The organism is Verrucomicrobiia bacterium, from assembly GCA_019634635.1.
GTDB lineage: Bacteria > Verrucomicrobiota > Verrucomicrobiia > Limisphaerales > UBA9464 > UBA9464.
Genome location: JAHCBB010000031.1, coordinates 1 through 57671, shown reverse-complemented (window position 1 = coordinate 57671; position 57671 = coordinate 1). Strand labels below are relative to the sequence as shown.

At 66.4% G+C, this 57671-nt stretch carries 45 protein-coding genes and 1 pseudogene (1 of these 46 running past the window's edge); 23 read left to right on the top strand and 23 right to left on the bottom strand.

Features of this window, described 5'->3' with window-relative positions:
- From KF791_16940 to KF791_16925, 4 genes are all read left to right on the top strand, one after another.
- Positions 1-585, top strand: the 3' end of a protein-coding gene (locus KF791_16940; protein ID MBX3734264.1) for an excinuclease ABC subunit UvrC. 1110 nt of this gene lie to the left of the window's left edge; the window shows 585 of its 1695 coding nt (coding positions 1111-1695); its start codon lies beyond the left edge, outside the window; it ends in the stop codon at positions 583-585.
- Positions 586-678: 93 nt separating this feature from the next.
- Positions 679-1764, top strand: coding sequence for a hypothetical protein (locus KF791_16935; protein MBX3734263.1), 1086 nt, complete (start codon positions 679-681; stop codon positions 1762-1764).
- Entirely contained in the window at positions 1761-4853 is a 3093-nt protein-coding gene (locus KF791_16930; protein MBX3734262.1) for a peptidase domain-containing ABC transporter, read from the top strand. Before KF791_16935 ends, KF791_16930 begins: the two co-directional genes overlap by 4 nt.
- A gap of 16 nt (positions 4854-4869) precedes the next feature.
- Positions 4870-6051, top strand: a complete 1182-nt coding sequence (locus KF791_16925) for an HlyD family efflux transporter periplasmic adaptor subunit (GenBank protein MBX3734261.1) — start codon at positions 4870-4872, stop codon at positions 6049-6051.
- 23 nt (positions 6052-6074) lie between these two features.
- Here the strand turns inward: KF791_16925 and KF791_16920 are convergent, their stop codons facing one another.
- Positions 6075-7109, bottom strand: a complete 1035-nt coding sequence (locus tag KF791_16920) for an FAD:protein FMN transferase (GenBank protein ID MBX3734260.1) — start codon at positions 7107-7109, stop codon at positions 6075-6077.
- Positions 7106-8119, bottom strand: coding sequence for a carbohydrate kinase (locus KF791_16915; GenBank protein ID MBX3734259.1), 1014 nt, complete (start codon positions 8117-8119; stop codon positions 7106-7108). The genes KF791_16920 and KF791_16915 overlap by 4 nt, the downstream gene beginning before the upstream one ends.
- A 286-nt stretch (positions 8120-8405) precedes the next feature.
- On the opposite strand from KF791_16915, the gene KF791_16910 reads away from it, so the two are divergent.
- The gene (locus KF791_16910) at positions 8406-9293 is read left to right on the top strand and encodes an MBL fold metallo-hydrolase (GenBank protein ID MBX3734258.1); all 888 of its coding nucleotides are present in this window, start codon (positions 8406-8408) and stop codon (positions 9291-9293) included.
- 140 nt (positions 9294-9433) lie between these two features.
- Here the strand turns inward: KF791_16910 and mutT are convergent, their stop codons facing one another.
- Genes mutT through KF791_16895 form a run of 3 tightly spaced genes read right to left on the bottom strand, consistent with a single transcriptional unit; the run spans position 9434 to position 12075 of the window.
- On the bottom strand, positions 9434-9916 hold the full coding sequence (gene mutT / locus KF791_16905) for an 8-oxo-dGTP diphosphatase MutT (protein MBX3734257.1): 483 nt from the start codon (positions 9914-9916) through the stop codon (positions 9434-9436).
- A 38-nt stretch (positions 9917-9954) separates the two neighbouring features.
- The gene (locus KF791_16900; protein ID MBX3734256.1) at positions 9955-11268 is read right to left on the bottom strand and encodes a UDP-glucose/GDP-mannose dehydrogenase family protein; all 1314 of its coding nucleotides are present in this window, start codon (positions 11266-11268) and stop codon (positions 9955-9957) included.
- Between the two features lie 57 nt (positions 11269-11325).
- The gene (locus tag KF791_16895; protein ID MBX3734255.1) at positions 11326-12075 is read right to left on the bottom strand and encodes a tetratricopeptide repeat protein; all 750 of its coding nucleotides are present in this window, start codon (positions 12073-12075) and stop codon (positions 11326-11328) included.
- A 121-nt stretch (positions 12076-12196) separates the two neighbouring features.
- Here KF791_16895 and KF791_16890 point away from each other — a divergent pair, with 121 nt between their 5' ends.
- Complete coding sequence (locus tag KF791_16890) at positions 12197-12892, top strand: DUF554 family protein (protein MBX3734254.1); 696 nt, start codon at positions 12197-12199, stop codon at positions 12890-12892.
- Between the two features lie 16 nt (positions 12893-12908).
- Here KF791_16890 and KF791_16885 read toward each other — a convergent pair whose 3' ends face one another.
- Complete coding sequence (locus tag KF791_16885) at positions 12909-15176, bottom strand: oligopeptide transporter, OPT family (protein ID MBX3734253.1); 2268 nt, start codon at positions 15174-15176, stop codon at positions 12909-12911.
- A 275-nt stretch (positions 15177-15451) separates the two neighbouring features.
- Here KF791_16885 and KF791_16880 point away from each other — a divergent pair, with 275 nt between their 5' ends.
- The gene (locus KF791_16880) at positions 15452-16723 is read left to right on the top strand and encodes a PQQ-binding-like beta-propeller repeat protein (protein ID MBX3734252.1); all 1272 of its coding nucleotides are present in this window, start codon (positions 15452-15454) and stop codon (positions 16721-16723) included.
- Between the two features lie 117 nt (positions 16724-16840).
- Here KF791_16880 and KF791_16875 read toward each other — a convergent pair whose 3' ends face one another.
- A complete protein-coding gene (locus KF791_16875; protein ID MBX3734251.1) occupies positions 16841-18001 on the bottom strand; it encodes an alpha/beta hydrolase fold domain-containing protein in 1161 nt (386 codons plus the stop codon).
- 454 nt (positions 18002-18455) lie between these two features.
- Between KF791_16875 and KF791_16870 the strand changes: the two genes are divergently transcribed.
- A complete protein-coding gene (locus KF791_16870) occupies positions 18456-18770 on the top strand; it encodes a hypothetical protein (protein ID MBX3734250.1) in 315 nt (104 codons plus the stop codon).
- 194 nt (positions 18771-18964) lie between these two features.
- On the opposite strand, the gene KF791_16865 is transcribed toward KF791_16870, so the two are convergent.
- Together KF791_16865 and KF791_16860 are read right to left on the bottom strand one after the other, a co-directional pair.
- Positions 18965-22129 carry a c-type cytochrome gene (locus tag KF791_16865; GenBank protein MBX3734249.1) on the bottom strand — a complete coding sequence of 1055 codons (3165 nt, stop codon included), beginning with the start codon at positions 22127-22129 and terminating at the stop codon, positions 18965-18967.
- Positions 22130-22173: 44 nt separating this feature from the next.
- A complete protein-coding gene (locus KF791_16860; protein MBX3734248.1) occupies positions 22174-22410 on the bottom strand; it encodes a hypothetical protein in 237 nt (78 codons plus the stop codon).
- 272 nt (positions 22411-22682) lie between these two features.
- Between KF791_16860 and KF791_16855 the strand changes: the two genes are divergently transcribed.
- Both KF791_16855 and folB read left to right on the top strand, forming a co-directional pair.
- Positions 22683-23858, top strand: a complete 1176-nt coding sequence (locus KF791_16855) for an NUDIX domain-containing protein (GenBank protein MBX3734247.1) — start codon at positions 22683-22685, stop codon at positions 23856-23858.
- A gap of 24 nt (positions 23859-23882) precedes the next feature.
- Entirely contained in the window at positions 23883-24299 is a 417-nt protein-coding gene (folB, locus tag KF791_16850; protein ID MBX3734246.1) for a dihydroneopterin aldolase, read from the top strand.
- Positions 24300-24392: 93 nt separating this feature from the next.
- On the opposite strand, the gene KF791_16845 is transcribed toward folB, so the two are convergent.
- The 3 genes from KF791_16845 to KF791_16835 form a co-directional block, all read right to left on the bottom strand.
- Positions 24393-26510 (bottom strand): ATP-dependent DNA helicase, encoded by a 2118-nt coding sequence (locus KF791_16845; GenBank protein ID MBX3734245.1) that lies wholly within the window; start codon positions 26508-26510, stop codon positions 24393-24395.
- Positions 26511-26582: 72 nt separating this feature from the next.
- Positions 26583-27995: an alginate export family protein gene (locus tag KF791_16840; GenBank protein ID MBX3734244.1), complete on the bottom strand. Its 1413-nt coding sequence runs from the start codon at positions 27993-27995 to the stop codon at positions 26583-26585.
- Between the two features lie 45 nt (positions 27996-28040).
- Positions 28041-28733, bottom strand: coding sequence for a UDP-N-acetylglucosamine diphosphorylase (locus tag KF791_16835; protein ID MBX3734243.1), 693 nt, complete (start codon positions 28731-28733; stop codon positions 28041-28043).
- Positions 28734-28819: 86 nt separating this feature from the next.
- Between KF791_16835 and KF791_16830 the strand changes: the two genes are divergently transcribed.
- The 9 genes from KF791_16830 (at position 28820) to KF791_16790 (ending at position 36216) form a co-directional block, all read left to right on the top strand.
- The gene (locus KF791_16830; protein ID MBX3734242.1) at positions 28820-29764 is read left to right on the top strand and encodes an EamA family transporter; all 945 of its coding nucleotides are present in this window, start codon (positions 28820-28822) and stop codon (positions 29762-29764) included.
- Positions 29765-29773: 9 nt separating this feature from the next.
- Positions 29774-30301 carry a helix-turn-helix domain-containing protein gene (locus KF791_16825; GenBank protein MBX3734241.1) on the top strand — a complete coding sequence of 176 codons (528 nt, stop codon included), beginning with the start codon at positions 29774-29776 and terminating at the stop codon, positions 30299-30301.
- 262 nt (positions 30302-30563) lie between these two features.
- Positions 30564-31196, top strand: a complete 633-nt coding sequence (locus KF791_16820) for a peptidylprolyl isomerase (protein ID MBX3734240.1) — start codon at positions 30564-30566, stop codon at positions 31194-31196.
- Positions 31197-31216: 20 nt separating this feature from the next.
- On the top strand, positions 31217-31750 hold the full coding sequence (locus KF791_16815) for a peptidylprolyl isomerase (protein ID MBX3734239.1): 534 nt from the start codon (positions 31217-31219) through the stop codon (positions 31748-31750).
- Positions 31750-32025 carry a hypothetical protein gene (locus KF791_16810; GenBank protein MBX3734238.1) on the top strand — a complete coding sequence of 92 codons (276 nt, stop codon included), beginning with the start codon at positions 31750-31752 and terminating at the stop codon, positions 32023-32025. Before KF791_16815 ends, KF791_16810 begins: the two co-directional genes overlap by 1 nt.
- Entirely contained in the window at positions 32015-32605 is a 591-nt protein-coding gene (locus KF791_16805; GenBank protein MBX3734237.1) for an NUDIX hydrolase, read from the top strand. Before KF791_16810 ends, KF791_16805 begins: the two co-directional genes overlap by 11 nt.
- Positions 32606-32706: 101 nt before the next feature.
- Complete coding sequence (locus KF791_16800) at positions 32707-34173, top strand: efflux RND transporter periplasmic adaptor subunit (protein ID MBX3734236.1); 1467 nt, start codon at positions 32707-32709, stop codon at positions 34171-34173.
- Between the two features lie 26 nt (positions 34174-34199).
- A complete protein-coding gene (locus KF791_16795) occupies positions 34200-34961 on the top strand; it encodes an ABC transporter ATP-binding protein (protein ID MBX3734235.1) in 762 nt (253 codons plus the stop codon).
- Between the two features lie 40 nt (positions 34962-35001).
- Positions 35002-36216, top strand: coding sequence for an ABC transporter permease (locus KF791_16790; GenBank protein ID MBX3734234.1), 1215 nt, complete (start codon positions 35002-35004; stop codon positions 36214-36216).
- 15 nt (positions 36217-36231) lie between these two features.
- Here the strand turns inward: KF791_16790 and KF791_16785 are convergent, their stop codons facing one another.
- Both KF791_16785 and KF791_16780 read right to left on the bottom strand, forming a co-directional pair.
- Complete coding sequence (locus tag KF791_16785; GenBank protein MBX3734233.1) at positions 36232-40068, bottom strand: serine hydrolase; 3837 nt, start codon at positions 40066-40068, stop codon at positions 36232-36234.
- On the bottom strand, positions 40065-40289 hold the full coding sequence (locus KF791_16780; protein ID MBX3734232.1) for a hypothetical protein: 225 nt from the start codon (positions 40287-40289) through the stop codon (positions 40065-40067). The genes KF791_16785 and KF791_16780 overlap by 4 nt, the downstream gene beginning before the upstream one ends.
- Before the next feature lie 352 nt (positions 40290-40641).
- Between KF791_16780 and KF791_16775 the strand changes: the two are divergent.
- Positions 40642-41361 (top strand): annotated as a pseudogene (locus tag KF791_16775) (MBL fold metallo-hydrolase).
- 221 nt (positions 41362-41582) lie between these two features.
- On the opposite strand, the gene KF791_16770 reads toward KF791_16775, so the two are convergent.
- Positions 41583-42065, bottom strand: coding sequence for a fasciclin domain-containing protein (locus KF791_16770; GenBank protein ID MBX3734231.1), 483 nt, complete (start codon positions 42063-42065; stop codon positions 41583-41585).
- A gap of 540 nt (positions 42066-42605) precedes the next feature.
- On the opposite strand from KF791_16770, the gene KF791_16765 reads away from it, so the two are divergent.
- Positions 42606-42794: a hypothetical protein gene (locus KF791_16765; protein MBX3734230.1), complete on the top strand. Its 189-nt coding sequence runs from the start codon at positions 42606-42608 to the stop codon at positions 42792-42794.
- Between the two features lie 366 nt (positions 42795-43160).
- On the opposite strand, the gene KF791_16760 is transcribed toward KF791_16765, so the two are convergent.
- Both KF791_16760 and KF791_16755 read right to left on the bottom strand, forming a co-directional pair.
- Positions 43161-45365 carry a hypothetical protein gene (locus KF791_16760; protein MBX3734229.1) on the bottom strand — a complete coding sequence of 735 codons (2205 nt, stop codon included), beginning with the start codon at positions 45363-45365 and terminating at the stop codon, positions 43161-43163.
- A 517-nt stretch (positions 45366-45882) separates the two neighbouring features.
- Positions 45883-46419: a zf-TFIIB domain-containing protein gene (locus tag KF791_16755; protein MBX3734228.1), complete on the bottom strand. Its 537-nt coding sequence runs from the start codon at positions 46417-46419 to the stop codon at positions 45883-45885.
- 269 nt (positions 46420-46688) lie between these two features.
- Here KF791_16755 and KF791_16750 point away from each other — a divergent pair, with 269 nt between their 5' ends.
- The gene (locus tag KF791_16750; protein ID MBX3734227.1) at positions 46689-48785 is read left to right on the top strand and encodes a sulfatase-like hydrolase/transferase; all 2097 of its coding nucleotides are present in this window, start codon (positions 46689-46691) and stop codon (positions 48783-48785) included.
- 15 nt (positions 48786-48800) lie between these two features.
- Here the strand turns inward: KF791_16750 and KF791_16745 are convergent, their stop codons facing one another.
- From KF791_16745 to KF791_16725, 5 genes are all read right to left on the bottom strand, one after another.
- Positions 48801-50057, bottom strand: a complete 1257-nt coding sequence (locus KF791_16745) for an anaerobic sulfatase maturase (GenBank protein ID MBX3734226.1) — start codon at positions 50055-50057, stop codon at positions 48801-48803.
- Between the two features lie 155 nt (positions 50058-50212).
- On the bottom strand, positions 50213-53767 hold the full coding sequence (gene mfd, locus KF791_16740; GenBank protein ID MBX3734225.1) for a transcription-repair coupling factor: 3555 nt from the start codon (positions 53765-53767) through the stop codon (positions 50213-50215).
- 122 nt (positions 53768-53889) lie between these two features.
- Entirely contained in the window at positions 53890-54372 is a 483-nt protein-coding gene (locus KF791_16735; protein MBX3734224.1) for a hypothetical protein, read from the bottom strand.
- A gap of 66 nt (positions 54373-54438) precedes the next feature.
- Entirely contained in the window at positions 54439-55371 is a 933-nt protein-coding gene (locus tag KF791_16730) for a hypothetical protein (protein MBX3734223.1), read from the bottom strand.
- Between the two features lie 79 nt (positions 55372-55450).
- A complete protein-coding gene (locus tag KF791_16725; protein MBX3734222.1) occupies positions 55451-56830 on the bottom strand; it encodes an MBOAT family protein in 1380 nt (459 codons plus the stop codon).
- 37 nt (positions 56831-56867) lie between these two features.
- Between KF791_16725 and KF791_16720 the strand changes: the two genes are divergently transcribed.
- A complete protein-coding gene (locus KF791_16720) occupies positions 56868-57521 on the top strand; it encodes a type II secretion system protein (GenBank protein ID MBX3734221.1) in 654 nt (217 codons plus the stop codon).
- Here the strand turns inward: KF791_16720 and KF791_16715 are convergent.
- Positions 57475-57671, bottom strand: a 197-nt coding sequence (locus KF791_16715; protein MBX3734220.1) for a prepilin-type N-terminal cleavage/methylation domain-containing protein, incomplete at its 5' end; no start/stop codon positions are given. The two genes, KF791_16720 and KF791_16715, sit on opposite strands and share 47 nt — an antisense overlap.

The following is a 57671-nucleotide window of genomic DNA, read 5'->3' as shown; positions in this document are numbered from 1 at the left end:
GACGTCACCCGGGCGTCCCGCGGACGCCGCCTGCGCCGGGATGCCGATGCCGCGGCCGTCGCCGTTGCCGTCGCACGCCGGGCCGACCGCAATTCCGGGACCGCGCCGGAAGCGGATATCCCGTGGGTGCCGCCGCCCGGGACACGGGCGCGGCTTCCCGACCTGATTCTGGTGGACGGCGGACGCGGCCAACTCAACGCCGCGTGCGCCGAGCTGTCCGCCCTGGGACTCGGGAGCATTCCCATCCTGGGCCTGGCCAAGGAAAATGAAGAGATCCATCTGCCAAACCGCCCCGAGCCGCTGCGGCTTGGGCTCGACAGTCCGGCCGTGAAGCTTCTGCAGCGGGTGCGGGACGAAGCCCACCGGTTCGCCAACACCTACAACGCGCAACTGCGGTTGCGACGCATTTCGGAAAGCCTGCTCGACGAGTTCCCGGGCATTGGCGAAACACGGAAGCGGGCCCTGCTGAAGCGATTCGGTTCCGTCCAGCGCCTGCGCCGTGCCACCCGCGAGGAGATTGAGGAGATTCCCGGCTTTGGTGGCGCGCTGGCCGGCGAACTGCAGGCGTTCCTCGCCGCCCGGTGATCGGGCCGGATCGCTGTTGTCTCCCGCGTCGTTTCCAGATTGAAGTGCCCCTCCGGACGATCATGCTCCGCAGCGGCCATCGCATTCCGCAAAGTGACTGCCAGGATTCCCAGCAAGTCCATGCCCGTCACCTGGCGCGAGCGGCTCGCGTTCGAGATTCGGGACCACCGCTTCCGCATATGCGATGTGGTCCTTGCAGCCGCAATTCGCGGCGACCTGGAGCCCGCGCTCGACGAAACCCGCCGCCGCCTCCAGCAGGAAGCCCTTGCGGCGGCCGAGGGGCGTGAGGCCGACATCGAGGCGGTCGAAGCGTTGATGGACGAATTCCGTTACGCCCATGGCCTGGTCACCGTTGAGGAAACGGAACAATGGCTCGACCAGTTTGGCCTGACGACCGACGACCTCAGCGATCATTTCGTCCGAAGGCACTGGCGTCCGCCGGCCGGGATGTTTCCCGAGCGCGTCAAGCTATCCGACGAGGCCGTGGCAGGCGCCTGGGCGCCGGACCTGGTCCTGTCCGGAGGCTTCCACACCTTCGCGCGGCGTTTCGCCCGGGAGCAGGTGGCGCGCCTCCTGACCCCGAAGGTGGCCGGATCCGATCCCGCGCTTGTGGAGGCGTTCCGGTTGGCCCGCGGGATTGGAGCCGACGCCTTCGAAACCTGGTGTCGGAATCTCGAACTCGGTCCGGCAATGCGGGACGACGTGCTGGCGGGGCAGCAGGCGATGGAACGGGTCCGGCAGGACCTGCGGGCCCCGGCCCGGCAGGCGGAGGGCCTGCTGGAGATCCGCAGCCGCTTGGTGCGGATGGACCTGTTGGTGGCCGAGTTCGATTCGGAGACGGCGGCCCAGGAGGCCTACCTGTGCGTGACCGCGGACGGCATGAGCCTCGAGGCCGTGGCCGCAGAATCCGGCTCCCCGCTGTCCACCCGTTCAGCCGCGGTCGGCGCGTATCCCGAGTCCTGGCACCCGCACCTGGCCGGAGCCCTTCCCGGCCGAACCCTGCACCCGCCATCCGAAGGAGGACGGCATTGCGTCTGCCGGGTGTTGGATGAGGAGGAACCGGTGCTCTCCGACCCGGCCGTGGCCGACGCCGTGGAAGCGCTGCTGATGAACCGCCACCTCGGTCGCCTGGAGAAACGGGAGGTGCGGTGGCACGTCCCCATGGGGGACACCGCATGACGCCCCGGGCCGAGGAAATCCTGCGCACCACGTCCTTCGCGCGATTCCTGCAGCCGGCGCACCTCGAGGAGGTACGCGACCGCTTCCAGCTCATCCACTACGACTTCGGCGACACGATCATCCGGCAGGGAGAGGCGGCGGACGCCTTTTACGTGCTGATCACCGGCAGGGCGCGGGTGCTGAAGGAGCAGGCGGACGGAAGCGAGGTGACACTCTTCCGCCTCCAACCGGGCCACGAATTCGGCGAGAGCGCGCTGCTCCAGAGCCAGCCACGCACCACCACCGTCCGGTGCAGCACCGCCGCCGACGTCCTGCGGCTGGGCCGGGTGGATTTCCAGGAGCTGGTGGCGCGGTATCCCGACCTGCTGCACTCCCTGGAGCTGCTCTCGCGCTGGCGGGCGCTGCACAGCTTTCTTTACACGTACAGCCACTTTGGGCGCCTGCCCGCACCCGCGCTGCGAGCACTCATAGACCGGCTGAAGCCCGTCGAGTTTCCCAAGGGAGCGACCCTGATCCGGCAGGGGGATCCGGCCGGCCCGATGTACATCGTGCGGGAGGGCCGGGTGCGGATCTTTACCGGCCCCCCGGATCGCGCCGTCAATGTGGCCTTCTTCCGGGAAGGCGACTATTTTGGGGAGCTGTCGGTGCTCACCGGGGAGCCCAGGGCCGCCAGCGTTGAGGCGGCCTCCGACTGCCGCCTGCTGTCCCTGTCCCCGGAGGACGTCGCCGATCTGGATCGGCAGTTCCCTGAAATCGAACGGCTCCTCGTGGAGCGCCGCGCCCTGTACGAGGCCAAAGCCCGCGCACGGCTGCCTCTGGATTTCGCCCAGGAACTGCTTCCGGCAGGCACCGAGGAACGTCCGGAGGCCCACCCGGAGGCCGCGGACACCGAGGAGCCGTTCGCGGATGAGCGGGGGCTCTTCCGAAGTCGCAAAGGGCGGATCCGGCGGATCCCGCTGGTGCAGCAGATTGACGAGATGGACTGCGGCGCCGCCTGCCTCGCGATGGTGTGCCGGCATTTCGGGCGGCGGGTGAACCTCGCGCGCATCCGCGAGCTGTGCCACGTGGGACCGGACGGCACCAGCCTCGAGGCCCTGTGCTCGGCCGCGACGGAGCTCGGGTTGGCGGCACGCGGGGTCAAGGCGTCGCGACGCCATCTGGACCAGATGCCGCTCCCGGCCATCGCGCACTGGGAAGGCCGCCACTGGCTCGTGGTGGAGCACGTCTCCGAAACCCATGTCTGGCTGGTGGATCCCGCCACGGGACATCGCAAGGTCCCGCGGGCCGAGTTCAGCGAATTGTGGTCGGGGTACGTCGCCCTGTTTGACTACACCGAGGCGTTCGAACGGGCCCCCGAAGGCGGCGGTTCATGGGCCTGGATGCTTCCGTTCCTCGCCCGGCATCGAGGCACCTTCCTCCAGGCGCTGCTCTTGGCGCTCGCGGTGACCGCGCTGCAACTGGTGCTGCCCGTGGGCACCCAGGTGGTGGTGGATCGCGTGATCGTGGACCAGGAACTGGATCTCCTCCGCCAGGTGATCCTGGGCATGGCCGCCGCGCTGGCGGGACTGGTCGCCTGCAACCTCCTCCAGAAATACCTGCTGAGCTTCGCGACGGTGCAGGTGGACTGCGCCATCCTGGATTACCTGACACGCCGACTGCTCGACCTGCCCATGGCGTACTTCAACAACCGGCGCACCGGAGACATCCAGCGCCGGCTGGATGGCGCCCGGGAAATCCGGGAGTTCGTGGTCGAGCACGGCATCGGCAGCCTGCTGGCGCTGATCCAATTCACGGGGTGCGTGCTCCTGATGGCGCTGTACAGCATCCCGCTCACGCTGGTCTTCCTTGCGACGCTCCCGCTCTACCTCGGGCTCATGGGATTCTCCCGGCGGGTGCTGCGGCCGCTGTTCGCGCGGCTGGAGGCCAGCCATTCACGGTACAGCTCGTACCAGATTGATGCGATCAAGGGCATCGAGGCGGTGAAGGCCTCGGCGGCGGAGCCCGCCTTTCGCGAGGCCCTGCTGGCGCAGTTTCTCAGCGTGTCCCAGGGCCTGCTCCGGGGCAGCTTCATCATGATGTCCTACCAGAGCGCGATCCAGATCCTCGGATTGCTGTCGGGGGGCCTGTTCCTGTGGTTCGGCGCGCATCTGGTGGTCGAGGGCAGCCTCACCGTGGGGCGGTTTGTGGCGTTCAACACCCTGCTGGCCATGGCCGCAAATGCGATCTTCCGAACGCTCGGGGTCTGGGACCACCTGCAGTGGATGACCGTGCTGCTGAACCGCCTTGGGGACCTCTTCGAGTCCGAGCCCGAGCAGGGCCGGGATCGGTCGCGCCTCAAGCCGGTGCCGTCCCTGGAGGGACAGGTGGAGTTCCGGAACGTCGGGTTCCGCTACGGGGGGCCCGAGTCGCCGGCCATCCTCTCCGGCATCAACCTGCGGGTCGCCCCCGGCAAGACCGTGGCCATCGTGGGCCGCAGCGGCTCCGGCAAGACCACCCTGGTCAAGCTGCTGGCCGGACTGGTGCAGCCCACCGAGGGCAGCATCCTGTACGACAACGTGGACCTGCAAACCGTCAACCTGCGCGACCTGCGCCGGCGCATCGGGATCGTGCTTCAGGAGAACCACATCTTTTCGGACACCATCCTCCGCAACGTCGCCTTCGGGGACCGGGAACCGGACTTCGAGCGTGTCCTGCGGGCCACCCACCTTGCGAACGCCCACGACTTTATCTCCCGCCTGCCCCTCGGCTATGAGACGCGCATCGGCGAGTCCGGAATCGCGCTCTCCGGCGGCCAGCGGCAGCGCATCGCCATCGCCCGCGCCCTGTACCGGGACCCGCCGGTGCTCATCTTTGACGAGGCGACCAGCGCACTGGATACGGAGTCCGAACGGGCCATCCAGGACAATCTGCGACAGGTGCTGGAGGACCGGACCAGCTTCGTCATCGCCCACCGGCTCAGCACGGTGCGGGACGCCGACCACATTGTGGTCCTCGACCGCGGGCGCATCGTGGAGTCGGGCACCCATGAGGAACTGATCGCCGGGCGCGGCCTCTACTTCCACCTGTGCAGCCAGCAGCTCGCCCTGTGACCCTCCCGGCCCTCCAGTGACCCCGAGACTTTCCCAAACCCTGCCGCCGACCGATGCCACGGACTGGCTGCCCGACCAGCCGCCGCCGCGATGGTCGCGACTGGCCGCCTCGCTGCTCCTCGGCCTCTTCACCATCGCGATGATCTCCGCGTGGATGATCCGGCTGCCCGAAACGGTTCGGTGCCGGTTCAAGCTGGTGCCCGCCGGTGGCGCCGACCCGATCCAGTCCCCGGTGCAGGGCGTGCTGGCCGAGGTCCGGGTGGCCGAGGGCCAGGAGGTGGAGGAGGGATCCACGCTGCTCGTGGTCCGGTCCGACGAGGTGCTGACCTGGCAGACGGCGCTGCGCGGCGCCGAGGAGGACCTCCGGGCGATGGAGGAACGGGCGCGCCGTTCCGAGGAGGCCCACCGATCGCTGCTGGAGATCAACACCGCCGGTCACGAGCAACTGGCCCAGGAGCGCAGCTTTCGGGAGCGCTACCGGGACACCGTGAAGGATTTCGTGCGCCGGACCCGCGAACTGCGGGACCTGCTCCTGATCTCCGAGGTGGAACTGCTGCGATCCGAACTCGACCTCGCCGCCGCGGAGAAGGACCTCAACATTTCCGGTCAGTCGCTGCACAAGAACCTGCTGGAGCGGACCCGTCTCGAAACGGAACGCAGCCTGCAGCGCAGCGAGGAACTGGCGGCGATGGAGAAATTCCGCGTCATGGCGGCCAGCCTCCGCGAGCGGCTGTTGAACTGCGAATCCGGCAGCCTGCTGGTCCGGGCCCCCTACCGGGCGGTGGTCGTCGCCGTGGCCCGTCAGAATGCGGGCGGCGTGGTCCATCCCGGTATCGAGCTCTGCCAGCTGGCCCGCGTCGAGGGCACCCCTGTGGTCGCGCTCACGCTGCCGCAGGGTGGGCTGGATCAGGTCGCCCCCGGCCAGACCGCCCGCCTGTTCTTCGACGCCTTCCCCTACCAGCGCTACGGAACCCTGCCCTCGCAGATTGACTGGGTCAGCCTGTCGGCAGTGGCGTCCGCCGGGGACCTGGAATTTCGCGGACGCGCCCGCCTCGAGCAGACCGGATTCCGCGTACGGGACACCCTCATACCGGTCCGCGCGGGCATGGTGGGCGAGGCCCGCATCCGGGTGGGGGAACGGTCCCTGATCGAGTACGCCTTTGAGCCCCTCAAGGCCCTCCGCGAACGCGCACGCTGAGCCGCCGGCACGGGCCGGCCGGGTCAGCGGGCTGCAGGACGATCCAGCCAGCGGTCGAAATTCGCCGAGCGCCATTCCTCCAGCGAATCCCCGGGCAGGCGCATCCAGAGAAAGGCCGCTCCCGCATTCCGGGCGAGGACCGCCCCCCGCGACGTCCCAAGCACACTCAACTGCGTGCAGAGCACATCTGCCCGCATCCCACTCCGGGCGATGACCGTGACGAGGCTGTGGTCGGTCATCGCCTGGCCGGTTCGCGGATCCACGATGTGCGAGAAACGGCGCCCGCCCACCTCGACCCGCTGAAACGTGTCGCCGGAGGTGGCGAGGGCCTCGTTGCGGATCCGCACATGTCGAGGTGCCGGCGATCGCGGGTCGTCAAACACGCCGACCTGGACGCGCCAGCCACGGGTTCCCGGTGGCGCCCCGCCCGCAACCAGGTCGCCGCCTCCGGCAACCAGAAATCTGCGAACGCCCAAGTGGCGCAACGTCCGGGCCGCCTCGTCCAAGGCATATCCCTTGGCAATGCCTCCGAGGTCCAGACGCATTCCGGGCAGCCCCAGCCGCGCCTCCCAGACGCCGCCCGTGCGACGCAGTTCCACGTGATTCCAACCCACCGCCGCACGGGCCTGTTCCAGCCGGGATTCCGAAGGCAATTCGCGCTGCCGCCGCGCCCGCTTCCAAATCTGGACAAGCGGTCCCACGGTGACGTCAAAGGCGCCGTCTGACTCCCGGGATGCCACCGCCGCCGCCCGAAGCACGCGGGCCAGATCGGAACTCAGTGGCACCCACCGGCCACTTCCGGACGTGCTCGAAAGCCGGCTCAACTCGGAGGCTTCGTCATAGTCGCTGAGGATTCCATTCAGCGCCGCGATCCGGTCGAACGCCGCACCGGCCGCCCGTTCGGCCCGAGGCGCATCGGGTGCGTAGAGCACAATCCGGAACGGCAGCCCCATCGCGGCACGTTCGAACTCGTAACGTTCGACCGCCGCCTTCACGGGCAGGAGGGCCAGCACCAGACCGGCAAGGGCCGTGAGCCACGGACAGCGGCCCCCGCTCACAGGAGCCTCTCCCGAAGCTGCGCGACCGTTGCGGTCCCGGTGGTGCCGAGCTGATGCACCACCACGCTGGCCGCGGCCATCGCCAGCTCCATGGCCTCCACCAAACCGGCACCGGCGGCCAGCGCTGCGGCCAGGTTTGCGGTGACGGCGTCCCCGGCACCCACGATATCAATGTCGCCCCGGGCCGGAAACGCCGGCACATGGGCCGATTCCCCTTCGGGCTGCGCACCCACGATGCCGCGGTCTGCCAGGGTCACAAACGCCGGACGGGCATTGGCCCGGGCCAGGTCGGCACACGCCGCACGGATGTCCGCCAGGGCATCCATCCGACGTCCGGTCAGTGCCGCCAGTTCCTGCAGGTTCATCTTCCAGATCAACGGCGGCCACCCGGCGAGGCCCCGACGGCTGTCCCCCAGCACGGGAAGCTCCGGCCGCTCCCGGGACAGGCGGGACAGGCGCTCACGGAACCGGGTGGTGACCACTCCGGACTCCGGCACGTCCACCTGATCCATCACGATCACCCCGTCCGCCGCATCAGCCGCCGCTTCAAGGGATGCCATCAGGCGCTCCTCGAGTGCGGTCGGCGTGGGGGTCCAGTTCTTCAAATCCAGCCGGTTCAACTCACGCGGCGGATGATCCGGGGCGCAGACCAACGGCTTGGTGTAGGTGAAGGTGTGCCGCCCGTCCGCCGTGTGGAACCCCTCCAAACACACTCCGGGCAGGGCCTGAAGCGCACGGCGCAATTCCCAACCCTCCCCGTCGTCGCCACAAACACCCACCGGCACCAGCCGACCCACCCCGAGGGCTGCCAGGTTGCCCAAAATGGTCCCTGCGGCCCCCGGCTGGCATCGCACCCGCAGGATGTTGTGCACCTCAAGGCCCGTCTCAATCGAGATCTCCGATCGCGCCGGATCCAGCTCGAAATACCGGTCGAGGCAGAAGTCGCCTGCGACCAGGAGGCGCAACTGCGGGTAGCGGGACGTGAGGCTGGCAAAGCGGTCCGGAGACACGCGCAAATTGGAACACCGGACCCTGCCACAATGCCAGTCTCGGCGAGTTCCACGGGGCGGTTCTGCATTCTGCGCAGTCCACAGCAGATCTGCCTCCTGCGCCCGCCCGCGCCAGGACCTGCGGAGAGCTGCACAGACCCGCCGCTCCGAATCCAGAACGTCGTTCGAAATGGGCGCGGGGGGGGTGCGACGCAGGCCCATTGGGCGCTCGACGGGTCCCGACACCGCTTTACGATTCTCCAGGGCCGACCCCGGAGCATCCCGGGGCCGCTCCACGACTCCACGCATGATCCGCCCGCTGCTCCAGGACGACGCCCTGCTTGCCGACATCGCTGCCGCACGCGCGCTTCCCGGTCAACTCCACCTGTGGTGGCTTGGACAAAGCGGCTTCCTGATCCTGCACCAGGACCGTTGCCTGTTGCTCGACCCGTACCTCTCCGACTCGTTGACCCAAAAGTACGCGGGCACCGACAAACCGCACGTTCGCATTTCCGAACGGGTGATCGCACCGGAACGACTGGATTTTGTGGATGTGGTGACCTCCTCGCACGGTCACACGGACCATCTGGATCCCGAGACCCTCCGCCCACTGGCGCGCGTCAATTCGCGGCTGGTCCTCGTGGGTCCAGAGTCCATCCGCGGCCCGGCCCGGGAGCGCTCGGGGCTGCCCGACGACCGGATCCTGGGCCTGGATGCCCTGGAGGCGCCGACGGATGGAACCGGTCGCGTCCCCGGCGAGACCACCATTGCCGGGTTCCGGATCCGCGCGGTTCCCGCGGCGCACGAGTCGCTGGATCGCGACGCGGCCGGACATCTCCTGTACCTTGGCTATCTCATCGAGACCGGCCCCTTCACCGTGTATTGCTCCGGGGACACGGTGCTTTACCCGGGAATGGTCGCACGGCTGCGCGGTCGTCGTCCCACGGTGGCCCTGCTGCCCATCAACGGTCGGGCCCCGGAACGGCGTGTCGCGGGGAACCTCTCGGGACGGGAGGCTGCCCAACTGGCCCGGGCCATCCAGGCGGGATGTGTGATCCCCTGCCACTACGACCTGTTCGCCTTCAACACCGCGTCGCCGGACGCCTTTGCGGAAACGTGCCGTTGGCTCGGGCAGCCGGCGGCGGTGCTGCGCCTTGGCGAACGGTGGTCGGTCACCCACGTCCCGTCGCGGTGATGCGATGGGGCGGACAAAGGGCGTGGTCAAGGGCGGCGCCGCCACAGATTTCACCGTGTTCGCAACTTCGGCCGCCGGGCGAGTGGTGTCGCTGCCGGGAGATGGAGGAAATTCCAACGGGCGGGGACTTCCCGCGTTCCCTAAAGGGTTGCATCCGAGCGCAACGGGACTGAAGCGGGTCGCGGCGGAACACGACCCTGCCCATCGGGGGGAGCGGACGTGAATTCCGGCGCGTCGCGGAGTGCTGCCACGACAGCGGCGTCGGCCGCCGGGAACGCGTAGGCGTCCAATTCCGCGGCCGTCACCCAGGCGACCGCCGCGCACCCAATCGGGCGTGGCTCACCCTCCATGAGCGAGCACACGTAAAACCGAAGGCGCACCGTCCGTTCCGGGTAGGCGTGGGTGACTTCGGAAACCAGACGGCCCACGCGAATCGCAATCCCAAGCTCCTCGCGCAGTTCGCGGACGAGGCACGACTCCCAGGTCTCTCCGGGTTCCCGCTTTCCCCCGGGGAATTCCCACAACCCGCCAAGGTGGGCGCCCTCGGGCCGCTGCGCGATCAGCAGGCGTCCGGCGCGGAACACCAATCCCGCCGATACCGGGATTGCCGGGGAACCCTTCATCCAGGCCAGAACTCTGAACCCGCGGCTGCTCCCAAGGGTCACCGGCCGCGGCCGATGCTCTTGTAGATGAACCCCAGGCGCTCCATTTCGTCCGGATCGAACAGGTTGCGACCGTCAATGACGATGGGGGTGTTCATCACACGGCGGGTGCGGGCGAGATCCAACCGGGTGAATTGCGGCCATTCGGTGGCGATCACCAGGGCATCGCAACCCTCGGGTACGTCGTCCTGGGCCTCCACGTAGGTCACCTGGGCTCCTTCCGGGAGCAGGGCCCGAGCCTTCTCCATGGCCTGGGGGTCATGCACCCTCAGGTGCGCACCGTCCCGGAGCAGGCGCTGGCACACTTCGATGGCCGGCGAGGTGCGCACATCGTCGGTGTTCTGCTTGAAGGCCAGCCCCAGGACCCCGATCTGCTTGTCCTTCACGACCCAGAGCGTGTCGGTGATCTTCTTGAGGAAGCGGTCCATCTGCCCCTCGTTGATCCGCTGCACCTCCCGCAGCAGCCGGAAGTCGTACCCGAGCTGGTTGGAGATCTCGATAAACGCGGACAGGTCCTTGGGAAAGCAGGACCCTCCGAACCCGAGGCCGGCCTGCAGGAACCGGGTGCCGATGCGAACGTCCAGGCCCATGCCGCGGGTCACCTCCTGCACATTGGCCCCGGCGGCCTCGCAAATGACCGACAGGGCGTTTGCATAAGAGATTTTCAACGCCAGGAACGAGTTGGCCGCATGCTTGATCAGTTCCGCGGAATTGGTGTCGGTGACGATGATCGGCGCGCCAAACGGTTCATAGAGCTCGCGCATTGCCGTCACTGGACGCTGGCTGCCCACGCCAATCACAATCCGGTCGGGCTTCATCAGGTCCTCCACGGCGAAGCCCTCCCGGAGAAACTCCGGATTGCTCACGACATCGAACTCCACGCGTGCCTTGCAGTAGCGGCGGATGGTCTCCGCCACCTTCTCCGCCGTTTTCACCGGCACCGTGCTCTTGTCCACGATGATCCGGTAGGCGGTGAGCTGGGAGGCAATTTCGCGGGCGACCCCCTCGATGAAGCTGAGGTCCACCGAGCCGTCGGGCTGGGGCGGTGTGGGCACCGCGATGAAAATGATGTCGGCATCGGCAACGCCCTCGGCGGTCGAGTGGGAGAACCGCAGGCGGCCCGCGGCCACGTTGCGCCCGACGAGCTCCTCCAGGCCCGGCTCATAGATCGGGATGCCGCCCTGCTGCAGCAGTTCGATCTTCTTCGGGTCCTTGTCCACGCAGATCACCTGGTGGCCCACCTCGGCAAAGCAGGTGCCGGTGACCAGGCCAACGTATCCGGTCCCGATGATCGTGATGCGTGCGCTCTTCATGAATTGGAAATGTCAGCCCGGACCGGAGTGGCGCCTGGCACCCCGGCGCCGGGGAAATCACGGCACCAGAGTCCCCGGATCCGCCGACACCGGCGGGGCGACCACCCGCACCTCGTTGGTGGATACCAGGGGCACATCCAGTTCGGGATGCGCCGCAAGCAGCCGGCCGCGGGCGGCTGCTGCGAGCTCCTGGTACCCGACCGCGTAGGGGTCCTTCAGGATGTCCTCGAGCAGTCCGAGCGCCTGCGAAGGCTGGGTCCCCTCAATGAGGCGGGCCTTGGCGAGGCGCGCCTGCAGCGCGGGAGCACCGGAAGGAAACAAGCTGATGACCCGGTCATAGGCGGTCACCGCGTCCGAGGCCCGGCCCTGGGCGTCCAGGCTCGAAGCGACCCCCAGCAGCGCGCTGCCCAGCAGGGGCCCGTTCGGCTGGGCCTCCTCGACCGCGGCAAACTCGCCCTGGGCCTCCGCAAACTTCCCATCGGCAAACAACTGGCCGGACGCCAGCAGGCGCGCCTGAACGGCCGGGCGTGTGCCGGCGAACCGCCGGCTCAGGTCCAGGAGCTTCTGAGGATCCAGGGGCGCGGGTTCCTGACCGGGGCCGGTCGGGGGCGTCAGGGCCAGCAACGCCGCGGAGGCGGAGGTCGCCACCGAATGCCGACGCGCCCGCACCACCATCAGCACGATCACCAGCACGCAGACGATGCCGAGCGTGCCCAGAATGCGAACCCGGTTGAGCTCAAACCAGGTGACCAGATCGAATGGGGGCTCGGCACCCGCGGCCGGGGCATGCGGGGACGGCGTAGGCATCTGCGAACTCATAAAGCGCAGCGGATCATTCGGGGGAGAAGTCAAAAAACAAGGGGTAAAGCAGGTGAAGTCCTGCATTCCCCGTTTGAAATCGGGGCCCTGCCTATTTGAGGGTGCCCGGGTGTCCGGGGTCGTACTCAACGCAGCGTCGCTGCTGGTCGCGGCGCTGTGGGGTGCCGGGTTGGGCGGCACCCTGTCCGCCCGCCGCCAGCATCAGGTGAGGCTCCTGCTCACCGTCCTGACCGTCCTGACCGGACTGGCCATCATGGTTTCCGTCCTCCCCATGCGACCCGCGGGAGCGGCATGGCTTCTGGTCATGGGGATTGCCGGACTCGGCCTCGGCAGCTTGATCGGGCACCTGTTCGGATTCCAACGCCGCCTGTCCGCACTGCTCGCATGGGCCAGCGCCGGACGTTCGCCTGCGGGCACGGGCTTTCCCGCCGAGGCGGTGATCTTCGCGGTCAATCCCCTGGGCCTGGCCGGGTCCGTTCTCGCCGGCTGGACCGGCGACTGGCGCCTGCTGGCCCTGAAAAGCCTGCTCGATGCGCTCGCTGCCCATGGCATGGCCGCCGCAGGCAGCCGGACCGTGGCCCTCGCCGCAATCCCGCTGCTGGCACTGCAGGGGACGCTGGCCGTGGCCGCAACGGCCGCGAGCCGCAGATTTCCCGACCCGGCCCTCGGCGCCGCCCTCGCGATCGCCGCCGGTCTGATTCTCCTCACAGCCGTCCCCGTGGTCCTGGGGGTCCGACGGGTCCCGCTTGCCAACTACCTGCCGTCCCTCGCGCTGACGCCGCTCCTCGCCATGATCTGGCGATGAGTCGGGCCCCATCCGCTCACGCCACCCCGGAGGCCCCTCCCCGACCCCGTCGCCTGGCCGAAAGGGCCAGCATTGCCAGGATCGCAGCGAAGGGCAGCAGCGAGAGCAAATTGGCGTACGGCCCGGACAGGAAGGGATTGTGCTGCGCCGACCAGGAGGTGATGGCCCGGTCGGCGTTCTCCAGGACGCCGGCCATGAACGCGATGACGATGCCGGCAATGCTGCCTCCGGCGATGTACCCGGAAGCCATCAGCACCCCGGGCGAGCGGTCACTCTCGGCGGCGATCTCCTCCGGCCCCAGGCCGGCATTGACCAGACGCGGACGCTCCCGCCGGTCCACCCACCACCGGATCGCGCCTCCGGCGAAGATGCCGAGGGACACCGACACCGGCAGATATACCCCGACGGCAAAGGCCAGGGAATTGATTCCCGCAAGTTCCAGCGTCAGGGCGATCATGACCCCGAGGATCACGAGTTCCCAAGGCAGCTGGCGGTCCAGGATACCCTTGATGATGTAGCTCACGAGGACCGCCTTGGGTGCGTCGAACTTGCGCACCGCCGAGCCGTCGGGGCGTTCCGTGTACGTTCCGTTGATTCCCGGATCCACCAGCCAGACCGGAGTTCCGCTGGCGTCCACAAGGAACTTCCGGGCCGATCCGGTGGTCATGTCCTGCCAGACGAAATACTCCTGCAGGTCGTTGGACGCCTGGGGACCGGTCCGTCGCTCCCTCGGAAGCGACGGCAGCCGTTCTGCCGGCACCCGCAGCGACGGAGCCACCTCCATGGCGTCCACGTAGGTGATCGCGCTGCGGTTGAGCCCGAGCAGGATCGGCCCCAGGGCCAGAGCAGACACCAGGGCTCCGAGGAGGATGGCGATCTGCTGACGCCGCGGGGTCCCGCCCACCAGGTAGCCGGTCTTGAGATCCTGAGAGGTCGTGCCGCCGTTGGAACAGGCGATGCAGACGATCGCCCCCACGGACAGTGCGGTAACGTAGTACGCCTTGCCGGTCCAGCCCACCGCCAGGAAGGCCAGGCAGGTGACCAGGAGGGTGGCGATCGTCATGCCGGACACCGGATTGGACGAGGACCCGATCTCACCGGTCAAACGCGAGGAGACGGTGACGAAGAGGAAGCCCAGAAAGACGATGAGGGCCGCCCCCAGAAGGTTCATGTGCAGGGGGGGCGCGAGGGTGATCGCCGTGAGCAGGGCCACGATGCCAATGCCCACCCACTTGAGCGGCAAATCCTGAGCCGTGCGCCGGGTGCCCACGCTTCCGTTGCGGCGGGCGGCCGCCAGGTCAAGCACCCCGAGCTTGATTCCGTGCCAGATGGTGGGCAGGGAGCGCAGCAGGCTGATCAGGCCACCGGCCGCCACGGCCCCGGCCCCGACGTAGAGGATGTAGGCGCCACGGACCTCGTTGGGGGACATCTCGCTGATCAACCGGGTCCCCGGAGCGAGCACCTCGCCCAGATCCTCCCCGAAAAACTTGATCAGTGGAATGAGCACCAGGTAGCTGAGGAAACCGCCCGCCGCCATGATGCCACCGATGCGCGGTCCGATGATGTAGCCGACACCCACCATTTCCGGGGAGACTTCCACGCCGACGGACCCGCCGCGCAACGGGGCGCCAAACACACGTTCGGGGACATCCTTCCACAGTTTGAACGCCACATTCGCCGTCTTGTAGAGCAGACCGATCGCGAATCCCGCCAGGATCGTGCGGGCGTCAATCCGGTGTCCCTCCCCTCGGCTGACATGGGCCGGATCCGCCGCCTCGCGCGACTCGTGTCCGGCACCGGCCTTCAGAACCTCCGCGCACGCCGTTCCCTCGGGATACTTCAACAGTCCGTGCTGCTGCACGATGAGGGCCCGGCGCAGCGGGATCATCATCAGGATGCCCAGCAATCCGCCCAGCACCCCCACCAGCAGTACGCGACTGATCTCCAGATCAAATCCCAGGATCAGGATGGCCGGCATCGTCACGCCGACGCCGAAGGCGATGGATTCACCAGCGGATCCCGCGGTCTGGGCGATATTGTGCTCCAGGATGGTGGCATCGCGCCCTCCCAGGCGGGACCATACCTTGAAGAGCGCAATTGAGATGACCGCGACGGGGATGCTGGCGCTCACCGTCAGTCCGACCTTGAGGGTGAGATACAGGGAGGACGCCCCAAAGACCACGCCCAGGAGCGTTCCCACGATCAGAGAACGGACCGTGAACTCCCGCAACGACGTCTGGTCCGGGATGTAGGGTCGGAACGGGACTTTCGGGGCGGCGGCCATGTCGGCGCGCACCCTGCCGAATCCCCCCCGGTCAGGCAACGCAGGCGATGCCCGCTCCACTCCGCCCGATCCATCCCGCGCGTGCCTCCGAACCCTCAGCGGGAGGACCTCGCGGACCGCATTGATTGTGCCGCCGTGCTCGCGGCGATCAACGGTGATGGAGCGGTCTTGCGCGGGCGAAGCCACCCGGCGGATAGTGCAAACTCAATTTCGACAGCACCATGACACCACATCTGCCCCGGCTCCTCACGTCCGCGTGCCTCGTTCTCTGCGCCATGCCTGTCTCGGCACAGGAGTGGCCGGAATGGCGTGGTCCGACGGCTCAAGGCCACGCCCGAACCGCCGGCCTGCCGGTACGCTGGGGGGAGTCCAGCAACGTGGTCTGGAAGACGCCGGTGCCGGGACGGGGGTGGTCCTCACCCGTCCTTGAAGGCGGTGAGATCTGGCTCACCACGGCCATCGAGCGTGCGGCCCGTCCGGAGGACGCCGAGCGCCGGGCGAAGGCCAGCAGCAACCGTCAGCCCCTGACGGTCCTGGACCACCTGGAGCTGCGGGCGATCGCACTGGACCGGAACACGGGCCGCCTGAAGCACGATGTGCTGCTCCTGACCGAGAATGAGCCCCAATTGATTCACGAGCTGAACAGCTACGCCTCACCCTCTCCGGTGCTTGAGGATGGCCGGCTGTATTGTCACTTCGGGACGTTCGGGACGGCCTGTGTGGACACCCGCACCACCCGCGTGCTGTGGACCAACACCTCGTTGCGGATCCAACACGAAAACGGGCCGGGAAGTTCGCCGGTGGTCTGGCAGGATCGGCTTGTCGTTCACCTCGATGGCAGCGATTCCCAATCCATCGCGGCGTTGGACACACGGACCGGTCAAACGGTTTGGCGGACGGCCCGTTCCGGGGCACTGCGTGAGAATCCGCAGACGCGAAAATCCTACGCGACACCGCTCCTCCTCGAGGTGGCGGGCCGGGTGCAGCTCTTCTCGGCGGGTGCGGACTGGCTCTTCGGATACGATCCCCAGGACGGCCGCGAGCTGTGGAAGCTGGGTTTTGGCGCTCCAGGATACTCGCTGTCCTCCCGGCCGGTCGCCGGTGGCGGACGGTTCTTCACCAGCACTGGCTTCGACGAGCCGGCACTTCTGGCCGTCGGCTATGCGGCGGGGCGGGATCCGGAGATCCTGTGGCGGTATTCCCGGGGTGTTCCGACGATGTCCTCCTTGTTGCTGGTCGGGAAGGAGCTGTATTTCGTGAGCGACTCTGGGGGGATCCTGACCTGCCTGGATGCCGCCTCCGGCAGGGAGCACTACCGCGAGCGGCTGGGGGGAAACCACAGCGCCTCACCCATCCTGGCGGACGGCAGAATCTACCTGCCCAGCCGGGAAGGAATCACCTCGGTGATCACACCAGGCGTCTCCTTCGAGCTGATCGCCCAAAACCAGCTGGACGGCCGGATCATGGCGTCGCCGGCGGCCGTCGACGGAGCGCTCTTTGTTCGAACCGACACGGCCATGTATCGCATCGGGCAGGCTTCCCCCTGAAGGCTTGAGGCGCACCCCGCTTGATGGTGGCCGGAGATTTTGGGGTGACAACGAACGCTTCCAAACACGGCGTCGTTTGACCGACGCATCGAAGGGGCCCTGTTTTCAGAAAGGCTCTCAATCGCCAGGCGGACGATGGGTGCGGGCACCGTCTGATTCGCCGACACGCTGCCGGCGTCGCGGCTCGGGCTGGGTGACGAATGCGGCGATCTCCCGGGCGGCCCTGGTTTCGATTCCGGACTTCTGGAGAAAGCCCAGATCGCGAAACCAGTCCACAAACCGGTGCTGCCACGTCCCAAACGGAATCCCGTTGCGGTCCGACAGGCCGCCGCTCATGCGGCTGCCATCCGGAAGCGGGTCGCCGGGATGACGCCCATTGCCGTAAATGTGCATCTCCACGTTCGGGATGCCCGCGTCGAGCATCGCGGCGAAATACTCGTTCGCCCAGATCGCGTGAACCCGGTCGCCCGCTCCAGCGCAGGTGATGAACGCCGGGGGCGTATTGCGCGGAATGTCCGGCGTCGCTCCCCGGGCGAACGGCGTCGGGCCAGGATAGATGATGCCCACGAAATCCGGCCGCGACGAAACCCCGGCCAGCGGATCACCCGCGACGTTGTTGGTCCGGTCGAACTCGTCAAACAGAATGGCCGCAGGGGACGCCAGTTCCGCGCCCGCGGAGAAGCCCATGATGCCGATCTTATTCGGGTCAATGCCCCACGCTCCGGCGTTCGCGCGGACGAGGCGGATGGCCTGGAGCGCGTCCCGGACTGCATCCACCTTCGCGTCGTAGCCGTCGGCCCGGAGGCGGTTGCGCAGGATGACCGTGTTGACCCCGTAGTTGAAGAAGTACGGGACGAAGTCCGCACCCTCCGTGCCCACGTTCAGTGTCCGGTGGCCGCCACCCGCCGCCAGGATGACGGCGGCACCGGTGTTGATCCCGCCCTCGACGGTATGCACCTCAATGGATGGATTGTGGATGTTGGTGATCCAACTGATGCGTCCCGGCACCGCCTGGCTCATCCGGTAGAACTCCGCTTCTCGCACGCGTTCCGCGTTGAGGTAATGGGAGCCGGGCGAATAAAGCGGCACCACCACACCGCCCTGGACAATGGGTTGCAGCGCGTAGGGGGCGTCATTGGTCGGCCCCGGTTTCGGCAGGCCGAGCGGTGCCGGCAATGGGCCGGCTGGCTGCGCGCCTCCCGGCGCGGGAGCGAGGACGAATGCCAGGGCTGCGATTAGCGGGACAGGTGCCTTGCAGAGATTGGGGGCGGATTTCATGGGGGGGACTTGAGCCATGCTTGATGGAGCAGCCAGGGGGAGCGTTCCTGAGGGCTTCGGCGTCAGGCTCCCACTCTTGATCCGTGCCGGGTTTTGAATGGAAGGACAGCGAGGATGCCGTTGAGCCGTGAAGGCGCCGCATGGCGGGAGCACTGGATGAGCATGGCGTTCCCAACCCATCCCACGCTTCCCGAACTGCGTCCAGTCGTCGGTTTCGGAAGCCCGTTCTACGTCCCGCCTAACGCACTTCGGGGTGTGCCTGTGGTCCTGCCAGCTCTCGACACGGATCGGATGTGGCCCCCTGGAAGGAGCCAGAGGGCGAGAAATGCCGGTCCACCATTCAGGGCCTGACACTCCGCTTCCTTCAGTCCACCTTCCGCATGTGGAGAGGATTCCAATCCGCGTGGTCTGCTGTGAACCGGTTGAACCGTGGCATTCCCGAATTGTTGAGATCTTGCTGGACCCGGACGCATTGGACCGCCGGGTTCTGAAAACCGTCGAACAGAACGTGGCGGCCGGTGAAGCACGCGAATTGCACAACGCGGCCCACGATCCGGAGCACGGGCCGGTGACCTATCTTCAACAAGTCCACGAGGGCGGCTTCTCGGTATTTTTCGGGCCGCCGGACCGCCTCCAGGAAACGTTCTTTGGCCCCGGCACGTATGTCGGGTTCATGGACGACCGGGGGCCCGGGCATGCGTCCAGGGTCGGACCGCACGGCGTCCGGCGCACGCTCAAGGTCCTCAAGGGACACCTGGCCGTCGGGTGAGGCGGACGATCGAATCTGCTGCCGGAAGAATTCCACGGGCCGCACCGTGCGTGTGTCAGGCGGGTGCTGCCCGCGGTCCCCATCGCTCATGCACTTGCGAAGCGGAACTGAAGTGGGGCGCGGTGAAACACGCCCCTACCTGCCCGAGGCAGTCCGCGGGTGTTGAACCTGGACCTTGACTTCGGTCCTCCGGATCAATGTTTGACCTTGCTGGAGGCCAGATACTCGAAGAGGTCGGTGAGATCGCCGGCCGGCAGATTCTCGAAGCCTCCGGGCATGATGGATTGCGGGGAGACATCGAGCGATTTGATGTCCCTGCGCTGCACCACGTGTTTCTGGCCGGAGAGATCAAGGATTTCGATGGCGGTTTCGCTCTCGGACTCGAGGCGGCCGGCAACAGATTCGTCGTCCCGCTTCGTCACGGTCCACAGGCGGAAGTTGGCCTCGACCGAACGGTTCGGATCAATGATGTCCACGAAGAAGTCGCCCTTGGGCCGCGCGCCGATGCCGGTGAGGTCGGGCCCAATGTGCGTTCCTTCGCCGTCGAGCACGTGGCAAACCGCGCAGTTCTGCGCAAAGACCGCCCTGCCGTTGGCGGGGTTGCCGGTCTGCTCGGTGAGCGGACGGACCCGCGAGAGGGCGGCCTCCATGTCGGTGCTGACGCGGGTCTGATCCAGCGTGCGGGCCAGATCGGCAAGCTCACGATTCCGGCTGCGGCGGAGCTGGGTCCAGACTTCGGCGGGAATGTCGGAGCGGATGAGCTTTCCCGACTCAACGCTCCTGAGCAGCGCGATGGTCCACTCGGGTCGGCGGGTCAGCGTGAGAATCACGGCGCGGCGGGACCCGGGCGTGAGGCCGTCCCAGACCCCGATCAGCACATCGGGAGCGGCTTCCATCCGGCTGTTGCCGATGGCCCGGATCAGGCCGGCGGCCAGTTCCGGGGAGGTCTGCAGGCTGACCTGTCCGGCGATCGTCCGCAGGGATGCCTCGGAATCGTCAAAAGCAATGAGCCGCCCGGCCGCCTTCACGCGGTCGGCGTCGGCCAGGTCGGGATTCCTGACCCGGTCGGAGAGCTCCTTCGACTGGGCCGCAATCTGCGGACCGAAGAGGTCGCGGCGTCCCCACGCGTCGGCCAGGGAGACCAGGGCCGCCCTGGTTTCCTCGGGGAGCGCATCCATCAGTGCGACGAGTTCGGCCTCCTCCTGACGCGTCAGCTCCGGACGCCTGTCTGCGGGCCAGTTCGCCGCGAGGCCTTCCAGCACGGGGGCCGCGGCCGCGGGCGCGGCCGTTCGGGCGGCCATCAGCATCGGTTGGACCGACCCGAACGTGGCGGTGGCACCGTGGTGGGCGGCCACCCGTTTCACGGCGGGCCCGGCGTCGCCCGGCAGGACCTCGGACGTCACCGATGCCGCAAGGGCGGCGGCGAGGAAGCCCCGGTCGTTGCGAGCGCCCGCGGCCGTTGCGGCGTCGGTCAGCCACGGGTCGCCGGCGTTCTCCGCGTCGTTCAGAGCGGCGAAGATCGCGGCGCCCGCGGCATCGGAAGCCGGGGTTTCGGCGAGGGCGAGCAGCGCGGCGAGCTTCACCTGGCCGTCGCTGTCGTTCAGCGCACCGGACGCCAGCACGGCATCACGGCCGGCGGCATTTCGCGGCAGCACGGTGGCGGCGTTGCGCCGGACCCCTGCGGCAGGATGTCTGAGCGCCCCGACCGCCGCCTTGAAGGCATCGGACGTTGCGTCGTTCAGCGCCCCCAGCCCGGCAAGCGTCCAGAGCGCGTGGTTGGCGGCGGTGTTCAAGCCGATGCCATCCGTGGCGGGGTTGCGGACCAGATTCACGAGCTCCGGCACGACGTCCATTTGCCCGCGCTCGACGAGGAGCCGCTGCGCGTGGTTCCGCCAGAGCAGATTGTCGTTCTTGAGCGCGGCGACCTGTTCCATGGGTGAGGCCGTGTCCAGGCGGCCGGGCGTGGCCGCGGGTTTCGATTCCTGGTGAACGATCCGGTAGATCCGTCCGTGGGACTTGTCCCGAAGGGAGGTCTCATATGCGTTTCCCTTTCCGTTCTGGAACCCCTGCGGCACGGGATTGTGCTGGATGATGTAATTGTACCAGTCGCCAAACCACAGGGCGCCGTCGGGACCCACCTCCGCGATGATGGGCGCGGCCCACTCGTCGTCGGAAGCCAGGAAGGACTTCATGTTGTGGGCGACGAAATTCGCCCCCATGGACTCGAGGACGAACTGGCCGATGAGATGGCCAGTGGGCTCGCAGACAAAGCCGACGCGGTTCCAATACTCCATCGGAAAGCTTCGGGCGGTGTAGATCGCCGCACCGGCGGCGGCCGTGTAGCGGCCATGGTGGTCCACCTGCCGGACCTTGTCCGTGATCGGATAAATGTTCTGGCTGTTCGCGATGGAATCAATCCGGCTGACCGACCAGCCGTTCACCCCCTCGTAGAAGCGATTGGCAATCGGCATGTACATGTAGGCGTTGCCGTTGGCGGTGGAGCCGAAGACGATGCCGTTTTCGTCAAAGGCAAGGCCCCAGGTGTTGTTGTTGCTGGAGCGGACAAATTCCATGGCTGATCCGTCGGGTTTGAAACGGAAGAAGCCCTGGCTGAAGCGGAGTTCCCTGCCTCCGACCGTGCCGCGAAAGCCGGAGTAGCCGACGACACCCCACATCCATCCGTCGGGACCCATGCGCAGGTTGCTCGCGGTCGCGTGGGTGTCCTCCATGCTCCAGCCGGTGAAGAGCGTCCTCCGCTCGTCCGCCCGGTCATCGCCATCGGTGTCCCTGAGGAGCTCCATCGCACCCGAGTGCATGACGACGATGCCGCCGTCCGCAAAGGCGAATGTGGTGGGGATGCTGAGCTTGTCGGCGAAGACCGTGAACTTGTCGGCGACGCCGTCGCCATCGGTATCCTCGCAGATCTTGATCTGATCACGGCCGTGTCCGGCAGGCTGCAGTTCGTTGGGGTAGTCGCGGGTTTCGGCGATCCAGAGGCGTCCGCGTTCATCCCAGGCGAAACAGACCGGTTTGAAGATGTCGGGCTCGTGGGCGAAGAGCCGGGCTTCGAAGCCGGGCGGCAGGACGTAGCGCTGCCGCGATTCCGCAGGACTGAGCGGCGCCTGCATCGTGCGGATCGGCTCACCCTGGGCTCCCCAGCGCTCGCTCGGGATGTAGTTCGGCAGGCGGTCGGGCGCCGGCACGTATTCCAGCGGCTTCAGGCCCGCATTCGGCGCGGAAACGGCGGGAAGATTCAGGCCGGCCGAGGGAAGCGCCGCGGCCACCGCGATATCAACGCCCAGCAGCAATCCGGCGAGCAGACCGGGACGCGACGAACAGTACGGGAGTGGAGTCTTCATCGGGGAAACGGAAACGAGGGACCCGGGCGGTGCAATGCGCATCGTCAGTTCGCGACCGGTTGGAACATCAGCCGGGGAAAAGGGTGGCGCACCTTCCGCTGGTTGCCGACGGACTTGGAGTCGTGGGCGACCCTCGCCAGCCGGCGGCGGGAAATGTCGTCGCGAGCGCGGCGGATCGGGGTGTCAAAACCGACCTTCCATGGGCCGCCGAGATCCGCGGCGAGAGGGATGCCTGCGGACGACCCGATCGCGCAGCCGGCTGAGGCAACTCCAGATCTCATGGTGAGCACTTGGTGCGGGAATTCGGGGTTCTGAAAGACGGGGGTGCGCCTGGTGCGCGATGGAGGAGTCACGGGCAAGCTCCGATCAGGGTGTGCAGGCGGCGTCCTTGCTTGTCAAGCCACTGGGGCAAAACCGCACCACTGGGCATGGGGGAACGGGACGTCGCCCCCCCCGAAGGAGACAGGACCGCATGGGTCCGCGCGGAGCGTCGTCCGCCTGCCGGGTCCGTTTCCCCGGGGCCGTCCTCTCCCGGCCTTCCATCCATCGTTCCATGCAATTGCCGGGATGCGCGTCCCTGCGGCACGAGGGCGCGCCACGAAATGCTCATGACCTCCAACCACCCTGTGCCTATCGTTCCCCCGTGATCCGCAATGTGATCTTTGACTGGTCCGGAACGTTGGTGGATGACCTGCCGGCGGTCTGGGAAGCCAGCAACCATGTGTTTCGCCAGGCGGGGGTGACGCCGCTCACTCTCGACGAGTTCCGCTCCGAGTTCCGCCTGCCGTACCAGGGCTTCTACGAAAAGTTCGTCCCGCAGGTGCCCCTGGAACAGCTTGAGACTTGGTTCCATGGCAGGTTCGCCGAGTGTCAGGACTCGGTGGTCCCCCTGCCCCACGCCCGCGAGTTGCTCGAGTTCTGCGCCGCCCGGGAACTCCGACAGTTCCTGCTGACCACCGTCCACCCGAGGCACCTTGCAGCCCAGGCCGAAACCACCGGTTTCGGCAAATACTTCGAGCGCATCTACTCGGGAATCGCCGACAAACGGCAGCAGATCCGCGCGCTGGTCGAGGAGAACGGACTGGACCCGGCGGCCACCGTGTTTGTTGGCGACATGCAGCACGACGTGGACACCGCGAGGCACGGCGGCATCCACAGCGTCGCGGTGCTCACCGGATACAACTCGCTTGGACAACTGCGCGAGAGCGCCCCGGATCTGATCGTCGAGCACCTCGGCGAGCTGCGCCAACTGCTGGAGCGCAACGGCCTTCGCATCGGCCCCACCCTGTCGAACCCCGCGCCGCGTCATCCCGTCGCCACGGTCGGGGCCCTGATCCGGGACGACCTTGGGCGGATGCTCCTCGTGCGCACCAGTAAGTGGTCCGATCGGTGGGGCATCCCCGGCGGCAAGATTGAGTGGGGGGAAACCTCCGTGGACGCCCTCCGCCGGGAACTGCGCGAGGAAACCGCACTGGAAGTGACGGACATCGAGTTCGTCTGCGTGCAGGATGCCATCCATCCCCCCGAGTTCTACCGGGACGCGCACTTCCTGCTGCTGAATTACACCTGCCGCGCGCCCGGGGTGCAGACGGTGCGGCTGAACGCCGAGGCGCAGGAATTTCGGTGGCTGGCCCCCGAGGACACATTAAAGCTGCCGCTCAACCAGCCGACGCGTGTCCTGGTGGAGCGGGTGCTTGACGCGGCTTCCGACCAGGTGGTCACCGCGTGACCGGCAAAACGCACCCCCGCACCCATGGATACCATCATCATCTCCGATCTCGAGGTGCAGTATTGCGTCGGCGTACCCGACGAGGAACGGGCTGCTCCCCAGCGCCTGCTGCTGTCGGTGGAACTTGATCATGACTTCACCCGCGCCGCGGCGTCGGACGACCTCACCCACACGTTGAACTACGATGCCGTTTGCCGCCGGCTCCGCGAACTCGGGGAGGGCCGCAACTGGCGGCTCATTGAGACGCTCGCCGTCGAGATCGCCGAGCTTCTGCGCAGGGAGTTCCGAGCCGCCAGGGTTCGCGTGATGATCAAGAAGTTCATCATCCCCGGAACCCGGTACGTGGCCGTCCGGATCGAGCGCGGTCCGTTGCGTCCGCCGGAGACCCCCCGCCAGCGCGTCATGCGCCAGATTGGCGGTGTCCCAGGCGGCCTGCGCTGACCCCGGCGCCATTCATCCCCGCATCCCCGCCAACTGGCCCCCGTGGCGGCGGGAGCATCCCGCTCGGCACTCGACGAGACCCCACCCCGGCCCTCAAACCACCTCCACCGGGCACTTCGGGATCGCGTCGAGAAACTGCCGGCCGTACCGCTTGACCAGCACGCGGTTGTCCAGCACCACCACCATGCCGGAATCGTCCCGGGTGCGGATCAGGCGTCCGACGCCCTGGCGAAACTTGAGGATCGCCTCCGGCAGGCTGAACTCGGAAAAGGCATTCCCGCCGCGCGCCTCGATCCGCTCCAGGCGCGCCTCGATGAGCGGATGATCCGGGACGGCAAACGGCAGCCGTGTGATGATCACGTTGCTCAGCGCCTCCCCCGGCACGTCCACCCCCTGCCAGAACGAGTCGGTGCCAAAGAGCACGGAATCCACGTCCTCCTTGAATTTCTCCAGCATCGCCGTGCGGGGCATGCCGGTGCCCTGCACAAAGCACGCCAGCCCGGCCCGCTCGAAGAACTCCGCCATCCGGCCGGCCACCTGCTGCATCAGGCGGGTGTTGGTGAACAACACAAAGGCCTTGCCTGCCGAGCGGCCGATGAAGTGCTCGATCCAGTGGACCAGGGCATCCTCATATCCAGGATCACGCGGATCCGGCATTTTGCCGGCCACGAAAAGGCGCATCTGTCGCTGGTAATCGAACGGGGAACCCACCTGAAGCCCCCGGGCAGCCTCGCCGCCCACCCGCCGGGCGAAGTATCGAAGCGCCGGGGACGCCCCCGCAGGGCCTTCGGCCGGTTGTCCAGCCGCCGTTTGGCCCCCGTGAATGCCAAGGGTTGCGCTGGTCATCACCACACTGGTGTTGGCCCCGAACAACCGCTCGCGCAGGTACACCGCGACGTCCACCGGCGCCGCGTTCAGCGAAAGAACCCGCTGGGACCGTCCGGTGCGCTCAACCCAGTACACATGATCCTCGGCATCCTGCCTCAGGAACGTCTGCACCGCCGTGCGCAGCTCCGACAGGCGCCGCAGCGCCTCCTGGAGCTCTTCCGCCGACTCCCGGTCGTCGGCGGACTGGACCAGCTCCATCAGGCGCTCGCGCAGCCGCTGCAGGGACAGCGTCACGGTGTCTTCGACAAGGTCCGGGCGCCGGATGCGCAACTCCCGCCAGGCGCGACCGGGCAGCGCGCCCGCTGACGATTCCGGGAGGGCTCCCGGACGGTCCGGCCGCGCCGTCCGGGCCAACTGCTCGCACGAATCCTCGATCCGTCCGAAGAAGTCGTCCGTCTGCTCCAGCACCTCCGCGACGGCGCGCACCGGTTCGCCCACGCGCAGGGTCGCGAGAAGGCCCTTCTCGGTGCGGGGGTTCCACAGGCGCTGGAGGGCGTACCGGACGCCCCCGCTGCTGACACTGACCCCGATATGGCGGGCCGCGACCTGCTCGACGGTGTGCGCCTCGTCGAAGATGACAAAGTCGTTGCGGAACAGGACCCCTTCGGGGAGCTCCTCCTCGACCCCGCCCAGCAGGGTGAAAAAGAGGGTGTGGTTCAGCACGAGAACATCGGCACCGAGGATCCGCTGGCGTGCGCGCTGGAAGAAGCAGACGTTGCCGGAGCGGACCCGGTCGCTGGCGTACCCGCATTTCTTCGGGGTGCAAAGGCCGCGCTCGGAGCACACGTGTTCCCACACCTTCGGATCCGGTTCCTCAGGGAAGTCGCTCAGGGAGCCGTCAGTGGTGGTCGCCGCCCATTCCTGAATGCGCCGCAATTCCGAGGTTTCGGGCGAGGTGAACAGCGAATCGGCCTGCTGCAGCGCCTTCTCCAGGCGACGGGTGCACAGGTAATTCTGGCGCCCCTTGAGCATGGCGAACTGGAACTCCACCGGAAGGACCTTCTGGAGCAACGGCAGATCCTTCTCGGTGAGCTGTTCCTGGAGGTTGATGGTATGGGTGGAGATGACGGCTTTCCGCTTTTGCGCCACGGCGAACAGGATGGCCGGAACCAGATAGGCGAAGCTCTTGCCCACACCGGTGCCGGCCTCGACCACCAAGTGTTCGCGTCGGGTGAGGGCTCGCGCCACGGCCATGGCCATGGCCTGCTGCTGCGGGCGGTACTCAAAATTGCGGGCCTGGGAAAACAGGCCCGTTTCCGAAAAAATCCCGCCGACCTGTTGGACCAGGTCGGGCGCGGCGGCGTCTTCAGCCGAAAGCAGCATCGGGGAGAGTCAACCGCGGATGGGCGGATGGCGCAACGCGCCGGCTTTGCGGGCCGTTCCTGTCCTGCGGGCTCAAAATCGAAGGATTGCCTGGAGGTAGGTGAAATTGCTTTGGGGATCCGGCCCCGTGGCCGCCACAAAGGAACCGGGGAAGAAGTGCGCATAGACCACCTCGAACTCCACCCACCGGATGGGTGTGTACGTCACCCGGACGTCCAGTTCCTGCCCCACAAAGGATCCACTATCGCCCGTGGGATCAAGCCGGAGCCCTCGCACCCAGGCATCCTGGTCGCTGGCCAGCCAGAACGAGCGGTAGATCAGCTCGGCACGCAGCGGCAGGGCGGGCTGGATGCTGAACCGCATCGCGGGATCCACGATGTTTTGCCACGAAAAATAGCCGCTGAAACCGTAGAAGGCGAAGTTCGCACCAAAGAGCGGATCGAAACGCTGCTGGGTTCCGTCCCCCGGGTCCCGGTCGCCGCTGGCGTAGTTCAACCACCATCCAAGACGCGGACGCCATGAGGCGTCCCACGTGTAACCGGTCTCGAAGTGGGATGCCCAGGCCCGATGGGGCATGTTGCGGGACCGGCCCACCTGTCCCGCAATGCTGACGTCGTAGTCCCACTTTCTGGAGTCCCAGGCGCCGAAGGCATGGAATCCGAACGTGTGGAGCTGCCGCTGAATCGAGACCCCGGGCTGCGCGTCCTGGCTCAACAGGAGCCAGAAGGGCTCGACCTGGACCTCCGGCGAACCGACGCGCCAGTAGCCGGTCACCCCGTACAGCCAGCTGTTGCCCGAGTGCCAGTCCCAGCCGTCCGGGTCCCGATCCACAGGACGCACGGCAAAGGCGTCCACCTCCCACGGGCTCCGGTCACGTCCGAGGCGCACCCGGAATCCATCGAAGGCGCTGATGGCATTGCGGAACCGGTTGCGGGCGATCAGCCGCCGGTCCACGGCGTCAAAGGCCATCCGGCCCGCCATCAAGGTCAGGGACTGACCGTCCACCACGTTCTCAAAATAGAGGTCTGCATGTCCCTGGAGCAGGTCGGTCTCATTCACTTCGTTGGGCAACGGGTCGCGATCCCCGGTCACCCGGCGGGCGTCCTCGAACTCCGCGGCGAATCGGAGCGGATCAAGAATCCTGCGGACCCCGAGGTACACGAGGTTCTGGGTGAGGAGCGCATCGTCGTCGGGCTGGCCCGGGATCCGGTAATCGTTGTCGCGAATTTCATAGCGCAGGCGGGACTGAATTCCCGCATCAAGCCAGTCCGCGGACTCCAGGCCCGTCCAGCCGTTGGTGCGCGCGGTCTCCTGCAGCAGCCGGGCGTATTCCGGCCGGTCCGAGACGCGATTGGCCCCTGCAGCGCGGGTGATGAAGGGTCGAAACTCCTGCGCGTGGACGGAGGGCCGTCCGGGGAACGAAAACGCTGCCAGCACCGCCAGGGCCCGTGGAATGAAGACCGCGCGTGTCATCGCTTCGGGCATGGCCGCCCTGCCGAACCCCGGATTCGGAAGTGGCCCGGACGTCTCTCAGTACTCCCGCGGCCGCAGGACCACGACGTCCGGCTTCGCCTTGTGCTTGGCGATCATGTTGGCGGGCAGATACCCACGCCAGGAGAGGTTCGGATAGACCATCGAGTGGCGTCCGATCACCGACCCGGGGTTCAACACCGCGTTGCACCCGATGTCGGTATGGTCGCCCAGCAGCGCGCCAAATTTCCGAAGGCCGGTGTCCACCGGATGCCCGTTCTCCCCCTCGACCCAGACATTGGAGCCGTCGAGCTTGAGATTGGACAGGGCCGCGCCCGCACCGAGATGCGCCTTGTAACCAAGGACGCAGTCCCCCACATAGTTGAAGTGCGGCACTTGGGCACCATTGAACAGCATGGAGTTCTTCACCTCGCAGGAATTCCCGATCACGCAGTCGTCGCCAATGAGGCAGTTCTCCCGGAGATAGGCATTGTGCCGCAGCACACAGTTTTTTCCGATGATGGCCGGGCCGACGATCATCACCCCGGCCTCCAGCACCGTGCCCTCCCCGATTTCCACCTGATCCCCCAGATGCACCGTCCCCATCACCCGATGAAGCTGCTTGCCCGGCCGGACCCGGCCGCGGATGTAGTTCCCGAGCTTCGCCAGCACTTCCCAGGGACGGGTGCACCCCTCGAAAATTGCGGCATGGTCCGTCTGGTTGAGATCGAACAGGCCGGAGGTTTCGTACATGAGGCGACCGTGCAAAATGTCGCGGGGCCGGGGCAATCGCAAAGAACACGCCGGCCGGATCCGGACACCGATGTCCGGAGACCCCGATGAGCGGCTCCCTCCACCTGGTGCCACCGCTGGTGGCGGCCGTGGTCTTCGCCTTTGGCAACCTCCTGCAAAAGCGGGCCTTCCAGGAGGGCGCCGGGCTGATGCCCGCTTTTGCGCTGAACCATGTGGCCCTTGGCCTCACCTTTCTGCCCATGCTGGCCTGGGGGGAAGTCCCCCGTCCGGGAACCGCACTATGGCATCCGGTCCTTGCCGGAACGGCATTCTTCACGGGATCAGTGCTCGGTCTGCTCGCGCTGCGCGGAGGCGACGTGTCGGTGGTCACCCCCCTCCTCGGCACCAAGGTGATCCTGGTGGCAGCCCTCTCCACACTCGTCTTCCGCGTGCCCCTCGGGGCCGGACACCTCGCGGCCGCGGGCCTGACCACGCTCGGCGTCCTCGTGATGGGATTCAGCGATCGCCGGCCCGGACGGGGCACCGGACGCAGCACCGTGCTGGCGCTGCTCTGTTCGCTGTGCTTCGCGGTTTGCGACACGCTGATCCAGCAGTGGGCCGGCCCCTTCGGCATCCCCACGTTCATCCCCATGCTCTTCGGCACCCTCGCGGTTCTTTCGATGGTGGTGGTGCTCGGGACCGGACGTGAGGCCATCCGCGTTCCCCGGGCCGCCCTCCCGTGGCTGCTCGCGGCTTCCGCCGCCGCCGTCATCCAGGCCGTGCTGATCACGGTCAGCATCGCCGTCTGGCGCGACGCCACGGGGGTCAATGTCGTCTATGCCCTTCGCGGCTTGTGGGGTCTGGCGCTCGTCTGGTGCCTTGGCCACCGATTCGGCAATACCGAGCGGGCGGACGCCGGTGGACGCCGGATGGGTTGGCGGCTGGCGGGCGCGGGACTGATCCTGATGGCAGTCCTCCTCGCTCTGAACTCTGGCGGTCCGCCGGATTCCCGGCCGTTTCCTTCGTTGCCGGAGAACCCCCACGGACCCTAGGCTCCGCCAATGCGAAGCACCGGGGACCTGCTCCGCGCCGAACGGGAGCGCCGTCGTCTGACCATTGCTCAGGTGGCCGATGCGACCAAGATCAAGGGCGACCACATCCGCGCCATCGAAGCCGGCCATTGGGCAACCTTCTCGGCCCCGGTGTATGTCCGCGGATTCGCCAAGACCTACGCCCGACACCTGCGACTGGACCCCGACGCCATTGTCGCCCAGCTCGACGCCGAATTGGAGGGCCGCGACGATTTTGCGGATGGCGGACCGGGGGCCCGAACTCTGCGGCGCGGTCCCTTGGACTTCATCATGATGAAGCTGGCGCTGCTCCGCTGGCAGGTGCTCTTCCCCCTCGCCCTCGGGGTCGCCGTCCTGCTCGCGGCGTGGCGGGCCTGGACCTCCTGGCAGCATCGTCCGGCCACGGTGCCCGCCGCCCCGACGGCGCCGCGTCTCTACCAGCCCCGAACCACGCCCGGCCCCGCACAACTCCCCCTGCCGTCCACCTCCAACGGCCCGGGGCGGATTCCGGCCCGATGATGCAGGCCGGTGAAGGCCCCTCCACTCCATCGTCTCTTTGAGGGGCGGGGCAACAATCCGCGACGCCGTCCGCACGCGCACTCCCCACAGGCACGGATTTCCGTTGCACCAACGACCCGACGGGGTCTCACCCCACCCGATCCGTTCCTGGCGGGTTCATCCAGGCAATCCTGATCCATCTCGTCCGGCACCTGATCCCGCAGACCTCCCGCAAAACTTCGACGTGACACCCCGAATTCCCGCATGGATTCTCCCTCCCGAGATGAATTGCCTTGTCAAACTGTTCGGACTGTTCGGCCTCGTGACCGGACTGTCGCTTTGCCATCCGGCTTCGGCACAGGACGCACCGTCCGGAGACCAGGCCGCTGCCGCGACCAACGAGGTGGCCGTGCTGAAATTCAAGGGCTACGGGGAGATCGTCCTCGAGTTCCTGCCGGACGTCGCGCCCAAGACTGTTGAAAACTTCAAGAAGCTCGCCGGCAGCAAGTTTTACGACGGCACGCTGTCGCACCGCCTGATTCCCGGTTTCATGATCCAGCTGGGGGACCCGCTGACCAAGGATCCCGCAATGGAGGCCCGATGGGGCACCGGGGACCCCGGCTACAAAATCAAGGCGGAGTTTAGCGACAAGCCGCACGTCAAGGGCACGGTGTCCATGGCGCGGAGCAGTGATCCCGATTCCGCCGGCAGCCAGTTCTTCATCTGCTTTGGAACGGCTCCCCATTTGGACCGGAGCTACACGGTGTTTGCGAAGGTCCTTGAGGGCATGGATGTCCTGGATCAGCTCGAGAAAGCGGAGGTTGGCGGTCCATCCCGCAGCAAACCCCAGAAGCCGGTGGTGCTGGAAAGCGTCACCCTCATGCCGCGCTCGGACTGGAAACCCCAGCCCAAGTAACTCCCGGAAACGAGGACCCGATGCCCAACGAAACCAGCGATGCCGAGGTGGCCGTGATCAAGACCGCCCACGGGGAAATGGTCGTGGAGTTCTGGCCCGAGGTGGCCCCAAAAACAGTCGAGAACTTCAAGTCCTTGGCGCGAAAGGGATTCTATGATGGCACCGCCTTTCATCGGATTGTGAAGGGCTTCATGGTCCAGGGTGGGGATCCGCTGACCAAGGAGGCATCCATGGAATCCCGCTGGGGCACCGGAGGTCCCGGACACCGCGTGCGCGCCGAATTCAATGACCGCCCGCACCGTCGCGGCGTCATATCCATGGCGCGGTCGTCGGATCCCGACTCGGCCGGCAGCCAGTTTTTCATCTGCCTTGGCGACGCGGCCTTCCTCGACGGCAAATACACCGCCTTCGGCTCGCTCGTGCGCGGGGACGAAGTTCTCGGATCCCTGGGCGATGCCATCACCAAGACCTCCTCCGGAGGTGAAAAGAGTTCCCCGGTGCAACGGCAACACGTTGAGAGCATCCGGATTGTGAACCGCGACGAACTGGCGTGATGGGCGACGCGGCAGGGGATCCCCGGGATGACCCGTCCATCGCTCCGGAAATTGAAGACCTTGCGGCGGCGCTCAAGGCCATGGGGTGTCCCCCCGACCGCTCCATCGCGATGGCGTGTCAACTGGAGCGTCGCGCCCGTCAACTAGCGTCACAAACCAGTCGCACTCGCGACGAAGCCCTCCTGCACCTGCTCAAGCTGATGGCCGGCGGGTGGGCCAACCGTCCGCCCGAGGCCCCGACCCACGCCGTCGTCCCCTCCTCCCATGCCTCCTGAACCCGCCGTCAAGGCTTGGCCGGTGCTCTCCTCGAAGTCGCTGGCGAACTACCGGATCTTTTCGCTGCGCAGCGACCTGAAGATCAATCCCCGCACCGGCGACCGGCACGACTTCTTCGTCCTCGAATGTCCGGACTGGGTCAATGTGGTCCCGGTGACTCGGGACGGTCGGATCGTCATGATTGAGCAGTTCCGGCACGGGTCCAACACCACCGAACTGGAAATCCCCGGAGGCGTGATGGATCCGAACGAAAGGGACCCGCTGGTCACCGGTCAGCGCGAACTGCGCGAGGAAACGGGTTACGAGGGCTCCCGGGCGCGCCTCATCGGGCGCATCTACCCAAACCCCGCCATCCAGTCGAACGTCTGCCACACCCTGCTGGTAGAGGACTGCGAGCGGCGCCATGAGATGGATCTGGACCATGCCGAGGACATTCAGGTCCGCCTCGTGCCGGTCGCGCGCATCCCGGAACTCATGACGTCCGGCGCCATCCGCCACGCCCTCGTCATGGTGGCCCTGTCGCATTACCTGATGGGATCCGGGATTCTCGGCCATCCGCCCGGCGCAGGTTCCGCGTAACCGTCCGCTCGAACTGACGGTCGTCAAACGCGGGAACGGCCTGTCCGCGGGCCAAACCCGTTGTTTCCAAGCGTCTGCAGTTCGATTTTCCTTCTTGTCCCATGGCCCGCCCGCGCACGTACGGTTTTCTGACCTGGTTCATTGTCCTCGCCCTGCTCGCAGCAGCGGGTTGGGGCGGGTGGCGCTGGCGGCGCCAAAAGTCCGCGACGGCCGCAATCCCCACCTTGAGAACCAACGCGGTGGTCGTCGGCGACATCATCCAGAGCGTCACGGCCAACGGTGCCCTCACTCCGGTGCGTCTGGTCAGCGTTGGCAGCCAAGTTTCCGGGATCCTCACGGAGGTCCTCACGGACTTCAACTCCACCGTGAAGGAGGGGGACGTGCTCGCGAAGATTGACCCGTCCACGTTCGAGCGCGAGCTGGCGCGGGCGGAGGCGGATCTGGCCAGCGCGATGGCCGGCCTGGCCCTTGCCGAGGTCAATCTCCAGCGCGACCGATCGCTGCACGAAAACAAGCTGATCTCGGAAATTGAGTTCAAGGGGACCGAGGTGAACCGGCTTCAGGCCGAAGCCACGGTCAAGATGCGCGAGGCCGCCGCCGACCGTGCCCGCGTGGATCTGGAGCGGACCACCATTCTAGCGCCCATCAGCGGGATGGTCATCACCCGCAAAGTCGAGGCCGGCCAGACGGTGGCCGCCAGCCTCAACACCCCTGAACTGTTCACCATCGCCAACGATCTCGCACAAATGCAGATCGAAACCATGGTCAGTGAGGCCGACGTCGGCGGTGTCGAGGATGGACAGGAGGTGAAGTTCCAGGTGGACGCCTTCCCCAACCGGCAGTTCCGCGGACGGGTTCGCCAGGTCCGCTATGCGGCCACCACCAACCAGAACGTGGTCACCTACAACACCATCGTGGAGGTGGACAACAGGGACATGAAGCTGCGTCCCGGCATGACGGCGAATGTCACCATCCTGACCGCCCAGCGCACCAACGTCCTCCGCGTCCCCAACGCCGCGCTGCGCTTCCGTCCGCCGGACACCATCCGGGTCGGCTCCACCAATGACGCCGTGGCCCGGGCCGCCGGGCCCAAGGCCCCGGGGGCGCCTCCTTCCGACGAGATGCCCGTGCCGCCATGGGTTGCCGAGGGTCGCCGCCCCACCGAGGAGGAACGCACCCGGTTCGAGGCGAGCCTGACTCCGGAACAACGGGAGCAGTACCGCCAGATGCGCGAGCGCATGCGCGCCATGATGGCCGCGGGGGGCGGCGGTCCCGGAGGCGGGGGCGGTGCCATGAGTGCCATGGCCGGGGGAAACCGGACACCCGCAGCCGATGGCCCCGGCATCCGCACCGTGTACCTCGTGGATCCCGACCGGTCGTCCCCCGCCAGCACGGTCCTGAAGGCGGTATCGGTCAGGACGGGGATCAGTGACGGCACCTTCACCGAGATCATCGAGGGCCTGAGTGCGGGCGACATTGTGGTGAGCGGCCTTGCGGCGCCGACCACCGCGGCGAGTGCGCCGACCCCGAATCCGTTCGGCAGTCCCTTCGGCGGGCCCCGGCGCTGAGTCCGGTCACCCCCAGCGGCCGCACCATGACCACACCCGTAATCCAACTCGAGGAATTCCGGAAGACCTACACGACGGGGGAAGTGCAGGTGCATGCGGTCCGCGGGGTCAACCTGCGGATCCAGCCAGGCGAATTTGTGGCCATCATGGGGGCCAGTGGCTCGGGCAAGAGCACCATGATGAACACCCTCGGCTGTCTCGACCGGCCGTCGGGCGGGACCTTCCTCCTCGACGGTGTGGACGTGGGGAAGCTGGACCGCGATGAACTGGCGGATCTCCGGAACCAGAAGATCGGGTTCGTCTTCCAGGGCTTCAATCTGCTGGCCAGGACCACGGCGCTGGAGAACGTCGAACTCCCCATGTTGTACTCGAGGCCACCCCTGCCTGGACGAGAGCAGCGGGAACGCGCGCTCCGGGCGCTGGCCATGGTGGGACTTGCCGAACGGGCCGACCACACTCCCAGCCAGCTCTCCGGCGGCCAGCAGCAGCGGGTGGCGATCGCGAGGGCACTGGTCAACCAGCCGAAGCTCCTCCTTGCCGACGAACCCACCGGCAACCTGGATTCACGGACGAGCATTGAAATCATGGGCATCTTCCAGCAGCTCAATGATCAGGGAATGACCGTGGTCATGGTCACCCACGAGCTCGACATCGCCCGGTTCTGCCGCAGGGTCATCGTCATGCGCGACGGCCTCGTTCGCAGCGATGAACCCGTCCAGGATCGCTTTCTTGCCCCGGCCGAACTGGCCAGGCTCGAAGCCGAGCAGCGCGCCGTTCAGCTCGCCTGAGCCCGTTCAAGGCCCCCGCCCCCCCCAAACCGCCGGCCCCATGTTCGCCGTCCTCCGCATCGCCCTCCGCGCCCTCCGCCGCAACATCCTCCGGTCGTTCCTCACCATGCTGGGCATCATTGTCGGCATCGCCGCCGTGATCGTCGGGGTCAGCATGGGCACGGGAGCCAAGGCCGAGGTGGACAAGCGGATCGCCAGCATGGGCCAGAACCTCATCACGGTCATGTCGGGCAACATGGCACGCGGCGGCGTGCGCGGCGGATTCGGCATGGCGCCCAATCTCACGCCGGAGGACTACGAGGCCATCCGCCGGGAGATCACCGGCATCACCGCGGCCAGCCCGGAAGCCCGCACCTCGACCCAGGTTGCGGTGGGCAACCAGAACACCTTCGTGCAGGTCTCCGGCGTCAGTGAGGAGTATCTCACCGCACGTTCCTGGCCGCTCCGCGGCGGCGATAACTTCACGGAGGCCGACGTCCGCAACGCCGGAAAGGTCTGCCTCGTCGGCTCCACCACGGCCAGGACGCTGTTCGGCGAGAACATGGATCCCGTGGGCCAGGTGATTCGAATCAAGAACGCCCCCTTCACCATCGTCGGGTGGCTCGAGGCCAAGGGAGCGGGAAGTTTCGGGCAGGATCAGGACGACGTCATTCTCGTGCCGTACACGGCCGTGATGAAGCGCCTTTCCGGGGACACGCGGTTCCGATCCATCTTCGTCCAGGCGGAATCCCCCTCGGCCATCATGGATGTCCAGGACCAGCTGGCCGCGCTTCTGCGTCAGCGCCATCAGATCTCCGAGGGCAAGGATGATGACTTCATGGTCCGCAACCAGCAGGAGACCAGCGATTTCTTCAACGCCAACAACCGGATCATGACCATTCTCATCGGGTTCTTCGCCGGCATCTCGCTGGTGGTTGGCGGCATCGGCATCATGAACATCATGCTGGTCAGCGTCACCGAGCGGACCCGAGAGATCGGAATCCGCCTCGCGGTGGGGGCACGCGGACGCGACGTCTTGCGCCAGTTCCTCACCGAGGCGGTGCTGCTCAGCATCGTCGGCGGCGGACTGGGCATTGCCACCGGTTTCTGGCTGGCGCCGCTTCTGACCCGGCTTTTTGAATTCCCCACACTGATCTCCAACTCCTCGGTGGTCATGGCCTTTTCCGTCAGCGCCGTCATCGGCATCGTTTTCGGGTTCTTCCCGGCCCTCAAGGCCGCACGCCTCGACCCCATTGACGCGCTCCGATATGAATGACGCAGTTCCGGCGCCCTAGTCGCCCAGCGGACTCACCGCCATGCCCATGCGGCGGATGAAGGCGTCGAGGACGGCCGCATGGCCCCCGGCGGGATTGCCGTCGGTTCCCAGGCGCACCAGGACCATCTCCCATTCCGGGATGACCACGCAGAGGTTGTGGTTGAAGCCCGCGGCGTAATAGGTGCCCGGCGGGGCATGCGGCAGCTCCAAGCGCCCGTCTGGGCCGCGCCCATTGACCCACCAGTTGTACCCGTACGCACCCGGCCCCTTGATCTGGCGCCGGTCCGTGTCCGCCACGGGCAGCTGCGCCGGGACCTGCACCCGCGTGGCCTCACGGACCCAGGCAGACGGCACGATCTGGCGGCCGCTCCAGCGGCCTTCGTTCAGGAACAGATGCCCGAGGCGCGCCAGATCCAGGGCATCCACATGCAGCCCGGTGCACCCGTTGCGGATGGTGAGGCCCACAACCTCGCCTTCCGGCGTCCAGTCCGCCACCCGCATGCCAATCGGATCGAAGAGCCGCTCGCGCAGCAGTTCGAACAGGTCCCGGTTCGCCAACCGTGTCAGGACGCGCCCAAACATCATCTGCGCCTCGTCCCAGTAGGCGAATTTCGTTCCCGGCGGGAACAGGGGCGGCGCCGGCTCGTAGGGCGTCGCCGACCAATCCGCACTGTCGGCACCCCACCGGCTCCGCCCCACCGCGTCATACCCGCTGGTCATGGTCGCAAAATCCCTCAACGTGACCCGCGGATAGAGGGGATCCAGCAGAGGTTCGATCCCGCCAGCCTTCGCGTCCAGGGAGGCCATCCCGTCCCCGATGAGCAACCCGAGCGCCGTGCTGGTGACCGGCTTGGTCACGGACCATACGTTATGGACGCGATCCGCCGCGGCCCCCTTGTGAAACACCACGCCCCGCCGGACCAGCACCACCTCGTCCACACCGTTGGTCCCGGTGTGCATGCGCCAGTAGTTCAGCGCGTGATGCAATCCGTTGGGATGAACCCCGACATCCGCCGGAGACATCTCCCGCCATGCGGTCCCCGGAAACTCCATCGCGGACGGTGCCGTTTCGGGCACGCGCCGGACCAGTGCCAGCCAGTCTTTGGAAGGATGTTCTGGCGGAAATCCAGTCCAGGCCGGACCGGGGCCGCGTACCGTGCGGACCTCGCCGTCCCGCAGGGCACCGCCCTCCCGCGGGTTGAACCACTTCACCTCGTACCGTCCCGGCATCGCCCCGAGGTCAAACCGGGTGCCGCCGCCATTGGGCAGGTAAATGGCCAGCAGTTCGCCGGGGGCCAGGAGGGCCGACACGCCATGGCCCGTCACCGCCTCATCGGCCGGCACCATCCGCCAGAACGGCAGATGCTCGTGGAAAAACGCGAGCGCGATCCGCGTCTGGCGGTACATGCCCTCCCGCGTGCGCCAGTCCTCGCAGGACAGGTCGCTGGTCGGGCTGTTGTTCTGCCAGCCAAAATACCATTCCACCCCGGCACCGCCGGCCATGAGCGTTCCCCAGAGCCCGAAGCGCCGCGGGTCGTCGTGATCCGGATCCATGGCGTCAGGCAGCGTGCCGAAATTGGCGCCACCCAACTCGTCCGCCGTGACCACCCAAGGCAACCCTGCCGCGGCGCTGGCCTGCACGTAGTGACGGACGTGGGGGTGAACGTCCGGCCAGTGGAAATCCTGAAGGGCGGTCCCGGTCAACAGCGGCACCCGCCCCCCCGGCCAGTCCACCGCCGGTCGGTCCCGGAACCCGCTGGCGTCAACGATCGTGCCACCCAGCAGGGGATCGAACGTCTCGCGCAAGTTCTTCGCATGCCAGTGGTCGTTGTGCACGACGAGATGCTGGCGGTAGGGCAGCAAGTCCCGCAGCCAGGCCAGACAGGCCCGCTGCTGATCCACGCTCTGGACGTTCTCCTCGCCCAGGTTCCACGTGACCGCCGGATGATGCGCAAAGCGCGCGACCAGTTCCCGGTAGTAAAGTTTGCGTTCTCGTCCCAGATGGCCGCGGTCCAGCAGATGGTCGTTCTCCGTCTCCTGGGTGACCAGGTGCAACTGGATCCCCAGACGCGTCATGTGGCGAAACACCAGGTCCCACTGGTCGAGCTTGGAGCAGTCAAACCGGTCGCGAATCCATGGGTCCACCCACGGCCAGACGTTCCGCCCGTCTCCGTTGACATTCATGGTCAGGAAATAGACGGAGTTGACGCCCTGACTGGACAGGTAGTTCAGACCACCGATCAGCCCCCTGCCCCGTCCATCCTTCCAGGCCGGATCACCCTCACGCCAGTCCTGCACGTGGGATTCGAACCGCAACAGGCCGTCCTGGAGCGCCGGCAGGCCGATGATTGGGTTCGGAGATGGCGGCCGGTTGGTGCGGCTGAGGTCCCGGTAGGTGCCGTCAAAGTCGGCGTATCCCAGCAGCGTCTCCGGGCTGTCCACGCCGCCCTTGAGATACCGGGTGCCATCCCCGGCGAATCGCAGATAGCGCTCACCGACATATTCCAGGTGCCCCCTGGACCGCAGGTCCGGAGCCACGGCGTCTCCCGGACCGATCCGCACGGACCCGTGGTGTCCGTCGAGCGGTGCCCACGGCTCGCCGGCCTCGCGGGAGTCGGCCACGGCGACGTCAATTCCCGTGCGGAACGAGACCCGCCAGCGCCATTCGCCGGTCCGGTTCGGCGAGAAGTGGACCCGCCATTGGTTGCCACCGGTCGCCGAGGTCTCGGCCGCGTTGCCATCTGCCGCAAAGAAGCCCGGCACAATGCGCGACTCACCGCTGGCCGCATGTGTGAAGGTCACATCCAGCCGGTGGTCGAGGAACGGGTTGGGAGTCGCCGTCTCGTCCGACTCCGGGCCGTCGAAGGTGAGCGTGACCGTGTGCCACTGACGCGGCTCACCGGTGACCCGGACACCCCCGCCCGCACCTCCCGCGACGTCCTGCTCCATGTTGCGCCGGATCCACGCCGCCAGAGTGGAACTGCCAAACCCGTACCCGCCGGGCAACGGACGGTAGTCCATGGTCTGAATCCTGGGTGGCGGTCCCCAGTGCCCGGGAAAAGGCCGGGCGATCCCTCCCGGACGCGGGGGCTCCGGCGCTGGATCCTCCGACGTGGCGGCCGCCAGGTCGGGGAGCACACCGTACCGGATGCGTGACGCAGGACCGGCATCCTGCGGCCGCGGGAATTCCCTCCGGTTCGTAAGGAGGAACTTGTCGAACTCGAAGCCATCCTCCCGCATGGAAAACTGGACCTCATGTTCGCCCGCGTTGGGGATATCCAAATAGATGGCGTGCGGCACGCCACAGTGTTCCGACTCCGTGCGTTGCCGGCTTTCCCAACGCCACGAATCCTTGCCATCGCACCACTGCATCCTCCGGCCGCTTTCGGGCCAGCGACCATTGAGGCCGACATGGAGCCCATTGTCCTCGGTGCCGGTCGAGAAGGCACGGACCCACACATAGTACCGTCCCGGGTTGTTGAACCACACCTTGTAATGCAGCACGGCCATCCGACCCGGCCCGCTGGAAAAGTTTTCACCAGGCACCAGCGGATCGCCATGCGTCCGGCGCGTGTCCGGCAGCAACTCGACATAGGCGCCGCCGCTGGCTTCCTCCAGGTGCGGCAGATCCCCGTCCGGTTCGACAACTGGGATGCGCTCCGGCGCCGTGAGATGCCAGGAGCGGACTGCGTCGAGGCTCTGGCGGTGGAAATGCTCCGCCTCGACAGCCACCAGGCCGTCGAGCTCCTCGAAAACCAGTTCGGGCCCGGCCACAGGCCGCGGGGGACCCGCGAGCGCGACCAGGCCGAGTTGCAGACAGAACCAGAGGGACCATTTCCAGTGAGGCTTCATGAGTCGGGGACGGCATTGAGGCGTTGACGGGCCAGCGCAAGGGCCTCGGGACCCCCGACATTCCCCGGAAACACCCCGTAGGTCAGTCCCGGAAACCGGGATTCTGGTCCGAGTCGCCAGACGGGAACGCCGGGCAGGAGCTGTCCGGCAACCCAGGCCTTGCGGACACCCAGGCCGCGAGTTGCCAGATCGCTGGAAGTGATGCCGCACACTGCCGCCATGCACCAGCTCGCTGAACAGCACGGGAAACCCCGGGGTGTCGCGCCACACCCGCGGGGCGGCGTCCGTGTCGGGAACGGCAGAGGCGGGGCGATTGAGTCCGCGGGAGTTCATTGGGGGCGATTCGAGGGAGAGGGGGTCATCGGGATTGGGACGGCAGGATCCGGGGAGCGCCGGACGGGAGCAAGGGACGCAAGATTTCCTTCCAGCCTGAGCCGGCACGGCCGGAGCCGCCATGCGGGACTGGATAGACCTCATGTGAATTTGCGGCGGCAGATCCTGCCCCCGATGCGTCGCCAGCGCGAGGTTCCCGCGCACTTTCCCTCTGCGTCGGGGTTCCCTACCCTCGTTTCCATGACCACCATCAACGAGATCGCCCCAGACCTGTTCCGACTCGCCGTCTACGTCCCCAGCCTCGACATGCAGTTCAACCATTTCCTGGTGCGTGACGAGGAGCCGCTGCTCTTTCACGCGGGGTTGAAGGGCATGTTCCCGGACTTGCGCCAGGCCGTGGCTTCGCTGATGGATCCCTCAATGCTCCGACATATCGCCTGGAGTCACTTTGAATCCGACGAGTGCGGTGCACTCAACGAATGGTTGCAGCTTGCGCCCCGTGCCGAGCCGGTCTGCACGCTCGTCGGCAAGCTGGTCAGTGTGGACGACTTCTCCATCCGCCCGGCTCGCGGGATGACATCCGGCGACGTCCTGATCACGGGAAAGTATCGCTACCGGTTTCACCGTTCCCCGCATATTCCCCACGGATGGGATGCCGGTGTCCTGTTCGAGGAAACGCGCAGGACGCTGTTCTGTTCGGATCTCTTCCACCACTTCGGCGATGTCGCACCGCTGACCTCGTCGGACCTCATCGAGCCGACGCGCAGCGCAATGCAGCGATTGCAGCAGGGCCCGCTGGCCGGTTACATGCCCTACACGCGCCAGACCGAAGGGGTCCTGTACTCCCTCGCCGCCCTGAAACCAGAGACACTGGCGGTCATGCACGGTTCATCCTACCGCGGCCAGGGTGAGAGGTTACTTACGGACCTCGCAGAGGTGATCCGGGAGAATTTCGATCAGGCCGAACCTTCGGACGATACCGCGGACGCGAGCCAACGAATGGATTCAGGGAGCCACCCCATGTTGGCGGAGGCGGCAATCCTTGACCGGCCAGACAACAAAAAGGACGGGTGATCAATCCGTGGGACTGGAAACCCGACGTTCCAAATTCCACGAAGTTCACCCGCCCGTGCGCGGCAGTCCGATTTGGAACCGCCCAACCCGCGGCTCCCCGAGTGCCTTCAATGCTTCGGAAGAATCACGGCATCAATCACGTGGATCACACCGTTCGATGCGATGATGTCGGCCTTGACCACCTTGGCCCCATCCGCACGCACCGCCCCGTCCGCGAGCGAGAGTGTCACTTCCTGGCCCTGCACCGTTTTCACGCCGCCGGGCTTGATTTCGCCCGACTTCACAGAACCGCCCACGACGTGGTAGGTCAGGATGGCCACGAGCTTCTCCTTGTTCTCCGGCTTCAGGAGGGACTCGACCGTGCCGGCCGGAAGCTTGGCAAATGCCTCATCCGTGGGGGCGAATACCGTGAACGGCCCGTCCCCCTTGAGCACGTCCACGAGACCGGCCGCCTGCACGGCGGCGACCAGCGTTTTGAAAGAGCCCGCCTCAACGGCGACCTCCACGATGTCCTTCTTGGTCTCTCCGCCCATCAACCCGAGCGAGGCCACGATGGAGGCTGCGAGAGCGATCATTGATTTCCTGTTCATTGAATTCCTTTTCTGGATGTTCTGTTTTTTGTTGAGCCATCCCCACGGCCGGAATCCGACGCGTGCTGACTGCAAAACCAACCTTCCACGCATTTCAAAGCTGTCAAACTACTGTCTATTTTCTGTCGACCTCAAGTTTCGCCACCGCGCTCGGATGGTGCTCCGGGGTTGTCCCACGCTCGTTGGGAACTCTCGGCGCAAAGGAACACGGCGGCGTTGCGGACCTGTTTCGGACGCCGCGGACAACCGGCGTGTCAGTGCCAAGGAACGGGGAAACCGGCAGCATTTGCCGCTCCACCGTTCCACAACCCTCACAACATCAGACCGTTCAAGGGTCCCCAAACTGTCGTGCGACCCCTCGACCGACCGCGCTTGCGGACGAGGGACCGCCGATCCGCGCCCCACCACCGCAAGTCCGTGGCATTTGGAGGTTTACCAAACGAAAACTCCGCGGTATGTCCGGATACGCCGCAGACGATCCGTCGGTCATGCAGACCGTCGTTCGGCGGCACGGCAAACCAACAGAACGAAACCGTTACAATGCTTGCACAAGTGGTCACCCAAACCCAGACCGTCGCCCAGACGGGCATTGGCATCGGCTCTGCCATCGCCATCGTGTGTTCATGGCAGCGCAATCGTTCGATCCTCTGGGCGATTCTGGCAGGAATTCTGTCCTGGTTTTACGTGATCTATTTCGCCGCGAGCCGGAGGCCGGACGAGGTGAGATAGTTTCCGTTGTGGACATTTTATTGCCGGAGAACGTTGCACGCTGGAGCCGCCCCGCCGCGCAGTTGATCCGCTCAAGAAATTCCACCGTCATCATTCCTGATTCGCGCCGATTCCCACCCCCTCCCTCCAGATCAATCGCTATGGGCTCAATTTCGAAATGTGATACTCCTCCCCCCATTTGATGGCGACGGCGACAGCATTCGTGAATGCCGATACCGGATAATTGGAGATGATAATTGGCCTGGCGGGAGCGAGTCCGGTGGTGGCTTTGATGGCCATCGGCGGCCCGGATGCCGGAATCACCTTATCGTCGGCAGACAGAAGCCAAATGGTCCAGGGGTGGATGCAACCATGGGACCGGGCTTCTCACCAATCGCGCCGCCGCGGTGGTGCGGCAATGCCGACAAAGATCACGATGCCATCGCCGCCGGGGTTCTCGGCAAAGTCCACGGCGAAATTGTTTTTCCAGTTGTTCAGCGCCCAAAGGTTTCCAGCCCGGTCAATACCCGCCACGGTAAGGCGTTGCAACGGATCATAGGCCGGCGGAGCGTTGGTGCCATAAAGCGGCGTCCCGTTGTGCAGCAGCACCTGGCTGCCGGCGGTGGGTACGGTGTAGCCGGTCGGTGGTGAAATCGGGTCGCCCATGCGGAGTCCGGGCGGGCGGGTCTCCGGATCGGCGCCGGCAAGCTTGGAAAGGCGGGAGGCGTACGGTGCGAGCCCGAGCGGCCCAAAGTTGGCAACCCAGACATGGTCTTCGCCATCCACGGTCGCACCCCACGGTCCGTCCACGCCACCGGCGCCATCACCATACCCGCCAAGCACCGTTCCGTCCGGCGCGACCGCATACACCTTGCTGTCCCCTTGGGAGGCAACCCAGGCATTCCCCTTGGAATCCAGGGACAATCCCTTGATGGCCTTCCCGAAAGGAGCCTCCCACAAGACATTCAACTGGCGTCCCGCCAGCTGCAACCGGAACAGATTGCTCGGGTACTCGCCGGAGATGCCACCGCCGCAGCTGACCCACGCGGTGCCGTCCTCGCCAATCTGAACGTCAAACGGCTGACTCCCCGCGTACAGCGGCAGGGACACGACATCTTCCGGATCCCCATTGAGAAACACATGGACGGAGTCGGTGCCATAACTGGTGATCCAAATGTTGCCCGCGGAATCCGAGGCAAGGCCCTGGGCCCGGACCGGGCCGCCCTGGTATCCGAGAGGACCGGAGATCGCGACACCATCCGCTGTGAACTGCGATGCGCTGCCATTGCAGCCGGGGCTGTTGGTCGGGTAGTAGAGGCAGTTGGTCACCGGGCCCCAGCCAAAGTTGCCGACCCACACCGAACCTTTCGGATCAATCGCAATCCCGTAGCCGCCGCCCAGGAGTCCCCCGGTCGTGATCGGGGACCGCGGGGTTCCAGCGGCGCCGGAGCCCGGCTTTCCATTGGGCTGCATCACCACCAGCATCCGGCTGGAGAACGGCGTTCCCTGGACCACGTTGTCCGAGATCCAGGCGTTGCCACGATGGTCGAAGGCGATGTTGCCCATGCCGCCGATCAGGTACTGGTCATCACCGGAGTCGTTGACCTTCACGGTCACGGTCCAGGCATCCGGCGCGGACTCCAAGCTCGGCCAGTAGGGCGTGACGTTGGTGGTCAGCCCGTAGATGGACAGCACGTTTTCTCCAGGATTTCGCGCAAGACTGGCCATTGCCTGGGACGTCGTGGTGGGCGTCGGAAGTCGGGGGTCGGCGGTCAGGCTGAAGAACTGCCGGGCCACCATTGGGTCGGCGACACAGGAGGCCAGGAGATTGGCCAGAGCCCGTGTGGATCGCAGGGAGTTCGACTCATCGGCGTTCGGGGAGGTCAGGAGAACGTCCGACGACCCGCCGCCGCCCAGTTCCACCAGATTCTCGTTCATCGCGGCCGCGATCCGGAGTGCGGAGGCATCGCCCCGAATTTCGCCCGCCCGGTAGAACTGGGCGAAGGCATACGAGGCCGCCACCGTGGTGAGTTCGTTCACCGTGATCCGGGACGGCAGCGTTGGCCCAAGCGCGGAGACCAGCTCCACGCCACCGTCGAGCGATGCCGTGACGACAAACACACTCTCGGACGACACGCGTGGCGACCGGAGCTCAAAAGTGCCGTCCGGACCGGAAGTCGCCTGATCCACGACGAGCGGACGATCCTCGGTGGCTTCGACCAAGAGGACCTGAAGCCCCGGGAGCGGCCGGGCGGATGCCGTGCCGCCGGTCTGCACGGTCCCGCGGAGCAAGGCACCGCCGGCCGCCGCGTTGCTCAAGCGAAAATATCGGGTGATCGCACCCGGACTCAGCAGAATGGCGTTCGTCGCGACGCCTGGAACACGATCCCAGGTCAGATCCGAAATCGCGCTCGAACTCTCGAGGGCATAGCCGTCGGGGATGGCGTCCTCAGGCCATTCCACCAGAACGTTCACGCCGACTTTCTCCACCGACAACTTCGGTCCCGTCGCCAGTCCGGACACCGCCGCCAGCGCTTCAGGAACGAGGAAGGGAAGCGCCACGCAGGCCAGCGCGAAGGCAAAGGCTTTCATGAAGGCGGCAGCATGTCACATGTGGCCGTCGGTGAAAAGCTCCGCCAATGCGGAGGCCGTTGCCCTGGCTCACCACAGGATTCCAGGATCGCCAGCACGGACCCGCAAAGACGGCGCCATTGAACGGCTCGGACGCCACGCTTCAGATTCTTGACAATACCGATCTGCTGCCCGTGCGCTCGGCAGCGTCCATTTCCGGTCGGGCGCGGTTATTCCCCGGTCTCCTGGGCCAACGTGTAGCGGACGCAGAGCGGTTGCCCTGCGATGAGCGGCAGGCACGCGGTGCAGACCATCCGGTTGCCGAAGTCCTCATTTTCGACCACAACCACGCCGTCGGTAAACCACCGCCGAAATTCCGTGGTCCACTCGATGGTTTCGACTCCCCCCGACCGTGAGGTCCGCCCGCGCGATGGTGGACAGGACACCCACAACCCCCAAGCCGCCCATCAGGACGCGGGCGGGGTGAAAATGAGTATAAGCCGCCTGACGACGGTCGGCTCCCGGTGGCGGTGGCTGCTCAATCCAAGGAATCCCGCACCAGCGTCACGGCGGCGTCGAGCTCCCAGTCCCACGTCCCCGCGGGAGACGCGGGGTCGTACCACTCCCGGCGTTCCGGGGTGGGCCCGGCCCGCCTCGCGCGGCGCTCGCGCTCGCGGAGTTCGTCCCACTCCCGGGCGCGACTGCGGTCAAGGCCTCCCGCGCGAACGAAGTCCAACACCCGGTTCAGTTCGTCGCAGTCGAACCAAGTGCCGTGGGCGCGGCACTCGTCCACCACCACGCCGGATACGCGAGCGTAGTTGTTGCGGTTCATGAGCTCGCGGCAAACGGGACACGGCCGGTAGCGCGCCGGACCGGGGGCGGCGGGGCGGCGGAGCACGGCATCGGCCTGATCGGGCGGCAGGCGAAACTCGTCGGCACGGCGTGTGAGCGCGGCGAGCGTGACCGCGGGAACCCAGAAACCCCCGCAGCGCACACAGCGGAACGACTCGTGCTCGCCCTGCTGGCGGAGCAGCTCGGGATGGGCGTCGCAGACAGGGCAAGCGGCGTCAGGCATGAAACGGGATTAACTACGCCCGGAGATTTGCCTCGCGGCGCCACCCGGGCAAGGCTGGCGGGACATCGGGGTCGTTGACCATCCGGACCTGCAGGCCATCGCCTGAAAGCCTCATCCCCCGCGTCCGCTTCCAGCCTCGGCAGCTTCGCGACCTGTCGCACCAAACTTTTCGCCGCCACCTCTTGTCAGATCAGCCCCTGTTTTGGTAGCACTCCGACGTGCCTTCTCCCCTTCCACCAACCAGTGGGCCTTCCGGCACCCCGGACGGGATGCCCCGACGTGAGGTGCTCAAGCTCCTCGGGGGGGCCGGTGCCCTCGCTGCAGCACACGGTGTGTTGAACCTATGGGGTAGTCCGCCAGCGATGGACCTGATCCGCCAGCGGCGCAACCTCATCCTGTTCACCACGGACCAGCAGCAGGAGTTTCGCTGGTTTCCCGAGGGCTGGGAGCAGGCCAATCTTCCCGGATTGACCCGCCTGAGGAACCGCGGAGTGTCCTTTCGCCGGGCGTACACCAACACCGCCATGTGCACCCCCTCCCGAACCACCATGTTCACCGGGTTGTACCCCGCCCAGCATCGCAGCACCGACACGCTTTCGGAGGGCATGAGCCAGTCGGAGGGGGAACACCAGCTGGATCCGACGATCCCCAATCTGGGCACCATCCTCCGCGAGGCGGGCTACGACGTCGTCTGGAAGGGCAAGTGGCATTTGAGCAAGGGCGTAGACCAACCGGACGGCGGCCATGTGGACGACGACATCTCCCGATACGGCATGGAGGAATGGAATTCTCCGGATGCAGGTGGGAATGCCGAGTTAAAGAATTACGGGGGCGGTTCGACGGATCATGACGGCCGGTTCTTTGACGGGAGCACCTGGCAGCCTCCAACGGGTGATCCAACGGATCCGGACTACATTTTTACGCAGGCCGGCGGACCTGCGAATCCGTCCTGGGAACGCGACAGCGTCATGGCGTTCCTCCGGCACCGGATTGAGAACCCGGGAGAGAATCCCTTCTGCCTTGTTGTCTGCCTGATCAACCCGCATGACGTCCTCGGCTGCCCCGGGCTGAGTGAAGCCCTCGGCGGCAATGGAACCTACTTGGAGGGCGGGTACTTTGGGCGGACCGACGGCACATCTCCCTGGTCCGAGCAGACGGGCCCCCTCAGGATCGAGGTGCCGCCCACCGCGCATGAAGACCTCCTGAGGAATCACAAGCCGCAATGCCAGGCCCGTTTTCTTGCTGCCTCCGCCGGCCTCGGACCCGTGCCGACGGACTCCCTCAAACTTCAATATCTCAACTTCTATGGCAACCTGATCAAGCTCAACGACCGCTATCTGGTCCGGATGCTTGACCTGTTGGACGGCGTGGACGGGAGCGTGGATGCCGCAAGGGCGAGGACCTTGCGCGATCAGTCATGGATTGTCTTCACGTCCGACCACGGCGACATGGCGATGGCGCATGGCGGCCTTCGGCAGAAGTCGTTCATGTGCTACGAGGAGATGGCCAACGTGCCGCTCGTCTGGTCGAATCCAGTCGTTTTCCCCGAGGGGCGGGTTTGTCACGAACTCGTGTCGCATGTGGACCTGATGCCGACGATCTGCGGCGTGCTTGGCATTGACCCGGCTCCGTATCCATTCAAGGGAGTGGACTACAGCCGGCTGATTGAATTCCCGGACGGTCCCCGGGTTCAGGATTCCGTGCTCTTCACCTTCGATGACATCTGGAGCGGCCAGGAGGCGGCGGGATTCCCCGATGGCATCGTGCCACCTCCCAACCGTCTGCGGGCGCTGATCGAAAAGGATTACAAGTACGTGTACTACTTCGACGGCCTCGGGAGCGCGGCACCGCAAGCGGAATTCTACGACTTGCGCAGTTCCAGCGACGGTGGAACGGACACCGACCCGGCATCAGGAAAGGCCCTGGAGCGGGTCAATTATTCCGAATGGGCCATGCAACAGCAGCCCGGGCAGCATCCGCCTGCCGCAATTGTGGCGCAACGTCAGCGGGTCATGGGCAACCTGGAGGCCGCCCTGGACACGAAGCTGATGCCGCTGCCCCCCCAGGATGCCACGCCTCCAGAGGACTTTACGGCCCGATTGTACCGATGGACCGATGGCGACGGCGCCGTTCAGAGTGCCGTTCAACTGACCTGGATTTCCCGCTCAAACACCCAGTATCAGCTACAGGTGTCGGCAGATTTGCAGCGGTGGGAGGACTCGGGTCCGCTGATTCCGGGCAACAATGGACCGATGTGGCTCAACCAGACCGTTGCCGGAGAGGCATTCTTCCGGTTGAACTGGGAGCCGCTTGCCGAGAATCCGATTCCGGAGCCGACGACCGTCGTCGGCGGGGCGGCGCCGTGAAGCGAGCGTCTTGGCTCAGATCAGGGGGGCGGTGAGAGGGCCTTGCGGCAGCATGCCCATGATGTCCGCCGGGGCCCGGCGACGCCGGAGCAAGCCCGCCATGGTTCGCATGTAGGGATCAACGTGCCGGAAGAACCGGCGATAACCCGCACACAGGTAGTTGAGCCCGGGCTCCCCGTCTGGCGATGTGAGGAAACGGTGCTTCGGGCATTCTCCATTGCAGGCAAACCGGACGTCGCACTCTCGACAAAACCGCGGCAGCGTGCCGGATTTGGCCTCCCCGAATTCCCGCTGCGCCCGGGAATGAACCAACGATCCCAAGGAATCATTCAGGATGTTTCCAAGCCGGTATTTCGGATAGACAAAGTGATCGCAGGAAAACAGGTCGCCGTTGTGCTCCAACGCGAGGGCCTCACCGCAATCCTCCAGGAACAGACACAGTCCGGGACCATGCCCGGACCAAATCCCCAGCGAGACATCGAAAATCTGGACGAACACCCGGCCGACGTCGTGGCGGACCCAATGATCAAAGATGGCGCAGAGAAACTCACCATAGGATCCGGGCGGGACACTCCACTCCGTGACCGGTGATGGCGCCTGCCCCGGGTGGGGTGGTTCCGCAAAGTCCAGATTTTGCCCGTTCTCACCGGCCGCCGGCAACCGCTCGACCAGGGGAATGAACTGAAGATACCCCGACCCGGATTCCTTCAAGAATTCGTAGAGTTGGACGGGCTGGATGACATTCACCGCACTGACCACAGTGAGCGTGTTGAACTCAACCTGATGCTCCTTGAGCAGCGCAACACCCGCCATGACGCGGTCAAACGTCGGCCGCCGGCCCTTGTCCACCCGGAATGCGTCGTGAATTTCCCGTGGCCCATCGAGGCTGACACCGATCAGAAAACGGTGCTCCCGAAAGAACCGGCACCACCCGTCATCGAGCAGGGTCGCATTGGTCTGAAGCGTGTTGAACACCTCGCGACCCGCCCCGTAACGCCGCTGCAACTCGACGATCCGTCTGAAGTAATCGAGGCCCAGCAAGGTCGGTTCGCCACCCTGCCACGCAAACATCACGTCCCGGGTCTTCTGCGACGCGATGTACTGGCGGATGTAATTATCAAGAACCGCGTCGGGCATGCGAAAGGACTCACCCCTGGGGTAAATCGCCTCCTTCTCAAGGTAATAGCAGTAGGTGCAGTCCAAGTTGCACACCGGGCCCATTGGCTTGGCCATGACATGAAAGCCGTTTGGCTCAGGGGTGCGGGTGTTCATCGCGTGGTACCGGAGATCGTGGACGATCTGTTCGCCGCCGCAAGCCTCAGGACCCGGTCTGTTCGACACGACCCGGCAAGATGGACCCGAAGCTCCAGAAACGGACCCTCGAGCATCTCGGCGGCGTGACCGGGGAGGGGCATGGCCCGGAATTCTCACCCCAGCGACTCCAGCAGGCGCCGGAGTTCGTTGAGGCGCGCCCGGGCGTCGCGCTTTGCCAGCCGCGGGAACTGGCCGCCCACGGTGATCAGTTCCCGATTCCGGGTGAGCTTCACCTTGCCGGCAGTCACCTCCACGCTCGTGACCCCACGCGAAGCCGCCAGCAGCCGCAGCCCGTGCACGGTCAGCAGCAGGTCCACCGGCGGCGGCGGCGGACCGAAACGGTCCCGCAGTTCGCACGCCAGCGCCTCCAGGTCACCGGAACGCCCCGCCTGTGCCAGCTTGCGGTAGATCTCCAGGCGCTGCGCGGGTTCCCGCAAGTAGTCGTGAGGCAGGTAGGCGGGCGTCTTGGGCTCCGGGGGCGCGGGCACCTCCATCGCCGCCATCCGCGACCGGGTCTCGTCCGTGATCCAGAGGGCCACGCCCTCGCGGGGCACCTCGATGCCAGGCGGGGCACTGCTCCGCCGGCCCCGTGAAGCGCCCGGAGGATCGGACCGGCCCTCTTCGCCCGGGTTCATCGCAAGGAAATCAAGGCGGACCGTCACCTCGACACGTCGGCCAACCTGGCCGCCCTGCAGGGAGGCGATGCTCTGCTTGAGCAGCTGACAGTACAGGTCAAATCCCACCGCGGTGATGTGCCCGCTCTGCTGCGGCCCCAGCAGGTTGCCGGCGCCCCGGATCTCCAGATCGCGCATCGCGATCTTGAAACCTGATCCCAGCGCCGAGTACTGCCGGATCGCACTCATGCGCTTGCGCGCCTCGGTCAGCAGTTGCGCATGGCGCGGCAGCATCAGGTAGCAGTAGGCCTGATGCTTGTAGCGTCCGACCCGGCCACGCAACTGGTACAGCTCGCTCAACCCGAAGCGGTCCGCGCGGTCAATGATGATGGTGTTGGCGTTGGGAATATCGAGGCCGCTTTCGATGATCGTGGTGCTCACCAGCACATTGGCCTCCCCCGCCACGAACTGCGTCATCACCCGCTCCAGGTCGTCGGGATCCATCTGCCCGTGCCCGACCACGAGACGGGCGTCGGGCACCAGGTCCCGGAGTTTCGCCGCCACCGCCTCGATGGTCGCCACGCGGTTGTGGAGGAAGTTCACCTGACCGCCCCGGCCCAGTTCCCTCAGGATGGCATCGCGAATCACCCGCTCGTCGTAGTTCCCCACGAGGGTCTCGACCGGAAGCCGGTCCTGCGGTGGCGTCTCCAGCGTGCTCAGATCTCGCGCACCGCTGAGCGCAAGGTGCAGGGTCCGCGGGATGGGTGTCGCGCTCAGGGTCAGCACATCCACCGTCGCCCGCAGCCGCTTCAGACGCTCCTTGTGGCGCACCCCAAACTTCTGTTCCTCGTCCACCACCACCAGTCCCAGGTCCTTGAACTCCACGTCCGCGGACAGCATCCGGTGCGTGCCAATGAGGATGTCGGCCGTGCCCGACGCCACGGCCTGCAGCGACGCCCGCTGTTGCCGCCCGGTCCGAAAACGAGAGAGCAGCTCGATGCGCACCGGGTATCCGGCCATGCGCTCCCGAAACTGGTTGAAATGCTGCTGGGCCAGAACGGTGGTCGGCACGAGCACGGCGACCTGGCGTCCGGACATCACCGCCTTGAACGCGGCACGGACCGCCACCTCGGTCTTGCCAAAGCCGACGTCGCCGCAGAGCAACCGGTCCATCGGGCGCGCCGCCTCCTGGTCCTTCTTGACGACCTCAATCGCCGTCAACTGGTCCGGTGTCTCCTCATACTCGAAGGCCGCCTCGAATTCCCGCTGCCAGGCGGTGTCGGCCGCCAGGGCAATTCCCGGCTGGGTGGAACGGGCCGCCTGCACGCTCAGAAGTTCGCTGGCAAGATCCTTGACGGCGTTGGCCGCCTCCTCCTTCGCGCGGGTCCACCGCGTGCCCCCAAGGGAACTGAGCACGGGACGTGCCTTCCCCGCTCCGACATAGCGGCTGACGAGATGCGCTTCGCTGACAGGGACGTAGAGCCGGGGTGGCTCGCCTCCCGGTTCCCGGGGCGCATATTCAATCACGAGGCACTCCTGCCCCGGCGCCGTGGGGGCGGCATCCGCGCCCCCCGAGGACCGGGTCCGGGCGGGCGGCAGGGTCTTCAGTCCGCGAAAGATCCCAATTCCATTCTGGAGGTGCACCACGAAGTCGCCCTCCTCGAACTCCGCAAAGTCCACCTCGAAGGCCGATCGCATGGCCTGAGCGTGCGGGGACTTCAGACGCCGGGCGCGTGTCACCCGGTAACGGCCGTAGATCTCCGCATCCGTCACCACCACGGACCGGGGGCCCGGGAGCAGAAATCCGCGGGAAATGGCGCCGCGATGGCGCTCCGGCTCCGGGGTGCCCAGCCCGAATTCGGCCCACAGTTCCCCGAACCGCTGACGCTCCCCGTCGTTGTTGCAGAACACATGCACCGACCAGCCCTGGTGCAGCCAGCGGTGCATCTGTTGGAAGAATTCACGGCGTTGCGCCTCGGCCACCGCCGCCTCGGGCAGCGCAGCACCGATGGGCCGGAAGGCGTCGAGCGAATCCGCCGTGAGCGACGGCAACGCACCGACCGCAACGGCGTGCTCCACCGACTCCAGCGCCACAAGAGTCATGCCGCGCCGTTCAGCCTTGGCCAGCAGTTCCTCCCATGAGGCATGAAACGGATCCTCCGGAGGCACCTGTCCGGCATGGCGCATCACCTGGTCGGCAAGGGCCCCGGGATCACCCAGGACCAGCAGCGTGTCGGGCGGCAGGTAGTCGAGCAGCGTCCCCAGCTTGGAGGCAGCGGGGGAAACGCTTCCCTGCGTCACGGCGTCGGGACGCATCTTGAGCAGGCCGATCTCGCCGGCCGGCGGGATTCGGACGCGCTCGACCGGTTCCCGGGACATCTGCGACCCCGGGTCAAACTCCCGCAGAGACTCCAATTCATCCCCGAAAAACTCCAGTCGCACCGGCCATGGGGACGGCATGGGCCAAACATCCACGATGCCGCCGCGCCAGGAGAGTTCGCCCTTGTGGGTCACCTGCGCCTCCGGTTCGTAGCCCTGCGCCTCCAGCCACTCGATGAGATCGAGCGGGTTGACGGTGTCCCCTCGATGGAGCCATCGCACGCGGTCCCTCAACGCCGCGGCCTCAAACGACCGCTGGGACAGGGCCACAGCGCTGGTCACCACGGGCACCCGGACCGCGGGACCACCGTCCTCCGTGTGAGCGACCAGGGCCAGAAGGGTTTCCAACCGGTCGCTGATGACGTCCGCATGCGGCAACTTGTGCTCGTGCGGCAGCACCTCCCAGGCGGGAAAGAACAGGGGCACCGCCGACTTCGCGGCGGCCCGTTCATCCATCTCCGTCTGGGATGACACACGCTGCCACGTCGAGAGATCCGCATGCAGCGCCTCCTGCGCCGGCAGGGTGTCGGCGACCACCACCACCTGCCGCCCCGGAAACCGCCGCGCCAGCAGGGCGGACACGAAGGCATGGGCCGGACGCTGCAGGCCGGGCCACGTCATCACGCCGGCGGAGGCCGCCCTCTTGAGTTGGGCGGCAATCACGGGATCCGCCATGGCGGCGGCGAACAGGTCCGGTCGGACCTCATGGGACCCAGCGTCCGGCAAGCACGCGCAACGTGCCGGGACGGATCCGGTTCGCAATGCCGAAGGGACCGGTCCGCCGTCGTGATCGTGACTCACTCGGACGATCCAGGCCCGTCGTCCCCGGTCTCCCCGGCATCCTGATCCAGCCACTTCACGATCGTATGGATCAGGTAGCCAATGCCGGACAGGACCACCACGGCCGCCGACAGCCCGATGACGACGTCCCCACGCTTTTGCTCCGGAATGAACCGGATGGGGTACAGGAACGCCACGACGGCCATGACCAACAGGGCGATGGACGCCCCAGCGATCCATCGGCGGCCTCCGACGGAGCCCGCACGGGAAGAGTAGCGGAAAATGAGCGCCCAGTACCCGCAGGCAACCAGCGCGCCGGCGACAAATGCGGGAATGGCCAGGCTGGTCCAGTGGAACTCAAAGCCGAACGGGCCCTGGCGCAGCGTGGTCAGTGACGCCACCACGCCTCCCATGCCCACCGCCGACGCCAGCATGACCAGCGCGCGAAACATCGAGTCCTCATGAAGCGGGACCGGGGGCGGGGTGGGCGGAGGTTTCATCGTGCTCACCCCAGTGAAGCGGATGCCCCCGAAAGTGCCAGCCGGAGTTGCCGGAGACCGCCCCGGTCATCGGGCAGCGGCAGGCACGGGCAAACGGCGCTGCAACGCCGCGGCGAGGCGGGTGGTGAACGCCTCGCGCCCTGCCCCATTGAGGTGAGTCGCTGATGCGAAGTCCCCGTCAGGAAGTACCGCAGGGAGATCCTCCAGCGGAACGACCTGCGGCCCAAGCCAGCCTGCCAGGGCCTCCAGCGCCCGACGGTGGCGCGCAGCCTCCCCTGGATCGGCAAGAGACTCCGGAACGGGCGTGATGCCCACCGCAACCGTGACCGTTGTTGGAAACTGCCCGCCAAACCGACTCGCTGCGGCCTCCAGTCGGGGCGAAAGTTCCAGGGGCGGCAACGGCACGGCGGCACCCGGATTGAAGCGGCCCGGGTCCTCCACCCCTCCCCCGTCCGCATCCATCGCGCCCAACAGATCCCTGGAAAATCCGTAGCGGACGCCAAATGCCCCCGGCATCACTTCCGGGCGCACCCACGGTTCCACCCGGTCCCGAAAAGCGTCCAGCCCTAGCCACCAAGAGGCGTATCCCGTCCATCCCCGCGATGCCGGGGAGCGTCCCTCGGGCCGCCGCAGCCACTCCAGGAGCGCCACCATCTGCGGATCGGGACCCGGACGCCTAAGGAACGCGGGATGCACCAGCAGCACGACGGCATGAGGTACACCGGACGCCATCGCCTCCGCTGCCAGGCGCCCGAAGTCATCCAGGCCCAGGGTGCTGACCGAACCCAGGTTGACCACCGGCATGCCGAGTTCCCCGCTCAACTGCCTCGCCGACACTCCGGTCAGGCACGAGGAGTCTCCCACGAGAATCACCGAAGCCGGTTGTCGGCTGGACTGGATACGGTGCCCCAGCACCACATGGTCCATGTCGCGTTGCGGACGCGGATCCGGCAACAACCCGACGGCGAACAGCGTCCGGATCACGATCGCGGCGGCCATCAGTCCGACCAGTGGAGCACCAATGGATGCCAGGCATTGTCGAACGCTGAACGAATAGACGTGGCTCCTCATAACCCACTCAAAATTGAAAATAGATGAACGGCGGACCATCCCCGCGCCAATAGCACAGGATTGCGAACAGCAGTGCCCCCTGGATCGCCATCCGGGATCCGGTGCCCAGGGTGGCGCCCCAGTCCGGTCCGCGCGTTCCGCGGGCCATCAGGTCCAGGGCCAACGCGGGTAATCCGAACCACACCAGTTGAATGCAGGCGCTTCCGAGCCAGATGGGTGCGGTCAGCTCCGGCAAGGCTGCAAACATGCGGGAGGCCGTTCCGATCTCCGGTGCCCGGAACCACAACCAGCCCAGTCCGACGAAAACGAGGGTGAGCATCCGTCCAAGCGCTGCCGGCAGGGCGACCGGCCACAGAGTTCTCGAGGATAGTCCCAGTCCATGCCACGCCCCCCAGACCACAAAATGCCAGGCGGCGCCATGCCACAGGCCTCCCAGAAGCATGGTGATCATCAGATGCGCCACGGTGCGGGCGTGTCCGAACCGGTTCCCGCCCAGCGGGAGGTACACATGATCCCGGAGCCATTCCGAAAGGCTCATGTGCCACCGGTGCCAGAAGTCGCGAATGGAGGCCGCGAGATAGGGCTCGGCAAAATTCACCCGCAGTTCAAACCCGAGCAGGCGTCCCAGCCCGCGGGCGATGTCCGAGTAGCCGGCAAAGTCGCCATAGACCTGGAGCGAGAACGCGACCACGGCCACCCACACCCCGGGCCCCGTGAACCGGTCCTGAGCGAATGCCAGGTCCGCGACGCGACCGCAGGAATCGGCAACGACGACCTTGCGGAACAGCCCCACCAGGATCCGCCACAGGCCTTCGCGGATGGCCCCGGCGGTGATCACCCGGGTGGATGCGAACTGCGGGAGCAGATGGGCCGCACGCTCGATGGGACCGGCGACCAGTTGCGGAAAGAAGGCGACATACGCCAGGAACGCGGTGGGATCCCGGCAGGCGGCGACGCGGCCGCGGTGGACGTCCAGCACATAACCCAGCGACTGGAAGGTGTAGAACGAAATGCCGACGGGCAGGATGATGTTCAGCGTCGGCCAATCCGGTGTGCCGCCGAGCCGCGTGATCATGGTCGCCAGGGAACCGGCGAAAAAATCGAAATACTTGAAGACCGCGAGCAGCCCGAGGTTGAGGACCACGCTGAGCGCCACCAGGCGTGTCCGCCACGGGGCCCGCGCCTGTTCAACGGCGATCCCGAGGTGGTAATCCACCAGCGAAGACCCGACGAGCAACGGAAGGAACCGCCAGTCCCAGGCGCCGTAGAACCCCCAACTTGCCAGGACGATCAGGCGGTTCCGCCAGGCCACCGAGCCGCGCACCAGCCAGTAGAGGCCGAGGAAGGCGGTGAAGAAGACGACGAACGTTCCGGAATTGAAGAGCATTGGCGCCCGAGCGGACCGGTTCCTATGGTCTGCAAGGATGATGGCGCAACGGATCGGGCGGGGGCGAGGCTTCACCCTCATCGAACTGCTGGTGGTCACCGCCATCATTGCCGTGCTTGCCGGCCTGCTCCTGCCCGTCCTGTCCCGGGCCCGTTCGCGGGCCGGCGGGGTGGAATGTCTCGGACGCCTCCGCCAGACGGGCCTGGCCACGCTGATCTACGCGAACGACCACCGCGGATTGGTCCGCCTGCAAAACCCGCTCTCTCCCACCAACACCTGGGCTCGCACCCTCGCCACCCAGCAGAACCTGCCGGGGAAGACCTTCCTCTGCCCCACGTACCCGCCATGGACGTTGACCAATTGGCTGACGACCTACGGCGTCTGGGTGGATCCGCCGGGCGAATACCTCTCCGGGGTCCTGCGGGAGTTTTTGCAAACCGACCGTGTCCGGCAGCCCGACGCCCAGTTGCACGCTGCGGACACCACCAGCCGCGGACGTCAGGGGATCACCGCGCGGCAATTCCACACGTTTCGCATTGTTGAGGACTACGAACTCCACGGGCGTCACGCCAACCGTGTGAACGGCTGGTTTCTCGACGGCCATGGCGAATCCCTGGGCCGCCCGAGGATCGAGGCCCTCGGCTTCATCGGACTCTTTGAGAAGGACACCTTCCCCGGATATTTCGATTGATCCGAACCGGGGCGGCGTGGCGCCGTGTTCCGAATCGCCAATTTCCAGCCAGCACCACAATCACACCGACGGCTGTCAGCAACTCGATTAGCGTAAAACCACGGGCAGGTCGCTCCAGATCGCTGGCCGCGAAAATGCACTCTCTGGATC

Bases quoted from the DNA above. Each gene is read 5' to 3' on its own strand.
- KF791_16895 (MBX3734255.1), bottom strand. From the start codon at position 12,075: ATGCCTACGCCGTCCCCGCATGCCCCGGCCGCGGGTGCCGAGCCCCCA.
- KF791_16780 (MBX3734232.1), bottom strand. From the start codon at position 40,289: ATGGCGGCAGTGTGCGGCATCACTTCCAGCGATCTGGCAACTCGCGGC.
- KF791_16805 (MBX3734237.1), top strand. From the start codon at position 32,015: ATGCCTCCTGAACCCGCCGTCAAGGCTTGGCCGGTGCTCTCCTCGAAG.
- KF791_16835 (MBX3734243.1), bottom strand. From the start codon at position 28,733: ATGTACGAAACCTCCGGCCTGTTCGATCTCAACCAGACGGACCATGCC.
- KF791_16790 (MBX3734234.1), top strand. From the start codon at position 35,002: ATGTTCGCCGTCCTCCGCATCGCCCTCCGCGCCCTCCGCCGCAACATC.
- KF791_16725 (MBX3734222.1), bottom strand. From the start codon at position 56,830: ATGCTCTTCAATTCCGGAACGTTCGTCGTCTTCTTCACCGCCTTCCTC.
- KF791_16875 (MBX3734251.1), bottom strand. From the start codon at position 18,001: ATGAAATCCGCCCCCAATCTCTGCAAGGCACCTGTCCCGCTAATCGCA.
- folB (MBX3734246.1), top strand. From the start codon at position 23,883: ATGGATACCATCATCATCTCCGATCTCGAGGTGCAGTATTGCGTCGGC.
- mutT (MBX3734257.1), bottom strand. From the start codon at position 9,916: ATGAAGGGTTCCCCGGCAATCCCGGTATCGGCGGGATTGGTGTTCCGC.
- KF791_16830 (MBX3734242.1), top strand. From the start codon at position 28,820: ATGAGCGGCTCCCTCCACCTGGTGCCACCGCTGGTGGCGGCCGTGGTC.
- KF791_16845 (MBX3734245.1), bottom strand. From the start codon at position 26,510: ATGCTGCTTTCGGCTGAAGACGCCGCCGCGCCCGACCTGGTCCAACAG.
- KF791_16865 (MBX3734249.1), bottom strand. From the start codon at position 22,129: ATGAAGACTCCACTCCCGTACTGTTCGTCGCGTCCCGGTCTGCTCGCC.
- KF791_16860 (MBX3734248.1), bottom strand. From the start codon at position 22,410: ATGAGATCTGGAGTTGCCTCAGCCGGCTGCGCGATCGGGTCGTCCGCA.
- KF791_16720 (MBX3734221.1), top strand. From the start codon at position 56,868: ATGATGGCGCAACGGATCGGGCGGGGGCGAGGCTTCACCCTCATCGAA.
- KF791_16880 (MBX3734252.1), top strand. From the start codon at position 15,452: ATGCCTGTCTCGGCACAGGAGTGGCCGGAATGGCGTGGTCCGACGGCT.
- KF791_16885 (MBX3734253.1), bottom strand. From the start codon at position 15,176: ATGGCCGCCGCCCCGAAAGTCCCGTTCCGACCCTACATCCCGGACCAG.
- KF791_16815 (MBX3734239.1), top strand. From the start codon at position 31,217: ATGCCCAACGAAACCAGCGATGCCGAGGTGGCCGTGATCAAGACCGCC.
- KF791_16770 (MBX3734231.1), bottom strand. From the start codon at position 42,065: ATGAACAGGAAATCAATGATCGCTCTCGCAGCCTCCATCGTGGCCTCG.
- KF791_16785 (MBX3734233.1), bottom strand. From the start codon at position 40,068: ATGAAGCCTCACTGGAAATGGTCCCTCTGGTTCTGTCTGCAACTCGGC.
- KF791_16825 (MBX3734241.1), top strand. From the start codon at position 29,774: ATGCGAAGCACCGGGGACCTGCTCCGCGCCGAACGGGAGCGCCGTCGT.
- KF791_16820 (MBX3734240.1), top strand. From the start codon at position 30,564: ATGAATTGCCTTGTCAAACTGTTCGGACTGTTCGGCCTCGTGACCGGA.
- KF791_16840 (MBX3734244.1), bottom strand. From the start codon at position 27,995: ATGCCCGAAGCGATGACACGCGCGGTCTTCATTCCACGGGCCCTGGCG.
- KF791_16810 (MBX3734238.1), top strand. From the start codon at position 31,750: ATGGGCGACGCGGCAGGGGATCCCCGGGATGACCCGTCCATCGCTCCG.
- KF791_16730 (MBX3734223.1), bottom strand. From the start codon at position 55,371: ATGGCCGCCGCGATCGTGATCCGGACGCTGTTCGCCGTCGGGTTGTTG.
- KF791_16750 (MBX3734227.1), top strand. From the start codon at position 46,689: ATGCCCCGACGTGAGGTGCTCAAGCTCCTCGGGGGGGCCGGTGCCCTC.
- mfd (MBX3734225.1), bottom strand. From the start codon at position 53,767: ATGGCGGATCCCGTGATTGCCGCCCAACTCAAGAGGGCGGCCTCCGCC.
- KF791_16900 (MBX3734256.1), bottom strand. From the start codon at position 11,268: ATGAAGAGCGCACGCATCACGATCATCGGGACCGGATACGTTGGCCTG.
- KF791_16800 (MBX3734236.1), top strand. From the start codon at position 32,707: ATGGCCCGCCCGCGCACGTACGGTTTTCTGACCTGGTTCATTGTCCTC.
- KF791_16735 (MBX3734224.1), bottom strand. From the start codon at position 54,372: ATGAAACCTCCGCCCACCCCGCCCCCGGTCCCGCTTCATGAGGACTCG.
- KF791_16765 (MBX3734230.1), top strand. From the start codon at position 42,606: ATGCTTGCACAAGTGGTCACCCAAACCCAGACCGTCGCCCAGACGGGC.
- KF791_16760 (MBX3734229.1), bottom strand. From the start codon at position 45,365: ATGAAAGCCTTTGCCTTCGCGCTGGCCTGCGTGGCGCTTCCCTTCCTC.
- KF791_16910 (MBX3734258.1), top strand. From the start codon at position 8,406: ATGATCCGCCCGCTGCTCCAGGACGACGCCCTGCTTGCCGACATCGCT.
- KF791_16855 (MBX3734247.1), top strand. From the start codon at position 22,683: ATGCAATTGCCGGGATGCGCGTCCCTGCGGCACGAGGGCGCGCCACGA.
- KF791_16745 (MBX3734226.1), bottom strand. From the start codon at position 50,057: ATGAACACCCGCACCCCTGAGCCAAACGGCTTTCATGTCATGGCCAAG.
- KF791_16755 (MBX3734228.1), bottom strand. From the start codon at position 46,419: ATGCCTGACGCCGCTTGCCCTGTCTGCGACGCCCATCCCGAGCTGCTC.
- KF791_16930 (MBX3734262.1), top strand. From the start codon at position 1,761: ATGACGCCCCGGGCCGAGGAAATCCTGCGCACCACGTCCTTCGCGCGA.
- KF791_16795 (MBX3734235.1), top strand. From the start codon at position 34,200: ATGACCACACCCGTAATCCAACTCGAGGAATTCCGGAAGACCTACACG.